The sequence below is a fragment of the Bradyrhizobium sp. Ce-3 genome, assembly GCF_022835695.1.
GTDB lineage: Bacteria > Pseudomonadota > Alphaproteobacteria > Rhizobiales > Xanthobacteraceae > Bradyrhizobium.
The window spans coordinates 283871-341541 of sequence record NZ_BQUV01000010.1 but is presented as its reverse complement, the minus strand read 5'-3'; the positions used below and the strand labels follow the sequence as shown (position 1 = coordinate 341541).

Below are 57671 nucleotides of genomic sequence, written 5' to 3'. Positions count from 1 at the left end.
TGCATATGGTTGAGAATGGCGCTCCTCGCGGGGAAATCTTCGTAGTCGATGATGATCCCGCCGTTCGCGAGACGCTTTCCGTGGTCCTGTCGACCGCTGGTTACAAGGTGATCTGCTTTGCGGACGGGGCCGCGCTGCTCGCGGTGGCGCGCAGCAGGACGCCGGCCTGTATCCTGCTCGACGTGCATATCCCCGGCAAATCCGGCCTCGATATCCTGAAGGAGCTGCACGGCGAGGATTATCCGGCGCCGATCTTCATGATCTCGGGCCAGGGCGACATCACGATGGCGGTCAGCGCCATCAAGAGCGGCGCGCTCGACTTCATCGAGAAGCCGTTCCGCGGCAACGAGATCGTCAGCCGCCTCAACGAGGCGATTGACGCCTATACCAGGCGCCAGGCCGAGACCTCGGCGTCGCGCATCGCCGCGCTGCACTTCCCCGGCCGCGAGCCGCTGACCCGCCGCGAGCGCGAGGTGCTCGAGCAGTTCACCGCGGGCGCCTCCAACAAGGAGGCCGGGCGCCATCTCGGCATCAGCCCGCGCACGATCGAGGATCACCGCGCCAACATCATGAAGAAGCTCGGCGCGCGCAACGCCGCCGATCTGGTTCGCATCGTGATGACGGCGCAGCAGAAGTAAGCCCAAGGAAAATAAGCCAAGGCCGGCCACGACCGGCCGAGGCCGGTTGCCGCTCCGATTGCCATTGCGGAGTTTGTGCGCCGCACGCTCGGCGTGAGGTGCAGGCCGGCACCGATCTGCGCAACGGGCGCGGGTAGCGAACGGCACGTCTGCGCCGCGCGCGGGACGACACGTCCGGAAATCCTGTATATGCGTGGCGCAAGGCCGGGACCACGCGCGTGCGCGCAATCTCGGGACACGCAATACCAGAACACATGGCGCATCCGATATGACGAAGCAGAACAAGACTCCGGATCAATTGCGCAGCGCGCGCTGGTTCGCGCCCGACGATTTGCGCGCCTTCGGACACAGGTCGCGCGCAATGCAGATGGGCTACGCGCCGGAAGAGTGGCGCGACCGGCCGGTGATTGCGATCATCAACACCTGGTCGGATGCGCAGCCCTGCCACATGCACTTCAAGAGCCGGGTCGACGACGTCAAGCGCGGCGTGCTGATGGCCGGCGGCTTTCCGCTGGAGCTGCCGGCGCTGTCGCTGTCGGAATCGCTGCTGAAGCCGACCACGATGCTCTACCGCAACATGCTGGCGATGGATGCCGAGGAGCTGTTGCGCGGCCATCCGGTCGACGGCGTGGTGCTGATGGGCGGCTGCGACAAGACCACGCCGGGCCTCTTGCTCGGGGCCACCAGCATGAACCTGCCGGCGATCTATCTGCCGGCCGGCCCGATGCTGCGCGGCAACTGGAAGGGGCGCACGCTGGGCTCGGGCTCGGATGCCTGGAAATACTGGGACGAGCGGCGTGCGGGGAAGATCTCCGACAAGGACTGGGTCGACATGGAGGCCGGCATCGCCCGCAGCTATGGCACCTGCATGACCATGGGCACGGCCTCGACCATGACCGCGATCGCCGAAGCGATCGGCATGACGTTGCCCGGCGCCTCGTCGATTCCCGCCGCTGATGCCAACCATATCCGGATGAGCTCGGAGGCCGGCCGCCGCATCGTCGAGATGGTGTGGGAAGATCTGACCCCGCAGAAGATCCAGACCCGCAAGGCGTTCGAGAATGCGATCACGGTCGCGATGGCGATGGGCTGCTCGACCAACGCCATCATTCACCTCATTGCGCAGGCGCGCCGCGCCGGCCAGGACATCGGGCTCGACGACTTTGAAAAGGCGAGCCGCAAGGTGCCCGTGATCGCCAATGTGCGGCCGAGCGGCGACCTCTATCTGATGGAGGACTTCTTCTATGCCGGCGGACTGCCCGGCCTGATGAACCGGATCAAGCCGCATCTGCATCTCGATTGCGTGACCGTCACGGGCAAGACGCTCGGCGAAAACATCGCAGGCGCCGAGGTCCACAATGACGACGTCATCCGCACCGTCGACAACCCGATCTACCAGGAGGGCGCGCTCGCGGTGCTGAAGGGCAACCTTGCGCCCGACGGCTGCGTGATCAAGCCGAGTGCGTGCGATCCGCGGTTCCTCAAGCATACCGGGCCGGCGCTGGTGTTCGACGATTATCCGTCGATGAAAAAGGCGGTCGACGATCCCGATCTCGACGTCACGGCCGATCACGTGCTGATCCTGCGCAATGCCGGCCCGCAGGGCGGGCCGGGGATGCCGGAATGGGGCATGCTGCCGATCCCGACCAAACTCGTGAAGCAGGGCGTGCGCGACATGGTGCGGCTGTCGGACGCGCGGATGAGCGGCACCAGCTACGGCGCCTGCATCCTGCATGTCTCGCCGGAATCCTATATCGGTGGCCCGTTGGCGCTGGTGAAGAACGGCGACCGGATCACGCTCGACGTCGCCGCGCGCACCATCAATCTCGATGTGCCGGAGACCGAGCTGGCGAAGCGCCGCGCGGAATGGAAGCAGCCCGAAAAGCGCTTCGAGCGCGGCTATGGCTGGATGTTCTCCAGGCACATCAAGCAGGCCAATGAAGGCTGCGACTTCGATTTCCTCGAGACCGGCTTCGGCAAGCCGGTCGGCGAGCCGTCGATTTACTAATGCTGTCGTTCCGGTGCACGCGAAGCGTGAGCCCGGAACCCATTTCTCCGCAACGCGTGTGGCCCGATGGATTCCGGGCTCGCGCTTCGCGCGCCCCGGAATGACGAAGGGAGCACCATGTCAAACCTCAGCGACTCCACCCGCAATAAACTTAAGACCGTCTCCACCGCCACCGTCGCGACCGCGCTGTTCAAGCGCGGCCTGCGCATCCAGATGATCCAGGATGTCCACCCCTTGAGCCCGGATCAGCCGACCATGGTCGGCGAAGCCTTCACGCTGCGCTACATGCCGGCGCGCGAGGACCTCAACACCATCGAGGTGTTCCGCGATCGCGCGCATCCGCAGCGCAGGGCGATCGAGGATTGCCCGCCGGGCAGCGTGCTGGTCATGGACAGCCGCAAGGATGCGCGGGCGGCCTCGGCCGGCGCGATCCTGGTGACGCGGCTGATGAAGCGCGGCTGCGCCGGCGTCGTCACCGATGGCGGTTTTCGCGATTCGGCCGAGATCGCGCGGCTCGGCTTCCCGGCCTTTCACCATCGCCCGAGCGCGCCGACCAATCTGACGCTGCATCAGGCGATCGAGATCAACGTGCCGATCGGCTGCGGCGATGCGCCGGTGTTTCCGGGCGACGTGATCCTCGGCGACAGCGACGGCGTCATCGTGATCCCGGCGCATCTCGCCGACGAGATCGCCAATGAGACCTTCGAGATGACCGCGTTCGAGGATTTCGTCACCGAGCAGGTCCAGAACGGCCGCGGCATTTTTGGTCTTTATCCCGCGACGGATGAGCAGACGCTGAAGGATTTTGCGGCGTGGCGGAAGGCGAAGGGAAGGTAGCTCCACCGCCGTCGTCCTGGCGAAAGCCAGGACCCATACCGCGTGATCTATCGAGCGCGGAGGTTGCGGTACCACAGCACGCAACGGGCGGTCTTCGCCAAACTCCTCCCTGTAGTTGTGGGTCCCGGCTTTCGCCGGGACGACGATGGGGAGGGGACCGCGCAAGCCAACCGGCGCCCGCAGGCCCGTAGCCCGGATGGAGCGGAGCGCAATCCGGGGTGCTCGCGACGGGCACGACTGGCCCCGGATTTCGCTGCGCCTCATCCGGGCTACGGCGTCCTACGCCTCCGCCTTGTTCGCCATCCCCACCGCCCACAGCGCGAACGCGTAGACGATCGCGACCTCGTCCAGGCGGTTGAAGCGGCCGGAGGCGCCGCCATGGCCGGCGCCCATGTTGGTGCGCAGCAGCACCGGGCCGCCGCCCTTCATCGTGGCGCGCAGCCGCGCGATCCATTTCGCCGGCTCCCAATAGGTGACGCGCGGATCGGTCAGCCCGCCCATCGCCAGGATCGCCGGATAGTCCTTGGCCGCGACATTGTCGTAGGGCGAATAGGACAGGATGGTGCGGAAATCCTTTTCGCTCTCGATCGGGTTGCCCCATTCCGGCCATTCCGGCGGCGTCAGCGGCAGCGTGTCGTCGAGCATGGTGTTGAGCACGTCGACGAACGGCACTTCGGCGACGATGCCGGCGAACAGCTCGCCGGCGCGGTTGGCGACCGCGCCCATCAGCATGCCGCCCGCCGAGCCGCCATGGCCGACGATGCGCTTTTCACCGGTATAGTTCGCATCACACAGCGCGCGGCCGGCGGCGGCGAAATCGTCGAACGTGTTGGTCTTCTTCTCGCGCTTGCCGTCGAGATACCAGCCCCAGCCCTTGTCGGCGCCGCCGCGGATATGTGCGATCGCATAGACGAAGCCGCGGTCGACCAGCGACAGCCGGTTGGCGGCAAACGACGCCGGCATCGCCATGCCGTAGGAGCCGTAGCCGTAGAGCAGCAGCGGCGCCTTGCCGTCGCGGACGAAGTCCTTGCGATGCAGGATCGAGACCGGCACAAGCGCGCCGTCATGCGAGGTCGCCATGATGCGGGTGGTGACATAGTCGGCCGGGTTGTGGCCGGACGGAATCTCCTGCCGCTTGCGCAACACCCGTTTCCGCGTCGCCATGTCGTAGTCATAGACCTCCGACGGCGTCGTCATCGACGAATAGGCGAAGCGTAAGTTCGTGGTGTCGAACTCGTAACCGCCCATGGTGTCGAGCGAATAGGCCGCCTCGTCGAACGCGATCGCGTGCTCCGCGCCGCTCGTGAGGTCGCGGATGACGATCGCCGGCAGCGCATTGGCGCGCTCCAGCCGCACCATGTGGCCGGCATAGAGCTCGACGTCGAGCACATAGACACCTTCACGATAAGGGATCAGGTCGCGCCAGCTGGCGCGCTCCGGCGCGGCGAGCGGCGCGGTCACCACCTTGAAGTCGATCGCATCGTCGGCATTGGTCAGGATGAACAGCTCATCGCCGCGGTCGGCGATCGAATATTGCACGCCTTCCTCGCGCGCCGCGACGAGGCGCGGCGGCGCGTCGGGATTGGCGAGGTCGATCAGCCGCTGCTCCGAGGTCTCGTGGTCGCCGCCGGCGATCACGCAGAAGCGGCCGCTGGCGCTCTCGTGCAGATGGGTGAACCAGCCGGAATCCTGCTCCTCATAGATCAGGATATCGTCGGCCTGCCCGGTGCCGAGCTTGTGCCGCCACACCTGCATCGGGCGGTGATTGTCGTCGAGCTTGACGTAGAAGAAGCTCTTGGAATCCGCGGCCCAGACCACGCCGCCGTCGGTTTCCTCGACGAGGTCCTCGAGGTCGCCGCCGGTTGCCCAGTCGCGTACCCGGATCGAGAAATATTCCGAGCCTTTGGTGTCGGCGCTCCAGGCGTGCAGGCGATGATCGTTGGAATGCCGGCTGCCGCCGAACCTGAAATATTCGTGGTCCTTGGCCAGCGCGTCGCCATCGAGCAGGACGTGCGCATCGCCGCCGTCCCGCGGCATGCGGGCGTACAATTCGTGCTGGCCGCCCTCGCGGAACTTGCGGAAATAGGCGAACGGGCCGTCCGGCGACGGCACGCTGGAATCATCCTCCTTGATCCGCCCGCGCATCTCCTTGACCAGCCGCTTCTGCAAGCCGTCGGTGTGGCCGAGCAGGCTCTCGGTGTAGCCGTTCTCGGCCTCGAGATAGGTCCGGATGTCAGGATCGAGGATCGCCGGATCGCGCAGCACCTCCTGCCATTTCGGATCCTTGATCCAGGCATAGTCGTCGGTCACCGTGATGCCGTGGGTGGTGAAGGAATGCGGCCGGCGCGGCGCGACGGGGGGCTGTGTTGTGGTGGCGGGTTTGGTCACACGATCCTCATGGTGCGGGGTTCCGCTTTATATCGGGATGAATGTGGCGATTGCCAGATGGCGCATACTCGCGCCTCCTGCATGCGGATAGAGCTGCTATCCGTTCCGCAGCTTCGCCCCCGCACTGCCGCCGGACATCGGGATCTGGTTCACCGCCAGCACCACGGCGAAGGTGATCACCAGCATCGCGATGCCGAGCACGGCGATCGCCGCGAGGTCGCCGCCTTCGTTGAGGTCGTAAATCAGCACCGACAGCACCTTGGTCTGCGAAGTGAACAACACGATCGCCGCCGACAGTTCCCGCATCACGCCGATGAAGATGAAGCACCAGGTCGCGATCACGCCGGTGCGCAGCAGCGGCGCGGTGATCTGGCGCAGCGCCTGCAGCCGGGTCGCGCCGAGGATGCGGCTTGCTTCCTCGAGCTCGGGATGGATGGTCGTGAACGCCGCCTGCAATTGCTGATAGGCCGAGGGCAGATTGATGGTGAGGAACGCCAGCAGCAGGATCCACAGCGTGCCGTACAGCACGAAGGGCGGCCGCGTGTAGCTCAGGAACAGGCCGACGCCGAGCACGATGCCGGGCACGGCGACCGGCGCGGTGGCGAGGAAGCCGAGCACGCGGTGGCCGGCGATCACCTTGCGCGTCGTGACATAGGCGATCACCAGCGCCAGGATGGTTCCGATCGTCGCGGTCGCGGTGCCCAGGATCACGGTGTTCTTCAGCGCGAGCTGGGTCGACGACAGCTCGGTGAACACGAAGACGATGTTGTGCAGGGTCAGTGTCGACGGCGTCACCAGCGTGGTGGCGTTCGGCGAGAACGCGGCGTTGAGCAGCGCGAGATAGGGCAGGAACACGGGGTTGAGCAACACCAGGAGGCAGAAGCCGAGCGCGGCCCAGCGCCAGCCGCGCAGCTCGACCCGGCGCGGTGCGCCATATTTGCCGCCGATCACCGAATAGGAGCGGCGGCCGAGCAAGGCCTTCTGGCCCTGCAAGAGCAGGATGGTCAGCAGCAGCAGCGGCACCGCGGCGGCGGCCGCAAGCTCGAGCTTCGGCGGATACTGGAACAGGCTCCAGATCTTGGTCGTCATGGTGTGGAAGCCGGCCGGCAGCGCCAGGATCGCCGGCGAGCCGAACAGCGTCATCGCCTGCAGGAACGCGATCAGCGCGCCCGCGACCAAAGCGGGCAGCGCCAGCGGGATCGTCACCCGCCGCGCCGTGGTCCAGGCATTGCCGCCGAGGATCGCGGAGGCGTCCTCGAGTTCGCCCGGCATGGTGTCGAGCGCATTGGCCACCAGCACGAACACGAACGGAAACGTGTAGCAGGAGATCACGAAGATGATGCCGGTCATCGAATAGATGTTGAACAGCGCATCGGCATCTTCGCCGGCGAACAACCGGTAGAGCTGGTTCAGCAGCCCCGAATTCGGCGCCGCCAGCAATTCCCAGGCGACCGCGCCGAGGAACGGCGGCGTCACGAACGAGGCCGTCACCAGCGCGCGGATGGTCTGCCGGCCCGGCATGTCGGTGCGCGACACCAGCCAGCTGAGCGGCGCCGCGACGATGCAGCAGATCACGGCGGAGGTGATCGCGATGATCGCGGTGGTCAGCAATGGATCGAGAAAGTCGGGATTGCTGAACAGCGTGACGAAGTTTTGCAGCGTCGGATGGCGATTCTTGTCGGTGAAGGCATATACCGCGAGCCACGACAGCGGCAGCAGGATGAGGAGGATCAGCACGGCCGCGAACAGCCACAGCACAGGGCGGGTCCAGTCGATGCGGGGGCGGGCGGCGGGGGAGGTGATGGTCACTGCGTGTTCTCTCTCTCCGTCATTCCGGGGCATCGCGAAGCGATGAGCCCGGAATCCATCGGGGCGCAGGGGCAGGCGGAGAAATGGATTCCGGGCTCGCGCTGCGCGCGCCCCGGAATGACGGTTGAGGGTGTGGCGGTGATCCTCATCCCTCACACCCGAAACAGCCGCGCATAGCGCGTCTTGATCTCTTCGGTCATCGCCTCCACCCCGGCCGGATCCTCCTTCATCAACTTGATGTCGGCGAGCTTGCGGCGGCCGGCCTTCGGCTGCACCTGGGCGTGCAGTGAATATTGTCCGGTGAAGTCGACGAAGAATTGCTGGGTCGCGCGGGTGTGCAGCCAGGCCTGGAACAGTCTTGCGGCGTTCGGGTGCGGCGCTCCGGCGAAGATGCCGGTCGGTCCCGAAATCGTCGGCGTGCCCTCGGTCGGATAGACCGGCTCGACCGGCTGCCCGGCTTCCTTCAACAGCACGATGCCGTATTCATTGCCGTCGGCCATCACGGCGCGCTCGCCGAGCGACAGCTTCTTCGGTGGATCGGTCGAGGATTGCACCTGCATCACGCGTTGCTTCGCAAGCTTCTCCAGATAGGGCCAGCCGAGCTCGCGCACGATCTGAAACGTCGTGGTCATGATGGTGCCGCTATAGGCCGGATGGCCCTTCACCATCTTGCCGATCCACTTCGGATCGAGCAGGTCGGCAAAGCTCTTCGGTGCGTCCTCGGCCTTCACCAGATTGGTGTTGTAGGCGATCGACGACAGCCACAGCCGCGTGGTCGCGGCCATGCCGTCGGGGTCGCGATAGCTGTCCGGAAAATGCCTCGCAACGTCCTCGGGGACGAACGGCATCAGCCAGCCGCTCTTCTTCCAGGGAATGAAGTGCGAGGCATCGGCGCTGTTGACGACGTCGGCGGCGTGGATGTTGGACTCGAATTCCTGCGCCACGCGCTGGAACAGCCGCTCCGAACCGGAGCGTTCGATCTGCACGCTGATGCCGGGATAGGCGGCCTCGAACGCTTTCCCGAGTTTCTCGCCGACCGGCAGGTCCATCGACGAATAGAACACGAGCTTGCCTTCCTTGGTCGCGGCCGCGATCAGATCGGGTGTGATCCCGACCGGCTCGGGTGCGGCGGCGCGCGCGGGCGAAGCGAACACCGCGCCGAGCGCGAGTGTCGCCGAGCCTTTCAGGACATCGCGTCTGGAAATCCGCTCTCGCATCGCGTCCCTCCGCTTCCTGTTGCTTATCGGCTAAGCGCGCGGCAGCGCTCGGGCGGCAAGGTCAGCCAGACCTCGCTGCCCTTCTCGACCGAGGTCTCCGTCGGTGTGGTGACCCGCAACGACGTGCCGTCCGCCGTCTCGACCATGTAGTCGCGGTTCATGCCGAGATAGACCTGCCGCGTCACGACGGCTTTCAGCGTGTTCTGCTGTGCGAGGGGCGCTTGCGTCGAGAGCTGGATCTCATGCTGGCGGATCGCGACCGGCGCGCTCTGGCCGGCGGTCAGCCTGGCGCCGACCACCTCCAGCGTCGCCCCGGCGAACGCGACATGGGTCGCATCGCGTGCGGTGCCCTTGATCACATTGGCGGCGCCGATGAAGCGCGCCACGAATTCGGATTCCGGCCGCGCGTAGATATCCTCGGGGCTGCCGAGCTGGTCGATCTTGCCGGCATTCATCACCGCGATCAAATCGGCGGTGGTCATCGCCTCGGATTGATCATGGGTGACATAGACGGTGGTGTAGCGGTATTCGTCGTGCAGGCGGCGGATCTCGAAGCGCATCTCCTCGCGCAGATTGGCGTCGAGATTGGACAGCGGCTCGTCGAGCAGCAGCGTCTCGGGACCGACGATCAGCGCACGCGCCAGCGCGACGCGCTGCTGCTGGCCGCCGGAGAGTTCGCCCGGATAGCGTTGCGCCAGCGGTCCCAGCTTGGTGGTTGCCAGGATCGCAGCAAGTTTTTTCGCGATGGTGTCGCGATCCATTTTGCGCAAGCGCAGGCCGTAGACGATGTTCTCGGCCACCGTCATGTGCGGCCACAGCGCGTAGCTCTGGAAGATCATCGACATGTTGCGCTGCTCGGGCGGCAGCGTGCGTGCCTTCGACGACACCACGCGGTCGCCGACGCGGATCTCGCCGTCGGATGGCTCGAGGAAGCCTGCGATCAGCCGCAGCGTCGTGGTCTTGCCGCAGCCGGACGGCCCGAGCAGGCAGACCAGCTGGCCGTGGTCGATCGTGAGCGAAACGTCATCAACCGCGACAAACGATCCGAACCGCTTGACCAGGCCGCGCAATTCCACCGATGCCAAGCGATCCCCTCCGTTTTTGTTGTGTTGCAGGGATCCGTGCCCGGCTGTTGCCGGCAGTAAAGCGGAAAACGATGACGACGGAAAGTGTTGGTGTCTTAGCAATGCGTTGCATGCACTGCATCCCGTCATCCTTTTTACAAGCGACGCCAAACATGCGGTGTCGTCCCGGCGAAAGCCGGGACCCATAACCACCTATGCTCGTTGTTGTGTACCGGCGGAACGACGAGTTTGCCCACAACATCCGCCACGGATTATGGGTCCCGGCGTTCGCCGGGACGACAACGGAACGTGTGGCCTCGCTCGTACCTCAGGATGACGGGTCAAGCAGGTGTGGCCGCGACGTCGGACTTGCCAGGAAGCCCTACGCCTTCACGTTCTCGCCGAGCCACTGGATGGCGGCGTCGGCGCCGGCCTTGCCGTGCGGGATGTTCAGCGCGGTCAGCGCGACCTCGACGACGCCGAGCGTGCCGAGGATCATCGGTGCGTTGACGTGGCCCATATGCGCGATGCGGAAGGCCTGGCCCTGCAGATCGCCGATGCCGGTGCCGAGCACCACGCCGCATTTCTCCTTGGCGTAACGCTGGATCGCGGCGGGGTCGGCGCCCTTCACGGTCACGGTGGTCACCGTGTTGGAGCGCTCGGCGGGCTCGGCGATGTTGAAGCCGAGCACCTGGCCCTCGCCCCAGACCGCGACCGCGCGGCGCACCGCTTCGCCGAGCAGCCGATGCCGTTCGAAGGCGTTCTCCAGGCCCTCGGTGTGCAGCATGTTGATGGCCTCGCGCAAAGCGAACAACAGATGCACCGGCGCAGTGCCGGCATATTTGCGGTAGTGCTCCGAGCCTTCGCGCTCGGTCCAGTCCCAATAGGGCGTGCGCAGATCGGCCTTCTTGTGCGCATCCCAGGCGCGGTCGCTGGCGGCGACGAAGCCGAGGCCGGGCGGCGTCATCAGGCCCTTCTGCGAGCCACTCATCGCGACGTCGACATACCATTTGTCCATCTCGAAGGGCATGCAGCCGAGCGAGGCCACGGTGTCGACCATGAACAGCGCGGGATGGCCGGCCGCCTTGATCGCTTTGCCGATCGCCTCGATGTCGTTATAGGCGCCCGACGCGGTGTCGACCTGCACCACGAGGATCGCCTTGATCGTGTGCTCCTTGTCGCGCCGCAGCCGCTCTTCCACCTCGGCGACACGGACTGCGCGGCGCCAGTCGCCCTTCATCACCTCGACGTCGGCGCCCATCGCGGCCGCAGCCTGGCCCCAGCCGATCGCGAAGCGCCCGCTTTCGAGCACCAGCACCTTGTCGCCGCGCGACAGCACGTTGGAGAGCGTCGCCTCCCAGGCGCCGTGGCCGTTGGCGATGTAGATGTAGGATTTGCCCTTGGTGGCGAACAGGTTCGAGAGATCGCGCAGCAGGCTGTCGGTCAGTTCGAGCATCTCGTTGGAGTAGATGTCGAGCGCCGGGCGATGCATCGCCTGCAGCACCTGATCGGGCATTGTGGTGGGCCCGGGGATGGCCAGAAATTCCCGGCCCGCGCGAACGGTCATCGTCCTGTTCCTTTTGGGTAAAGCAACGCAAATCATGCGTGTGAGAGGTCAAGCGGGGAGGATATTCCATCGCGGCCGCGATTGCGAGCCGGCCGAAGCAATCCAGCGTTTCCAAAAGCGCGGGGCACAGCCTTATTTGTCGATGGTCTCGACCACTGCGCGCCAGATCTGGTCCTTGAATTCGGTCGCGGCGGGGCTCGGGATCTGCTCGACGGTGCCGTGATTCCTGGCGCAGGCCTCGACCAGCCGCAGCACCCAGATTTCGCCGTCGGTGTAGTAGAGATCGCCGCCGCCATTGCGGCCGTCGAAGGTCGGGCCGATGCCGGTGACCTGATATTTCGCGGTCACCATGCCGGCGGATTCCAGGTCACTGGCGAGCAGCGCGCGTTCGGCGTCGAGATCGGCCGCGATGTGATGGGTTACCGCGCCGGTGTAGCTGCTGATGCCGACGCTGCGGTCGAGCGTCGCGGCGCCGAGCCATACCGGGCGCTTCTCCTGGCCCTGGTCGAGCACCCGCCAGAACCGGACATGGTTGCGGCGATCCGCGCTGGTTCCGACCGGCCGCTCGAAGGCGAGATCCTCGCGGCGGCCGAGATAGAACAGGCTGCTCACCGGCGCATCCTTGTAGGGACGATCGAGCAGCACGGAGCCGACGATTTCGATCGAGGATTTCAGCGTCACGGGATCGGCCGGAAACCAGCCGGCCTCGTGCATCGCGCAGACCACATCCTTGGTGTCGCCGATCAGCCCGACATTCAAGGGATCGCCGGGAATGCCCTGCGCGGTGCGCGTCACCATCGGCAGATTGGCGAGGCCCTTCTGATGCTCGTAATGAGTCCACAGCGCCGGCAGCACCAGATAGGCCGCGATCAGATAGACGACCAGCACGAACAGCAGCAGCATCTGCGCTTGCCGGAGGCGACTGCGCCGGCGCGCGGAAGGCGGATCGATCTCGACATCGGTCACGGTACACGCTTCCGAATCAGTGCGTGGCGCGCCCTAAAGCGCGATGAGATTGGGTTGAATTGTCATCGCGCCCTAGCTCTCCGTTTGGGCATGATCTTTTCGGAAAACCGCTTCGCACTTTTCCGGATCATGCCCTAACGCCGCGTCTCGCGGCAGCCGGCGGCCTCGGCTTCCTCGACCGAGCAGAACCAGCGCGTGCCCTTCGAGATCTTCATCTCGATCTTGGCGTACCAGCGGCTGGTCGGCTGATGAAAGATGCATTCGCCGGAGCGGTTGACGTTGCCCTTGATGGTGCAGTCGGGCGAGGGCGCGACCGGGCCGGAGGCCGAGGCGAGCAGGATCGAGTTGGCGCCCTCCGGCGGCCTCACGGCGCCGAGCACGGTGGTCTTCTTGTTGCGCACGCGCCAGTCCCACGGCGCGATGAACGCGCCCTGCCACATCCCGGCCTTGGCTTCGCGCGCCGCCTTCTCGTCCGCCTCGTAGTCATGCGAGATCCGGGTATAGGCCAGCGCCCAGCCGTTCGCGACCATCCACTTCTGGATGTCCTCGCCGTCGACCTCGCAGCGCGCGATGGTGCGGCCGCGGCGATCGACCGAGCGGGCGTGGCAGGTCCAGCTCTTGTTGCCGGCATGCTTGATCAGCTCGTCGCGCGCGGCGACGCCGCAGGTCCAGCGCTCACCCTTGGTGTTGAGGCAGAGCTGATCGGTCGACGGCGCGTCGATGCCGCCGAGCCGGATCTTGACGCTGCCGATCATCAGCTGGTCGCCGTCGCGGATCTTCGGCACGCCGGTGATGTCGGCGGCGGCAGCGAGCGTCGGCAGCGACAGCAGCAGGCCAGCAGTGAGCAGCGTCTTGAGCATCGGCGTTCCCGGCCAGGTTCTTGTCGTTCAAAGAGCTTCTAGCGTTCAGTGGTCAGTGCCCAAAGGATCGGCAAGGATTGTGCGGTCAATTGGGCAACCGTGCCAGTGGCGTCGTGTTTCCGCCAGTGTCAACTTCGCGTCATCCCGCTCCGCGATGTCATCCTCCCCTGGAGGGGTCGAGACGAGCGAAGCTCGCTCTGGGATAGGTTCGCATGAAGCGTAGCGCGATGCGGACCGAGGTGGGGTGACAGTCTCTCCGCAGAAGCAGCGCCCGTGTGGAGAGATCACCCCACCCCGTGTCGCATCTTGCTTCGCGCGATGCGATACGACCCTCCCCCTCCAGGGGAGGGTGAACCAGTCCCGTAGCCCGGATGGAGCGAAGCGCAATCCGGGGACAACGTTTCCGTTGCAAGACAGCCCCCGGATTGCGCTGCGCTCCATCCGGGCTACGCACTTCCGTCCGGGTTATGAAACTACACCGCGGCCATTCGTCGCTTCGCCAGCGCCAGGGCCATCAGCACGAACGCCGACGTCACCTCGGGTCCGCCGACCAGGATCCGCGTCGGCGTCTTCATCTTATTCCATTCATAGGCCTTGTAGGGCCCCTTGCGGCCGCCCTCGCCGAGGCCCTGCACGATGCAGTGCAGCGCCGGCGTGAAGCTCGCGACCTCGGCGCCAAGATGCGCCAGCGCCATCAGCGCGAGCGCGGCGTCGAACGGGTTCATCTCATGGGTGATCAGCTCGCCCTTGACGTAGCCGAGCACGCGGGCGCGGATCAGCGCGAACACGTTGCCGGGATCGATCACGCGCTGCGCGGCCAGCGGCAGCGCGATGAAGGCCGCGTAGCAGCGGCCGAAATAGGCCGAATAGAGCTCGGGCAGGTAATAGATGTGCGAGCGCGGATTCCTGAACGCGCCGCTTTCGACCAGATGCTTCTGGAAGGCGATGATGCGATGCACCGTCTCCAGCCGCTGCGGCGTCTCGAGGATCTGCCAGCGGACGAGGTTGCGAAACGAGACCTCGAGGATGTCGAGGTTCAGCGTCGGATCGAGGTCGTTGCCGTAGGGCCGCTCGCCCTTGAGGTTATCGATCCAGGTGACGACGCCGCCCTCATAATCGATGTTGTCGTTCAGCGGCACGGTGACGCGGGGCTCGTTGGCGCCTGCGCGCACCTGGTAGCCGCGGTAGAAGTCGAGCAGCGGCTGCTTGAGGATCGGATCGTCGGCGCCGGCTTGCGTGGCGGCCGAGAACGCGCACGCCGTGGTGTCGCAGTCGGGCACGTAGATGCCGAAGCCGAGGTCCTGCTTGATCTGGGCGAAGAAGCGCGAGAAGCGCGGATGCCGCCCCGGCGCCAGCGCGGTGACGACCTTCACGACGGAGCCGTCATGCGACGGCACCTCCTCGGCGCTGGTCTTGAGGCAGAACTCGACCATCTCGGCGATCGCGCGCCGCGCCGCGCTTGCCTGGTCCGGCGCAGCAAGCCCGGTCTCGACGAAGCCGAGCAGCGCCTCGGTGAAGAAGGCGTCGTAATAGGCCGAGCGGTGGCGGATCTGCACCGGCTCCCACATCGGCTCGGCGATGCCGCGCCACGGCGGGTTGATCAGCGTGCGCGCCGGCGAATGCGCGATGAAGATCCGCGCCAGGCCGAACAGCAAGGTCGAGTTCTTGTAGCCGCGGGCGTTCAGCCCGGTCAGCGCCATCAGCAGCTCGCGCCCGCCGAGGTCAGGGTCGCCGATCAGGTTGAACGCGGCGTAGGTCGGGATGAAGCCGCATCTGCCGAACGAGCCAAGCAGATGCGCGCCGGTGGTCCGGATCACGCGGTCGATCTCGGCCATCGCCGGCGGGCGGCCTGGCGCAGGTACGGCCGGCGGGGCCGGGTGGCGGACGCCGGTGCCGTCCATCAGGGCGGCGACGGGAGCTCCGATCGCGGCCCAGTCCGGCGCCTCATGGTCGCGCGCGGCGGTCAATGCCGCACGCAGGCCAGCGAGGCGGTCGGGGTCCTTCAGGTCGGGCAGGCCGGTGCGGCGGAGCAGCGTGCGCAGTGGCGGATTGCCGAGCGCGGTCCGGTAGAATTTTCCGAGGTGGGCATCGCCGCCGCGATAGGCCTGCAGCACGGGGTCGCAGACCTCGTAAAGCGACGGGCCATCCTTTTTGGCGGTCAGCGACCGGCACACCGCGCCTGCGATCTCGTGAAGGCCCAAGAAGCTCAAGGCATCCCTTTCCCGCGGAACCGGTTAACGCCGCCGCCCGGCGGTGTTTCCTCCGGTCCTCCCCGAATCCGCAAGCCCTTGGAAAGCTACATGAATCCCTACAAAATACAAATGTGACAGAGGTCACGTAACGGGATTTTAACGGCGTCAATGGCCTGTGCCGGGCGGCAGCATGCCGCAAACCGGGTTGCCCCGGCCGTCCGTCCGGGTTAAGGGAATGTTTGTTGCGGCGCCGCAAATTGAGATCAATCAACGGCACACACCTCAACCCCATTAAACCTGACCGCTTCTGACGCGACTAACTGGCGCGATTTCGTTCGAGCGCCATCGGGATAGAGATTGGGACTAGGAACGCTATGAACCTTAGGCAGCTTCAGATTTCCCGTCGCACCATCGCCGTTTGCGTGGCGGTGGCCGGCACGGTGTCGCTGGCGATTGGTGCCCATGCAGCGCTCAACAAGCGCACTCTCGATGTCGTCAAGGGTGGCGACAAGGCGGTGACCAGCGGGCTGACCGGCGGCATTCCGGCCGGCACCTCCCGTCTCGCGCTGATCATCGGCAACGGCCACTATCCGGACGCCGCGGCGCCGCTGGCCCAGCCGATCAACGATGCCCGCACTTTGTCGTCGTCGCTGCGGCGCGAGGGTTTTGACGTCGACGTGGTCGAGGATGCGACCAAGGACGACATGTTCCGCGCCGTCGAGCGCATGAAGGCCAAGATCCGGCCCGACACCGTCGTGATGCTGTTCTTCGGCGGCTACGGCGTGCAGGTCGGCCGCGAGAGCTACATGATCCCGGTCGACGCCACGATCTGGAAGGAAGCCGACGTCAAGCGCACCGGCGTCAGCGTCGAGTCCGTGCTCGATGCGATGAAGGAGCGCGGCGCCAAGGCCAAGCTCGTCGTGCTCGATGCCTCCCGCCGCAATCCCTATGAGCGCCGCTTCCGCGCGTTCTCGCACGGCCTCGCGCCGATCAGCCCGCCGGAAAACACCATCGTGCTGAGCTCGGCGACGCCTGGCAAGGTCGCCGACGACAGCAAGGGCACCAACAGCGTGCTGGTCTCCGAGCTGATCAACAACCTCAACGCCCAGGCCGGCGCCGAGACCGCCTTCAACAAGACCCGCGTCGCGATCTCCCGCGCGAGCGAAGGCGAGCAGGTGCCGAGCGTGTCGTCGTCGCTGCTGGAAGACATCAAGCTCGGCGGTTAGACCACAGCTCCTTCGCCGGGACGACGCTGTGGATACGGCACCGCCTACTTCGCGTCCGCGCTCGCGCCCACCGGCCGCACCGGATCGCCTTCACGCAGCAGCGCGCCGGCGCGGGCCACCACGATGTCGCCTTCCTGGATGCCGTCGCGGATCTCGACCTGTCCCGCCGACATCAAGCCGGTCTCGACCCGCCGGGTCTCGACGCGGCCGCCGCGCACCACCTGCACCACGGTGCCGGCGGTGGAATAGAGGATCGCGGTCAGCGGCACCGCGACGCCGCAGCTCTGCCCGGTCTTGATCTGGGCGCGGCCGGATGAATTCACCAGCAGGCGGCGATTGCCGCCGATCGCCACGAACACCTGGCCGAGCTGGCTGTTCGGCTCGATGGTCGGCGCGATCCGCCGCACCTTGCCGTCGACATCGCCGGCGCCGATGATCTTCAGCTTCGCGGTCTGCTCGGTCTTCAGCTTGGCGATGTCGCGGGTCGGCACCATGCCGACCAGATCGTATTCGCTCTTGGCGATGATCGAGAACAGCGCATCCTTGCCTGACGCCGGCGCGCCCACGATCGCCGACGACGCCGAGATCGTGCCCGCCACCGGCGCCGTGACGTTGCTGGCATTGGCGCCGTCGGTCAGCTTCGCCAGCACCTGGCCCGCGGTGACGGTGTCGCCGGGATCGACCATCACCTCCGCCACCTTCAGGCCGAAACGCTCGGGCCGGATCTGCTGCTCGTCGCGCGGCAGCACGATGCCCGAGACCTCGACGATGTTGCCGAAGCAGAATTTCGAGGCCTTCAGCACCGTCACCGCCGCGCCTTTCGGCGCGGTGTCGGCTTCGCCCGCCGCGCGTGCGGGAGCGGCCGCGAGCAGAAGCATCGCGGAGGCGGCGAGGGCGGCAGCGCGCAGGCGAGGCAAAATCATCGGCAAACTATTCCCAAAATGAGGGCCTCCTGAATACCAGATGCGGCCGGGCCGAGCCAGCCGGCTGCGCCGTCTCGGCATCCGCCGCCAGCTCCAGCTTGGCCAGCTCCTCGGCGCGCCAGATGTGCCGCAGGATTTCCGGATTGACCCGGTCGGCATGCGTCACGGGCAGCATGTGGCCGGCCGCCGGCAGATGCCGCAGCTCGGCGCCATCGATCAGCGCGGCGAGCTTCGCGACAATGCGCTGCGTCACATAGGGCGACAGCCCGCCCGACACCAGCAGCGTCGGCACCTTCAAAGCGGACGCGGCGGCCGCCACCCCATCGAGATCGAGCGCGGCGTTGAAATCGTAAGGCAGCTTGTCGGCCTGCTCGATCATCCGCAACCGTCCGCTCGGCGAGAACTGCTCGCGCGGCCCGGAGCCGGCCCAGAACGCGGTGAACGCCTCGACCGCCTCCAGCACCGCGCCGTCGAAAATATCCTGCGACACCACCTGCGCGATCCGCGCGAAGCGATCGTACAGCCGCGCATCGGCAGGCGTCTCGCGCAGCAAGGTGGGTAAGACGGGCTCGATCAGCGTCAGGCTGCGAACGCGCTGCGCATAAGGTGATGCAGTCGCCAGCCGAAACGCGATCGCCCCGCCATAGGAATGCCCGATCAGATGCAGCGGTCCGTTGGCTTTGGCGAGCCACGGCTCGAGCCGCGCGATCTCGCCATCCAGCGTCCGCGGCCAGTCGCGTCCGCAGGCGGCGACGCCATAGCCGGAAATATCCGGCGCCATGAACGGCGTGCAGCCGAGCGCCGCCGCAAGCTTGGTCCATTGCCGTCCCGACCCCAGCGAGCAATGCAACGCCACCACCGACGCCGAAGCCGGCGTCCCGTCCAATCCCGTCATCAGACCATCCTGCTTGTTCTTGTTGTCGCCGGGCGCGCGTTCGCACGCGCCCGTCATGACGCGAGCGCGGTGGGGGCGGGGTTATTCCTGGCAGCGGTGCGGGAGGGCGTGATCGTGATCGTGACTGCAGTCGGATTCACTGGATGGTGATTTGAGACGCGTGGCAGTCGGCGCTCGAGAACGTGGCCGCACATTCGATGTCGTCCCGGCCTGCGCCGGGACGACGAGAGGAGAGAGCGGGGCCTACTCCGCCGCCGCCTCCGCTGACGGCTCGCCCTTCCAGCTGAGAATCTCCGCGGCCAGGATCGGATGGTTGAATCCCTTCAGCACGAGGTCGTCGATGGCGCGGCCTTCGACGCAGGGCTCGACGATGCCGTAGACGCGGCGGCTGACCACGATCTGGTTGGGCTTGGCTTCGCCGCACAGGCGGGAGGCGAGGTTGGTGACGCTGCCGATCGCGGCATATTCCAGCCGCTGCTCGAAGCCGACCTGGCCGAGCGTGGCATAGCCGACGGCGATGCCGATGCCGAAGCCGAGACTGTGTCCGCGGTTGCGCCACTTCTCGGTCAGCGGGCCGACCGTGTCGCGCATCTCGACTGCCATCTTCACCGCGCGCGCGGTGTGGTCTTCGAGCTGGATCGGCGCGTTGAACAGGATCATCACGCCGTCGCCGGCATATTTGTCGAGCGTGCCTTCGTATTTGAAGATCAGTTTGCCGAGCGCGGCGTGATATTCGCGCAGCACGTTCATCGCCTCTTCCGGCTCGGTCGCCTCGGTGAAGGCGGTGAAGCCGCGCAGGTCGCAGAACACCACGGTGACCTCGCGGCGGTGGCTGTCGAGCAGGCCCTCGGGATTGTCCGACGAGGCGATCAGCTGCGCCACCTGCGGCGCCAGGAAGCGCTCCAGCCTTCGGGTCCGCTCGAGCTCGCCGAGCTGGGTCTCGACCCGCTGCTCCAGCGACTTGTTCCAGTCTTTCAGTTGCTCGGTCTGCTCGCGCAGCTTGTCGGCCTGCTCGCGCACGGTGGTGTTGGCTTCTTCCAGCGCATGGCTCTTCTGGTCCACCTCGGTGAACAGCCGCGCGTTGCGCATCGCCAGCACCGCCTGGTGCGCGAAGGTCTTCATCAGGCCGATCGTGTTGGGCGGAAAATCACCGGCCGCCTTGCGCAGCACCACCAGCGCGCCGAGCACGCCCTGCTGGTCGACCAGCGGCACCACAAGCACCGAGTGGAAGCCGGCGCCGACCACGACATCGCGCAGGGGATGATCCGGCTGGTCGGTGAGATCAGGAAACGCCAGCGGCTCGCCGTTCGCCGCGGCCGCGCCGAGCGGGCTGTTATCAGCATCGATCGCGCGGTGACCGCCCTCAGCGGCGGCGTCGATGCCGATCGATTGCGTCAGGGTGAAGCTGCGCTGCGCGGCGTCATAGCCATAGATCAGCACGGCATCGGCGTGGGTGATCTCGAGCGCGCGGGCCGCGACCGTCGGCAGCACCGCGTTGAGATCGAGCGAGGACGCCACCGCGCGGCCGACCTCTTCCAGCACCTTCAGCTCGTTGATCGATTGCGCGAGGTCACGCGTGCGCTCCTTCACCTTGCCTTCGAGATCGGAATAGGTCTCGGCGAGCTGTCCGGCCATGCTGTTGAACTGCCCGGCGAGCTCCTCCAGCTCGTCCGATGTCTTCACCTCGATGCGATGCCCGAAATCGCCGGCCCCGAGCCGCCGCGCACCGGTGCGCAATGCCGTGATCGGCACCAGCATGCGGCGCGCCAAAATCGTGCCGGCGATGATCGCGACCACGAGGCCGAGCGCGATCAAAAGCGCAATACGCACCAGCTGGTCGCGGATCGGCGACAGCGCCTGCGAGGTCGGCTGCTCGACAAACACGTGCCAGCCGAGATTCGGCGCCGGCGTCGTCGTGGTCAGCACCGCGTTGCCGTCGACATCTTTGCCGGAGCCGATCGGCCTGCCGCTCGACGACAGCACCGCGGCGACCTGCGGCAGCGCGGCGAGGTCCTTACCCGTCTCGGGCCCCTTCGACGAGCTCGCCAGCACGCGGCCCTTGGCGTCGACGACATAGGCGAAGGCGGTACGGCCGACCTGGGAATCGCCGAAATAATCGTTGAGGAAGCGCAGGTCGATCTCGGCCACGGTGACGCCGGCGTTGAAGCCGGAATGCTGCTCGCCGATCGACATGAAGGGCCGCTCGTCGCGGAAATACGCCGGCCCATAGGCGGTGCCGCGCGAGATGGTCTCGGTGAATCTGACGTCGCGGGAGAGGTCGGTGTTGGAGTTCACCGTGACGGTCTGGCGCGACAGCCGCAGCACCTCATGGCCCTGGCCGTTGATCAAGGTGAGCTGGCTCACCGCCGGCACCTGGCCGAGCAGCTGGGCATAATCGGCGCGGCGCAGCTCGATGGTGTTGGAGGAGGCGCGGGTCACCCAGGAGATCTGGCGCTCGAGATCGGAGATCGATTGCTCGATGTGCTTGGCGGTGGCGTCCGCCTTCTCGCTCATCGCGTCCGTGAGCGTGCTCTTGATGCCGCGATAGCTGATCCAGGTCTCGAGCGCGCCGTTGACCGCGAGCACGAACACGACGAGGCCGACCAGCGCGAGGACGTATTTGGCGAACAGGCCGCCGCGCAGGAACCAGTTCTTGCCCTTGTCCGCAGCCCCGTTCATCCAGCCTCGTCCGTCCCCTCCAATCCGTCGGGTGCGCGCCTGTATCTGCTGCTGTTTAGCACGGATCGGCAGGGCGAGGCGGCCCCTCGGGCCGCATGGTTAGCCCCGGATAATGGCGGGGGATATCCGGGAATATCAGCGATTGAACAGCTGCCGCAGCACGTCCTTCATAGCCGGACTGTCGGGCTGCTCGGCGGTGTCGCCGGGTGGTGGGGACGGCGGCGGGGTTTGATCGGCGGCCGGCGGCGCGTCCGCCTCGGGCTTGGCCAGGCCGCGGCTCGGGCGGGAGGCGTTGCCCTGGTTCAGCGTGGAAAGGCCCTGCTGCAGCAGGTTCCCGATGGTGTCGCCGAGCTGGCCGCCGAGCGGGTTCTGACCCGTGCCGCCCGGAGGCTGGCCCGTGCCGGGCTGCGCACCGGTTCCACCGCCTGGCGCGCCGTTGAGCAGGTTGGTCAGCCCATTCAGGCTCTGGCTCAGACCCTGGCCGTTCGCGCCGAACAGGCCCTTGCCCATCTCCTTGAGCTTGGCATAGGCGGCCTGTGGGTTGTCGAGGATGCCCTGCATCTCCGGATAGATCCGCGGGCTCACCCAGGGGCCTTCGAGCATCACGGGGATGCCGAGTCCGACCGGATTGCCGGCGCGGCCCTGGCCTTCGGTGGTCATCACGAGCTGCGGCTCGACCCGGAACCCGATCTGGCGGGTGTTGAGGTCGATGGTGCCGACCCCGGTCATCTTCACCAGCGGTCCGATCAGGTTGAGATCGGTGGTGACGGCCTGGCCCTTGTCGACCTTGAACGAGGCCGAGAGCTGGCTGAGATCGGTCGACAACTCCTGGCTCTCCTGCCAGCCCGACAAGGTGCTGGTGGTGAGGTTGCGGATCATCTGCGCGACGTTGAGGCCGAGGATCTTGCCGTCCTGGAACACGACGAAGGCGGTGCCGCCGAGATTGCCGACGATCGCGCGCGCGCTGTTGCCCTGCGAGGTCAGCGCGATCTTCGCCTGCATCTTGCCGTCGAGCTTGTCGAATTCGGCGAGGCTTCTCAGCACCGGCAGCGCACGCACGCCGGCGAGATCGAGCCGCAGCGCGTAGGTCGGAGTGGCGGTTCTCGCATCGATCGTGACGTCGCCATTGGCGGTGCCCTCATAGGCGCCGAGATTGCCGAGCCTCCCCTTCAGCACGCCGCTGTCGATCGAGGCATCGATCGCCGCCTGCGCGAAGCGGCCGTCGCCGATCACGAGCTCCGCCGCTGAGATGCGCGTCTGCGCGTCGACATAGTTGAGCCCGCCCAGATCGATCGACGCGTTGCTCCAGCTATTGGTGCCGAGCGGCTGTGTGGTGCCGGACTGGCTTGAGGGCATCGCGATCGAAATCCGCTGGAAGTCGAGATCGAGCTTCACGAGCGGCTTGTTGCTGGCGAAGTCGACCGAGGCCCAGCCGGTGAAGCCGCCATCGCCGAGCGTGCCGGACACGCCGTTGAACATCACCACTGTGCCGTTGAGGCGCACTTCCGCATTCGCCTTGATCGCGGCGGGCAACAGGCCCGGCGCATCGATGTTGAATTCGGCCGGCACGCTCTGCCGTTCGAGCGGCGCCTGCGGCGCGGCGGCGCGGATCTCGAACTTCAGCGGCTTGTCGCCCGTGCGCGCATTACCGGTGACGAGGATCTTGCGGTCGTCGCCGATGGTCGCGTCGGCGTTCAGCGTCTCGATCCGGTTCTCGACCCGGTCGCGCACATTGGAGAACACGATGGTGCCGCCGGTGACGCTGACATGCCGGATGGTGATGCCGCCATTGTCCGAGGCGGACGACTTCGCCGGCGGATTATGGTCGCGGGTGCGCTCGCGTTGCAGCGGCAGGTTGATCACCGGCTTCACGATCACGAGGTCGGTGATGTCGGGCCGGCCTGACCACAGGCTCGACAGCGTCATCTCGGCCTCGACGCTGCTGGCGGCGAACCTGTTGTTGGCCTCGCGCTCCCGCGGGTCCTGCAACACGACATCGCTCAGTGTCAGATTGACCGTCGGCCAGAGCCCAACCTTGGCGCCGCCATTGATGGTCAGCTTGTAGCCGGTCTCGCGCTCGACACGCTCGGTGATCGCGGATGTGAGGAAGGACGTCGGGATCCCGATCACGGCCACCAGCGCGATGATCACGATCACGGCAGCAATGGCGGCCCCGGCGAATTTCAGTGCTCTCATGTCGATATTCCAGGCCGGGCAGACAGGGTTCCGCCGCGGCAAGACACGGCCGATCGCACGCGATTATCCCGCAAACGGGACCTCGCTCCAATGAGGTGAAAAATAATCCGTTACCAGCATGAACTTATGTGACCTCTCACACACTCTTATGAGGGTGATTTTTGCTAACCGGGCGTCAGGGGACCGCTCGGATGGATTTGGAAGGCAGTACAATGAGCAAACAGGCCGAATTTGCGGTCATTCTGAAGATGAATCCGATGTTCGCCGATCTCGGTGCGGACGAGTTGCAGCGGCTTTCGGGCCTCTGCCACACCCATCAGCTCGCGCCCGGCGAGGTGTTGTTCCAGAAAGGCGATCCCGGCGATGCCCTGTTTGGGGTCCGCCGCGGCCAGATGCGCATCGAAACCGGTGCCTCCGACGGCAGCCGGCTCACGCTGAACTTCATGGGGCCCGGCGATCTGTTCGGCGAAGTCGCCGTGCTCGATGGTCAGGATCGCACCGCGGATGCGACCGCCGGCGAACCCACCGAATTGTTTGTCTTGCGGCGCGAGGACTTCCTCGGCTTCCTCGAGCGCGAGCCCAAGGTCGCGGTCAGGCTGATCGCGTTGCTGTGCCAGCGCATCCGCTGGCAGAGCGAGCGGATGGAGGAATCCGTGCTGCAGCCGTTGCCGGTCCGCCTCGCCCGCCGGCTGTGCGCGCTGGCCGAGGATTTCGGTTCCGAGGTGCACATCTCGCAGGAACAGCTCGGCATCTTCGTCGGCGCCGCTCGCGAAAGCGTCAACCGGCAGCTGCAGACCTGGCGCAAGGACGGCATCGTCGATCTGCAGCGCGGCCGGATCATGCTGCACAACATGACCAAGCTGACGGCGGTCGCACGCAACGACTAGACACCACCGCTGCAACGCGCGCGCGAGGATTGGCATCTCTCGCGCGTCTTGCGGATGCCGATGCGGCGATGCCTAAAAGACTTGCTTGCCGGAACAGGCCGGGCTCGCGTTCAATAGCTCCGCGGGTCCTTGGGGTGACACCCAGCCTTGCTGGCCTCACGCCATCCACCTGCAAACCCCTGCGGTCATTCCCGTTGACCGCAGGGGTTTTGCGTTGCTGACCGCCGCAGAAGCTTGCCGCCGCGGCGAATCCGCACCCCTCCCGCCGGCATCAATTCCTGTCCTGACGTGGTATAGACCGGCCACAAAGGGAGTTCGCTATGGGCAATCAGAGCGCAGGCGCCAAGCCGCCGGTCAAGTCGCAGGAAGATCTTCGCGGGCATTTCGGCCAGGTGAGCCCGCTTGCCGAGAAGAAGGTGCTCAACCATCTCGACAAATTCTGCCGTGACTTCATCGCGCTGTCGCCGTTCCTCGTGATCGCCTCCAGCGACGGCAAGGGCCATGCCGACGCCAGCCCGCGCGGCGATGCGCCGGGCTTCGTCTCCGTGATCGACGACAACACGCTGCTGATCCCGGATCGCCGCGGCAATAACCGCGTCGATACGTTCGGCAATATCCTGGCTTCGCCGGGAGTTGGCCTGATCTTCATGGTGCCGGGCATCAACGAGACGCTGCGCATCAACGGGCGGGCGGAGATTTCGCAGGAGCCTGATCTGCTGACACCGCTGACGGTGCAGAACGTCACGCCGGTCATCGGGCTGAAGGTGCATGTCGATGAAACCTACTTCCATTGCGGCAAGGCGCTGATGCGCTCGAAGCTGTGGAACCCGGCGGCGCAGGTCGAGCGCCACAGTTTCCCGACGCTGGGCCGGATCATCGCCGAGCAGACCGCCGCCGTCGAAGTCGAGGTCGCCGAGAAAGCGATGGAAGAGGCGTATCGCACGCGGCTGTATTGAACCTAATCAAGCGGGATTGAATCGGTCCTGCAGCGGACCGGTTCACCCTCTCCCGTCCACCGCTGTCATCGCCCGGCTCCGACCGGGCGATCCAGCACGCCGCGGCCCCTCGGCTCAAGCACTGCCGTCTCTGGAATGCTGGATCACCCGCCTGCGTGGTGACGACACCGGGCAAGCGGAGAGTGTCTGCATGATTTCGGAATAATAGAACAGTACCCCTGAGTTGCCCGACGTGTCAAGTTCCGTGTCGGCCGCCGGCGCCCGCCGGCTACTGTGCATGGGGTTGTTTTCGATATTTTGGCGATGCGCCCCTGCGAGGCAGCCTCATTCGGCCGCCGGCGAGATCATGTTCGGCGGGCCCGGCGGCTTGTTGGCCTTGTCCGCCTCAGGGGAACTCGGGGTGAGTTCGTGGTCGGCGTGCGAGACCACGAGGCGCTTGCTGAAACGCCAGATCAGGCTGCCGATGTCGTCCATCACCATGAACATCGCCGGCACGAACACCAGCGACAGCACGGTCGAGAAGATCAGGCCGCCGATCACCGCGAGCGCCATCGGCGAGCGGAATTCGCCGCCGGCGCCGAACGCCAGCGCCGACGGCATCATGCCGGCGGCCATCGCGATCGTGGTCATCACGATCGGGCGCGCGCGCTTCATGCCGGCGTCGATCATCGCCTCCTCGCGCGCCTTGCCGTCGCGGATCGCCTCCACCGCGAACTCCACCAGCATGATGGCGTTCTTGGTGACGATGCCCATCAGCATCAGGATGCCGATCCACACCGGCGTGGTGAGCTGCTTGCCGGTCAAGAGCAGCGCGCCGATCGCGCCGCCGATCGAGAGCGGCAGCGAGAACAGGATGGTGATCGGCTGCAGGAAGGTGCCGAACAACAGCACCAGCACGGCATAGACCATCATCAGGCCGGCGGTGATCGCGGTGGCGAAGCCGTCGGACAGCTCGGCGAGGCTCTCGGCGTCGCCGGACGGGCTGACCTTGACGCCCTTGGGCAGGCTCTTCATCACCGGCAGGTCGTAGATCAGCTTGGTGGCGTCGCCGAGCGCGGCATTGCCGACGAGGTCGGCGGCGACGGTGGCCTGCCGCTCGCGGTCATAGCGGTTGATGCTGGTCGGGCCCTGGTCGAGCTGGATGTCGGCGACGACGGAGAGCGGCACGCCGCCGCGTTCGCCGCGCTGGCCGAGCGGCACGCGCAATTGCTCCAGCATCTGCAGGTCGCTGCGCGCGTTGTCCTCGAGCTGGACGCGGATCGGCACCTGGCGGTCGCCGGCGTCGAACTTGGCCAGCGCCGGGCCGACGTCGCCGATGGTGGCGACGCGGATGGTCTGCGACAGGCTTTCGGTGGAGACGCCGAGCCGTGCCGCGAGCTCGGCGCGCGGCCGGATCCGCAGCTCGGGCCGGTCGAGCGCGGTCTCCGAGATCACGTTGGCGATGAGCGGGATCCGCTTCATCTGCGTCGCCAGCTCGCTAGCGACGTTGTTGACGATGTTGCTGTCGGTGCCCGTGACCACCAGCGAGATCGCGCGCAGGCCGTTCTCGTCGAGGAACCAGAACCTGATGTCCGGGACGTTATCGAGGTCCTTGCCGATCGACAGCTCGAGCTCGCGCTGGGTGATCTTGCGGTCGGCCTTCGGCGTGTAGTTGATGATCAGCGCGGCGCGGCGCACCTCCTGGATGCCCGGCGGCACGCGGCCGCCGTCGACGAACACGCTGCGCACCTCGGGCCGCTTGCGCAGCCGCGCCACGATCTCCTCGGTGACCTTCTCGGTGTAGGCGAGCTGCGAGCCGGGCGGCAGCTCCATCGCGAGCAGCGAGCGCGCGGTGTCCTGCGCCGGCAGGAAGCCCTGCGGCAGCAGCGTGATGCTCCAGATCGACGCGGCGAACACCGCAAAGCCGACCAGCACGGTGACGTAGTGATGCCTCACCGACCAGGTGACCAGGCTGTGATAGCCGCGCAGGATGCGGCCGGGCGGCGGGTCATCGTGGTCATGGTGCTTGAGGAAATAGGCCGCCAGCATCGGCGTCACGAAGCGCGCGGCGAGCAGCGAGAAGAACACCTGCACCGACACGGTGATGCCGAATTGCTTGAAGAACTGTCCGGCAATCCCGGACATGAAGCTCGCCGGCGCGAAGATCGCGATGATGGTGAGCGAGATCGCGATCACCGCAAGGCCGATCTCGTCGGCGGCTTCGAGGGCCGCACGATAGGGCGTCTTGCCCATCCGCATGTGGCGGACGATGTTCTCGATCTCGACGATGGCGTCGTCGACGAGGATACCGGTCGACAGCGTGATGGCGAGGAACGAGACCAGATTGAGCGAGAAGCCGAGCAGGTCCATCGCCCAGAACGCCGGGAAGATCGACAGCGGCAGCGAGACCGCGGCGATGATGGTGGCGCGGATGTCGCGCAGGAACAGCAGCACGATGATGACGGCGAGGATCGCGCCCTCGAACAGGGTCGATATCGCGGCCTCGTAATTGCCCTTGGTGAACTCGACCGAGGTGTCGATCAGCTTCAGATCGACGTCGGGATAGGCCACCTTCAGCGCGTCGATCCGCTTCTGCACCGCGGCGGCGACCACGACGTCGCTGGCGCCCTTGGAGCGCTTGATGCCGAGCGCCACGACAGGCTCGCCGTTGAAGCGGGCGAAGGTGCGGCGGTCGGCGATGGTGTCGGTGACGGTGCCGAGATCGTCGAGCCGGATCTCGCCGCCGCCGAACAGCGGAATCATGGTGCCGGCAAGCTCGTTCAGCGTCTTGGCGCCGGCCAGCGTCCGGATCGCCTGGTCGTTCTTGCCGATCTCGGCGCGGCCGCCGGCGACGTCGACATTGGTGCCGCGCAGGATCTGGCTGACATTGACCGCGGTCAGCCCCACCGCCTGCAGCTTGTCGGGATCGAGCGAGACCAGGATCTCGCGCTCGACACCGCCGATGCGCTCGACCTGGGCGACGCCGCGGACGCCCTGCAGCGCGCGCTTGACCACGTCGTCGACGAAGTAAGACAGCTGCTCCGGCGTCTTGCCGGGCGAGATCGCCGCATATGTCACGATCGGCAGGCCGATCACGTCGACGCGCTGGATCAACGGCTCGGTGACGTTCTGCGGCAGGTTGGCGCGCACCCGCGTCACCGCGTCCTTGACGTCGTTGAGCGCGCGGTCGGTGTTGGTCTCCAGCGCGAACTGGATCGTGGTCACCGACAGGCCGTCGGTGATCGAGGAGGAGATGTGGCGCACGCCCTCGACGCCGGAGACGCCGTCCTCGATCGTCTTGGTGACCTGCGATTCAAGCTCCGACGGCGCGGCGCCGAATTGCGAGACCGCGACCGAGATCACCGGAATGTCGGCGCTCGGCAGCCGCGTCACCGCGAGCTTGGTGAAGGAGACCCAGCCCAGCACCAGCAGGATGATCGAGAAGACGATCGAGGGAAGCGGGTTCCGGATCGACCATGCCGAGATGTTCAAAGCCATTAGCGTATCCGAATTAGCGTGATCGCGTGCGATCGAGTTCGTCGGCGAACATGGTCTTGATCTGGTCGCCGTCGTGCAGCGAGGTGCCAGCATCGGCCACGACGATTTCGCCGACGTCGAGGCCTTCAAGGATTTCAGTCGAGGTGTCGGAGGTCAGCCCGACGCGCACCCGGCGGGTCTCGACGGTGTTGCCCTTCACGACCTGCAGGGTCAGGCGATCGATCGCGGTGCGCGGCACGGCGACGCCGCAGGAGCGCTTGGCGTCGATATTGGCGCGGGCGAACATGCCGACCTTGAGCGTCGGATTGTTGTTGATGGTGATGCGGACATGCCCGAGCTGGGTGGTGCGGTCGATCTGCGGCGAGATCTGGCGCACCTTGCCGACCATGTCGGGCGCATCGTCGCGGCTGATCCGCACATTGGCGCCGGGATTGAGCTTGAGGAGCTGGAAGCCCGGCACCTCGGCGTCGAGCTCGATCTCGTTGTTGATCGAGATCTTGAACATCGGCGGCGCCTGCGGCGAGGCCGGCGCACCGGGCGCGGTGCGCACCTCGGTGACGAGGCCGGCCGCCGGTGCGCGCAGCACGAGCGGCTTGGCGTTGGCTTGCGCGGCCTGCTGCGGCGGCGGGGTCAGCCGCGCCAGCTCCTGGCCCTCGGTCACGGTATCGCCCTCGCGGACCAGCACGTCGGTGACCTTGGAGCCGTCCTGGTCGACATTCACCTGCGCCTCGCGGCGCGGCACGATGAAGCCGGTGACGCGGACCATGTCGGAGAAGCAGGCATTGGTCGACTTCGTCACCACCACCAGCGCCTGCCCGGGCGTCTCCTTCTCCTCCGGATGGGAGCGGTGCTCGAACGCGTAATAGGCGATCGCCAGCGCAAGGAAGACCACCGTGCCGAGCGCAGGCTTGAGGTATTGGGAAAAATTCATCGCCTGATCAATCCAGCACTTGTCAATCCAGCACCTGGCGCGTCACTTTGGGTGTCATCTTGCGTGTCATCGGCGCTCGTCGAAGTCTCATCACGCTCGCCGTCGTATGGCCGGGCCGGAGTCCATTGTTCCGGATCGTGCCCAGATGTCATGTGAGGCGGGTCACGGGTGGGCCGCTTCGGGCTGCAGCCCTCAAGCAAATGCGCCCCGCCGGGGTGCGGGACGCATTGTAACCTCAAAAAGGGGCCACGCCACCGCCCATCACGCCCAGTTCATTTGGCGCAGTTCACTTGGCGCAGTTCACTTGGCGGCGGTGTCCTTGTTTTCCACGTTCACGACCTGGACGCGGCGGTTCACGTCCGCCATCGGATGGCTCGGGTCCTTCAGCTTGCTCTTGCCATAGCCGACGGTGACGAGATCGGTGCCGTTGATGCCATATTTGTCGACCAGATAGCGCTTGATGGCGTCGGCGCGGCGCTCCGAAAGGCCCTGATTGTAGTCCTCGCCGCCGGCCGCGTCGGTGTGGCCGGCGACCACGAAGGTCGAGCCCTTCAGGTCCTGATTGGTCAAGGCGCGGCCCAGCGCCTGCACCGACGGCAGCGACTTCGTGCTGATGTCGGCGGAGTTGTAGTCGAAATTGATCTCGAGATCGATCTTCGGCTTGTCCTGGACGATGGTCGCGATCTCCTCGCGCTCGGCCGACGACAGCGAGCGGGTGGCGCGGCCACGGATGCTCTGCACGAACTTGGCCTGGTCGGCGTTCAGCCCGGGCGCGGCCTGCGGGCCGACCGACAGGCCGCGGGTCAGCGGCTTCTTCTCGGGCGTCAGCGCCTTGATGATCTGATCCTCGGTGACGTCACCGGCGCGGGCGGCCGCCATGCCTGATAACAGCGCGGCGCCGATGCTCAGGATTGAAAGGATCGCGGCCTTCGCCGACGGCTTGAACATTTCGGTCCCTCCTGCGCAGGCTGGCGCGGTTCCATGCAACTGTTGAGATTGCCGGCATCGGTGCCCGGCACGCACCCTCTGATTAGTCGCGCAATTCCATCGGCGGTTCGAGCCGCCGAGCGGTCTCGGTGCATGGTCAATGCACGCCGTAGTCGGCGAATTCCTTGACGATATTCGGGTCCATCGCCTTGGCGTTGGCGATGTCGAGATCGCCTTCCGCGACCGCGCCGTTGCGCTTCTTGGCGAGGCCGCGCCCGTACAGCGACGAGGTCAGCCGCGGGTTGATCTTCAGCGCGGCGTCGAAATCGGCGATGGCGTTCTTGTTCTGCCCGCCCTTCAGGTTCATCAGGCCGCGGCTGTCGAGCGCATCGACGAAATTCGGGCGCAGCCGCAGCGCCTCGTTGCAGTCCTTCAGCGCCGCCTGCAGGTCGCCGATCACGGTGCGGACCCAGCAGCGGTTGTTATAGGCCTCGACGTCCTTCGGGTTCAGCCGCAGCGAATTGCTGAAGTCCTTCACCGCGAGGTCGTAGGCCCCCTTGCTGGCATAGACCTGGCCGCGGCGATACAGCGCAGCCGCGTCATCGGGGTTCTTGTCGAGCCTGTCGCTCAGGCTCTTGATCGTCGGATCGTCGGCCAGCACGGGCGAATTGCTCGGGGCCGGCGTCGGCTGGATCACGACTGGCGGCGGAGCCGCGGGCGGCGGCAGTGCGACCTCCGGGCCCTTTGGCGCAGGCGGCGGTGCCGCCGGTGCTGTCGCAACGGGCGGCTTTGGCGGCGCAGGCGGTGGGGTCGGCGCGGTTGCCGCTGGTGCCGTCGGGGTCGCCGCGGGCGGAGCCGGCGTTGCTGCGGGCGGCGCCGGCGGCGGCGCGACCGGCGGGGCCGTTGCCACTTCGGTCGACGGCGATGCGGCGGGCGCCGGCGCTGCGTTCGACGCTGCACCGGCTGGAATGAACGAGAAATCCTCGGCCAGCGATGACGAGATCCACGGCACCTGTTCCTGCCGCGAGGCCCGGGTCACGCCGACGCGGGTGCGGTTCAGCGTTTCCTCCGCCATCAAATCGGGGGTGCGGATTTCCTTCAGGAGTTCCCGCACGAACAGGCTGCGGTCGCTGCCATTGTCGGAGACGACCGACGACAGCGCGGCCGAATACATCACCAGCGTGCCATTGGGTGCGATCACCGGGGCGAGGCCGGCCGAGAAGCTGCGGAAGCGGCGCTCGAACGGGTTGCGCCTGGAGGCGTCGATCAGGGCGATCTTGACCCCGGCGCCGCGGCTGTTGATCTCGCCGAGCACGGTTTCGAGGCTGAAGCCGTCGCGGCGAACGTCGGCCTCGGCCCAGATCTGGGCATCGATCGGGATCATGTAGCTCTGCCGGTTCGACTGGATGCCGTAACCGGAGAAGAAGACCAGCGCGACCGAGCCGGGCTTGATCTTGCCGTAGAGTCGGTCGAAGGCGCGGCGCATGCCGTCGCCGGTCAGGTTCTCGCCGACCTCGACCGTGAAGCCGTCGCGCTTGAGCTCGTCGGCGACGTCGCGGGCGTCGTTGACCGGCTCCTTCAGCGGCGCGTCGGCATCGGGATACTTGGCGTTGCCGATGACCAGCGCGAAGCGATCGCCGGCGGCGACGGACAGGGTGGGCGACGCGATTGAAAAGATCAGCGTGGCGAGCAAGGCAAGGCGGATTTTCATAATCGCGGCAAATCCAGATCGCGGCATTGCAGTGAAATGGCGCCGCTTCCAGCCTGCGCCTCGGGAACCTTACTCTAGCGATATCGCATTATCAAACCACGGCCAAACCCCCGTCAACGGCTTGCGGCATCATCATTTATCGCGGCGATCTCAGCGAGGCCGCAATGCAACAGCATGCGGTCATGGCGGCCATCGCCGTCGCGGCATGGTGCAGGTTCCTGCGCGCCGATAATGTGATTGCACTCACAGTGGCTTGCGCAGTGGTTTGGGCCGCCCTGTCATGCGCGCGTCGCAGTCGGCGCGGTTTGACCTTTGCGCGAGGCGATGGCTTTGTGTTCGGGACGACAAGTCATTCAACAAGACCGCAAACAAGAGCGAAACCGATGGGAAACGCCTACGAGATCTATGCCCTGCGCTATGCGACAATGTCGCCGCGCACGCCTCACCTCAACTTCCTGGTGCCCGATCCGCACGACACCACGGCGCAGGACCTGGATTATTTCGTCTGGCTGATCCGCGGCCACGGCCGCGACATCCTGGTCGACACCGGCTTCAATGCCGAGGAGGCCAAGGCGCGCGCCCGCAAGCTGACGCTCAATCCCGTTGACGCGCTGGCCGGCTTCGGCGTCAGTGCCGATGCGATCCGCGACGTCATCGTCACCCATCTGCATTATGACCACGCCGGCAATCTGGATCGCTTTCCGAATGCCAAATTCCATCTGCAGGAACGCGAGATGAGCTACGCGACCGGCCGCTGCATGTGCAACGGCATGCTGCGCCATCCGTTCTCGATCGAGCACGTCACCCAGATGGTGCGCCACGTCTATGGCGAGCGCGTCACCTTCCATTCCGGCGACGGCGAGATCGCGCCCGGTGTGACCGTGCATCGCGTCGGCGGCCATTCCGACGGCCTGCAGGTGGTGCGGGTCGAGACCGCGCGCGGGCCGGTCGTCCTGGCGTCGGATGCTGCGCATTATTATGCGAACCTGCACAAGAAGAGCCCGTTCCCGATCGTCTATAATGTCGGCGACATGGCGCAGGGCTGGGAGACCGTCGAGCGGCTCGCCGGTCATCCCGACCGCTTCATCCCCGGTCACGATCCGATCGTCAGCGAGATCTATCCGCGCGCCAGCGACAAGGTCGATGCGTTCGCGCTGCATCTGGCGCCATCGCGATCGTTCGCGAAATAGCCGGGCGCGTCTGCAACACATCAAGAAACGTCAAAAAGAAGAAGCGATATGACTGAGTACGAGACTCTCGGGTTCATCGGCCTCGGCGTGATGGGCGAGCCGATCTGCCGCAACCTGGTCAGGAAGAGTGGCAAGCGCGTCGTGGTGTTCGACCTCGCGGCCGAACCGCTGCAGCGCGTGCGCGCCGATGGTGCGGAGGTCGCAGCGTCGGTCGCCGACGTCATCAAGCAGAGCGACGTGCTGTTCCTCTGCCTGCCCAGCGCCAAACATGTGCGCGCGGTGTTCGAAGGCGACGGCATTCTGAAGAACGCGAGGAGCGGCCAGATCGTGGTCGATCTCGGTACATCCTCGGTGAGCCAGACCCGCGACTTCGCCGCGCAGTTGCAGGCCAGGGGTGCGGCCTGGGCCGATGCGCCGATCGCGCGCACGCGGCAGGCGGCGCAGGACGGCACGCTCAGCGTGATGGTCGGCGCGGTGCCGGCGCTCTACGCCGCGATCGAGCCCCTGATCCGCTGCTTCGCCACCGACGTCACCAATTGCGGCGAGGTCGGCGCCGGGCAGGTGACCAAGATCCTCAACAACATGGTGCTGTTCGAGACCGTCAACGCGCTGGCCGAGGCCGTCGCGGTCGCGAAGCACAATGGCGTCGATCCGAAGCTCTTGCTCGACACCCTGTCGAAGGGCTCGGCCGACAGTTTTGCGCTGCGCAACCACGGCCTGAAGGCGATCGTGCCCGGCGTATTTCCCGAGCGCGCCTTCTCGACCGAATATGCGCTGAAGGATCTGTCCTACGCGCTGGAGCTCGCCGCCGACGCCGGCATCAGGATCCGCGGCGCGGAGTTGATCGGCACGGTGCTGCAGGAGGCGATCGACAAGGGATCGGGGGATAACTATTTCCCGGTGATCGCCAAGCATATCGAGGGAACGTAGCTCTCCCCCCGTCATTCCCCGGTGCGCAATTGCGCATCGGAGGGTTCGCGAAGCGAGAGCCCGGCATCCATCGAGCCGCGCGTTTCGTGGACAAATGGATTCCGGGCTCGTGCTGCGCACGCCCCGGAATGACGACCCCTAATACACGTCCTTGGCGTCGGCCTCTTCGCTGGTCTGCACCAGGTCGAGGCTGGCCTCGACCTTGTCGAGCAGGCGTCCGAGATCGCGGCGTTCCTGCGCGGAGAGGCAGGACAGGATCTCCTGCTCCTTGCGCAGCAGGCGCGGGATCAGCTCTTCGTACAGCGCCTGGCCCTTCCGGGTCAGGCGCAGGCGGAATTCGCGGCGGTCGTCGGCGTTCTCGACGCGCTCGACGATCTCGCGCTCCATCAAGGCCGATACCGCGCGGCTGATGGTGGACTTATGGGTGCGGGTGCAATGCGCGATGTATTGCGCACTGCAGGGATCGCTGCGGAAGCCGAGCGTCGCGAGCACCCGCCACTCGGGAATGTCGAGGCCGTAGCGCGCCTGATATTCGCTCGACAGCGCCGACGACACCTCGGCCGCCAGCCGGTTGAGGCGGAACGGCATGAAGTGGAAGAGGTCGAGGCGTTTCTTGGCCGGCGCGGCATCGTCGCGCACGTCCGCTTCCACGACGCTGCGCGGGCGGGCTGGAGGCTGGCTTGCAGAGGTCCTGGCCAAAAATTCCTCCAATTTGAGTTGACGGCGAGCTCGACTGGGAGTTTAAGATAGTTGCAAGTGAGACTAATTTAGCAAGCTCGCGGCCGGCCCGCAAGGTCCCGTCGCAAGCCAGTCACACAAGCCGGAGCCCGGGCCACAGACAAGGGCCGGCACAAGGGAACATCCAGGGTCACGCAATGGCAGCCAGCACGGCACAGGCCAAAACCCAGTTCGGCTATCGCCGCCACCCCGACCAGGACCGGTCGGGCGCCAATGTCGCGGAGCATCCGGTCGTCGTGGTCGGCGCCGGGCCGGTGGGATTGTCGCTCGCGATCGACCTTGCGCAACGCGGCCAGCGCGTGGTGCTGCTCGACGATGCCGACCGGATCGGCGAGGGCTCGCGCGCGATCTGCTTCTCGAAACGCTCGCTGGAATTCTGGGATCGCCTCGGCGTCGGCGACCGGATGGTCGAGAAAGGCGTGGTGTGGAGCGTCGGCAAGATCTTTCACGGCGCCGCGCAGCTCTACCAATTCAATCTGCTGCCTGAGGAAGGCCACAAGCGGCCCGCCTTCATCAATCTGCAGCAGTTCTATGCCGAGGCCTATCTGGTCGACCGGGTCGAGCAGCTGCCTGATATCGACCTGCGCTGGCGCAACAAGGTGATCGCGCTGGAGAGCCGCAACGACGGCGTCGCGCTGACCATCGCGACGCCCGAAGGTTCCTACCAGGTGCACGCTTCCTTTGTCGTCGCCTGCGACGGCGCCCGTTCGTCGCTGCGGCAGATGGTCGGCGCGGACTTTGCGGGGCAGGTGTTCGAGGACCAGTTCCTGATCGCCGACGTCAAGATGACGGCGGCGTTTCCGACCGAGCGCTGGTTCTGGTTCGATCCGCCGTTCCATGCCGGGCGCTCGGCGCTGCTGCACAGGCAGCCGGACGATATCTGGCGGATCGACCTGCAGCTCAATCCGGATGCCGATCCGGTCGCCGAGAAGCAGCCCGAGAATGTCCGGCCGCGGATCGCGCGCATGCTGGGCCACGACAAGTTCGAGTTCGAATGGATCTCGCTGTACAAGTTCCAGTGCCGCCGGATGGCCAGATTCATCCACGGCCGCGTGGTCTTCGCCGGCGACTCCGCGCATCAGGTCTCGCCGTTCGGCGCGCGCGGTGCCAATTCCGGGCTCGAGGACGCCGAGAATCTGGCGTGGAAGCTCGACCGCGTGCTGCGCCGGCTGTCGCCGGAAGGCTTGCTGGAGAGCTATCACATCGAGCGTAGTGCCGCGGCGGATGAGAACATCCGCGAGTCGACCCGCTCGACCGATTTCATGGCGCCGGTGACGAAGCAGGAGGCGCGGCTGCGCCAGGCCGTGCTGTCGCTCGCAGAGGATACCGAGTTCGGCAAGCGCATGGTCAATGGCGGCCGGCTGTCGGTGCCGTCGGTGTACGACACGCCGCTGTCGAGTGAGGATCGCGACGACTGGCGCGGCGGCCCGCGACCGGGCGCCTCGATGCCGGATGCGCCGGTGACCGAGCAGGGCGGTGGTTCCACCTATCTCACCGATGTCTTCATCAGGCAGGGAACGCGTTTTACACTGCTGGAGTTTGGCAATGGCGTGGCTGCCGACATCCCCGATGGCGTCGGCACCATCCGGGTCGGTGGCGAGGGCGGACTGGTCGATGCGCAAGGCCTCGCCGGCAAGCGCTACGACGCCGAGCCCGGCACTGCCTATCTGTTGCGGCCGGATGGTTATGTCGCGGCGCGCTTCCGCAATGCGGCGCGGCCGGCGCTCGACGCGGCGCTGGCGCGCGCCGCCGGCGTGAGCTGAGGAGCAGTCATGGCGCTGTCGACCCGTTCGAACTTCGCAAAGCCCGATGACGCCTTCCGCGCCATCGTCGAGGCGCATCGCGGCCTCACCGAGGCGCAGAGCGCGGATCTCGATGCCGCGCTGGTTCTGGTGCTCGCCAACCACATCGGCGACCTCGACGTGCTGCGCGAGGCGATCGCACTGGCGAAGCGGCGCATGCTGGATACGAGCCAGCAGCAACAACAGCAACAACAATAGCACTGATCAAACGGACAGGATTGAACTGATGGCCAAAGGTTTTGCATCGACCACGGATCTCGCGGAGAAGAAGGTCACTTTCTCCGAGATCGGCACCGATCTCTACGCCTTCACCGCCGAGGGCGATCCCAACACCGCGGTGATCGTCGGCGACGACGGCTGCCTGGTGTTCGACGCCCAGGCGACGCCGGCGATGGCCAACAAGGTGATCGAGCGGGTCAAGACCGTCACCGACAAGCCGATCAAATATGTCGTGCTGTCGCATTATCACGCGGTGCGCGTGCTCGGCGCTTCCGCCTATCACGCGCAGGGCATCGTCGCCTCGCAGGAGACTTATCGCCTGATCGAGGAGCGCGGCCAGCAGGATTGGGATTCCGAATACGGCCGCTTCCCGCGGCTGTTTCAGGATGCCGCCAGCATTCCCGGCCTGACCTGGCCGACGCTGACCTTCGAAGGCGAGATGTCGATCTATCTCGGCAAGCGCGAGGTGCGGCTGATGCAGCTCGGCGCGGGGCACACGTCGGGCGACATCGTCGCCTGGGTGCCGGATGCCGAGGTGATGTTCTCCGGAGATCTCATCGAATACCACTCGGCCTGCTATTGCGGCGATGCGCATTTGCGCGAATGGCCGATGACCTTGAACGAGATCCGCGCCTTCAATCCGAAGGCGATCGCGCCGGGCCGCGGCGATGCGTTGAAGGGCCTCGAAACGGCGCGCGATGCGATCGCGATGACCCGCGATTTCGTCACCTCGCTCTACGGCGCCGCCGAATCCTCGGTTGCCAAGGGCCGCAGCCTGAAGGAATCGATGGCGGCGACGCGCGAGGTGATGGATCCGAAGTTCTCGAAGTTCGCGATTTACGAGCACTGCCTGCCGTTCAACGTTTCGCGCGCCTATGACGAGGCGTCCGGGATCGACGATCCCGTGATCTGGACCGACAAGCGCGACCAGGAAATGTGGGCTGCCCTGCAAGGAGGATAGTGATGAACATCAATACCTCGCCTGATCAGATCGTCCGCAGCTCGGGGCAGGTCACCCCGGGCTACATGTCCGGCTTCGGCAACAGTTTTGAGACCGAGGCGTTGCCCGGCGCGCTGCCGATGGGGCGCAACTCGCCGCAGCGCTGCGCCTACGGGCTCTATGCCGAGCAGCTGTCGGGCTCGCCGTTCACGGCGCCGCGCGGCACCAATGAGCGTTCCTGGCTATATCGCATCCGCCCGTCAGTGCGGCACTCCGGCCGTTTCGCCAAGGCGGATGGCGGGCTGTGGCGCACCGCGCCGTGCCACGAATACGACATGCCGATCGCGCAACTGCGCTGGGATCCGGCGCCGATCCCGAAGCAGGACATGACCTTCCTGCAGGGCGTGCAGACCATGACCACGGCCGGCGATGCCAATACCCAGGCCGGCATGGCGGCGCACATCTATCTCATCACCAAATCGATGGTTGATCAGCATTTTTACAATGCCGACGGCGAGATGATGTTCGTGCTGCAGCAGGGCAATCTGCGTCTGGTCACCGAGTTCGGCCGCATCGATGCCGAGCCGGGCGAGATCGTGGTGATCCCGCGCGGCGTCAAATTCCGTGTGGAAATTCCCGGCGGGCCGGCTCGCGGCTATCTCTGCGAGAATTACGGCGGCGCCTTCACGCTGCCGGAGCGCGGCCCGATCGGTGCGAATTGTCTGGCCAATTCGCGCGACTTCCTGACGCCGGTGGCTGCTTACGAGGACAAGGACACCCCGACCGAACTTTACGTGAAATGGGGCGGCGCGCTGTTCAAGACGCAGCTCGCCCATTCGCCGATCGACGTGGTCGCCTGGCACGGCAATTACGCGCCCTACAAATACGATTTGCGCACCTTCTCGCCGGTCGGCGCCATCGCCTTCGATCATCCCGATCCGTCGATCTTCACGGTGCTGACCTCGCCGTCGGAAACCGCCGGCACCGCGAATATCGACTTCGTGATCTTCCCGGAACGCTGGATGGTGGCCGACAACACCTTCCGTCCGCCGTGGTACCACATGAACATCATGTCGGAGTTCATGGGCCTGATCTATGGCGTCTACGACGCCAAGCCGCAGGGCTTTGTGCCGGGCGGCATCTCGCTGCACAATTGCATGCTGCCGCATGGCCCCGACCGCGAAGCCTTCGAGCACGCCAGCAACTCTGAGCTGAAGCCGGTGAAGCTGACCGGCACGATGGCCTTCATGTTCGAGACCCGTTTCCCGCAGCGCGTGACGCAGCACGCCGCGACCTCGTCGACGCTGCAGGATGATTACTCGGATTGCTGGAAGGGCCTGGAGAAGAAGTTCGACCCGACCAAGCCGTGAGAATAGCCGTCGTCATTCCGGGGCGCGCGAAGCGCGAGCCCGGAATCCATTTCTCCGCCATTGACGCGGCTTGATGGATTCCGGGCCTGGCCCTTCGGGCCATCCCGGAATGACGACTGATAGATCGTCGCAAATTCGGCAGGAAACCCATGCCCCACCCCAACGACCCATCTCTCCGCTCCTTCATCGATGTCGCCCCCACCTCCGACTTCCCGATCCAGAACCTGCCCTACGGCGTGTTCTCGTCGAAGGATGGCCTTGCGCCGCGCGTCGGTGTCGCGATCGGCGACTATGTGCTCGACCTCTGGGAGCTCGAGCAGGACTCGCGGCTCGATGTCGGGCCGCTCGGCGTGTTCTCGCAGCCGTCGCTCAATGCTTTCATGGCGCTCGGGCCGAAAGTGTGGTCGGCGACGCGGGCGCGGATCAGCGAGCTGTTGCGCTCGGATCATCCTGAGCTGCGCGACAACAGGGAACTGCGGGCGCGGGCGCTGGTGCCGATGGCTGATGTGAAGCTGCACATGCCGTTCGCCGTGTCGGGCTATACCGATTTCTACTCGTCGAAGGAGCACGCCACCAATGTCGGCGTCATGTTCCGCGGCAAGGACAATGCGTTGCAGCCGAACTGGCTGCACATGCCGATCGGCTACAACGGCCGCGCCTCGACGGTGGTGGTTGGTGGCACCAAGGTGCGGCGGCCGCGCGGCCAGCTGAAGCCGCCGACAGCTGAGGTGCCGAGCTTCGGGCCCTGCAAGCGGCTCGACTTCGAGCTCGAGATGGGGGTCGTCGTCGGACAGCCGTCGGCGATGGGTGAGATGCTGACCGAGGCGCAGGCCGAGGCGATGATCTTCGGCTTCGTCATCCTCAACGACTGGAGCGCGCGCGACATCCAGCAGTGGGAGTACGTGCCGCTCGGCCCGTTCCAGGCCAAGGCGTTCGCGACCTCGATCAGCCCGTGGGTGGTGACGCGCGAGGCGCTGGAGCCGTTCCGCATGCAGGGCCCGGCGCAGCAGCCGGAGCCGCTGGCGTACCTGAAGCAGACCCAGCCGAACAATTACGACCTGCAGCTCGACGTCGCCCTGCGCGCGGGTGCGATGAACGAGGCGAAGACGATCTGCAGCACCAACTTCAAATACATGTACTGGTCCTCGGTGCAGCAGCTGGTGCACCACGCCTCCAGCGGCTGCGCGATGAATGTCGGCGATCTCCTCGGCAGCGGCACGATCTCCGGGCCAGAAAAGCATCAGCGCGGCAGTCTTTTGGAAATCAGCTGGAACGGCACCGAGCCGGTCGAACTCGCTGGCGGTGTGACGCGCTCGTTCCTCGAGAATGGCGACTCGCTCGTCATGCGCGGCTGGTGCCAGGGCGACGGCTATCGCGTCGGCTTCGGCGAAGTCGAGGGGACGGTCATCGCGGCGGAGTGACCTGCGGGGTCGCCGCAATCGCTTGCTTCACCTCCCCTTGAAAAGGGGAGGTCGGTTTGCGCAGCAAACCGGGTGGGGATCTGCTCTCACCACGAGTGCTGGCGCTCGCGGCTCACTCCCATCCCACCTTCCCCCTTTCAGGGGGAAGGAGCCCGACAGCCGTGCAAGCCTCAGCGTTCTTCCGGCCTGACATCTTTCAGCCGCGCCGTATTCGCTGCGACATCCTCCAAGCTGTATTTCAGGTGCACCCGCTTGTCCGACGGCGGTTGGTTTATGGTGCAGACGCCCGCACGCCACGGCTTGGCCGGGCGGATCGGGCGCGGCGCGAAGCCGCCGCCGCAGTTCGGGCAGACATTGCCGAGCCTGGTCTCGGCGCAATCCGCACAGAATGTGCATTCATAGGAACAGATCCGCGCGTCGGTGGCGCTCGGTGGCAGGTCCTTGTCGCAATATTCGCAGTTCGGTCGCAGCTGCAGCGCCATGGCTTTCCTCAGATTCTTGGATGCCGCGTACACCGCTGCACCTCTCCCCTTGTGGGAGAGGTCGGATCGCATCGCAAGATGCGATCCGGGTGAGGGGTCACGGTCTCTCGACAGAGGATGCTTCGCGGAGAGAACCTCTCACCCCAACCCTCTCCCACAAGGGGAGAGGGAGCCCACTGCCGATGTCGCGGCATCGAACCAATTCGCAGCAATGATCGCAAATCGGGCCGGGAAAACGAATGACGGAATTCCCTCGTTTCGCGCCAAGTCAGGTCTGCAACGCCTTCAACGGCAACTTCGTGCTCTCCTTCAATCGGTCGAGCACGATCGAAGAGCGCACGTGCGCCACGCTCTGGTGCGGCATCAGCACGTTGTTGACGATATCGGACAGGCTCTTGAGGTCGCGCAGCATCACCTTGAGGACGTAGTCGGCGTCGCCGGTCAGCGCATAGGCCTCCTGGATGTCGTCGACGCGGTTGACCAGCTCGCGAAACCGCTTGGCGTTGTCGGGTGAATGGGTCGCCAGCGTGATGTGGATGAAGGCGATCAGGCCGAAGCCGAGCGCCTCGCCGGCGAGGTCGGCGTGGTAGCCCGATATCACCTTCTCGTCCTCGAGCCGCATCCGCCGCCGCGAGCATTGCGAGGCCGAGAGGCCGACCAGATCGGCCAGCTGCTGGTTGGTCAGGCGGCCGTCGTCTTGCAGGGCGGCGAGCATTTTGAGGTCGAAGGCGTCGACTTCAGGCATGCGCTAAATGTCCATTTCATGCACGGATCGTGCGCGATATTAGCAAAACGGGCTCCATTTTGCACGCACGTTGCGCAGCAGGTGACGGAAACTGATTGCCAGACAAATCAGGGAGTTGCCGCCATGGGTCCGTTTCCGCACGATGCGCTGCCGGCCGAAATCAGCACCGAGAACCCGATGGGCACCGACGGCTTCGAGTTCGTCGAATACGCCCATCCCAACCCGGCCGAACTGCATGCCCTGTTCAAGCTGATGGGCTTTGTTGCGGTCGCCCGCCACAAGACCAAGGCGATCACGGTCTACCGGCAGGGCGACATCAACTATCTCGTCAATGAGCAGCCCGATAGCCACGGCTTCAATTTCGTCGCCGCGCACGGCCCCTGCGCGCCGTCGATGGCGTTCCGCGTGGTCGATGCCAAGCGCGCCTATGAGCGCGCGATCGCGCTCGGCGCGGAGCCGGCCGATGTTTCGCCCACGGCGAAGACGCTCGACGTGCCCGCGATCAAGGGGATCGGCGGCAGCCTGCTGTACTTCGTCGACCGCTACGGCGCCAGGGGCTCGGCCTATGATACCGAGTTCGAATGGTCAGGCGCGGCCAATCCGCGGCCCGCGGGCTCCGGCCTCTATTACATCGATCACCTCACCCACAACGTCCATCGCGGCCGCATGGATGTCTGGACCGGTTTCTACGCAAAACTGTTCAACTTCCGCCAGATCCGCTTCTTCGACATCGAGGGCCGCGCGTCCGGCCTGTTCTCGCGTGCGCTGACCAGCCCGGACGGCAAGATCCGGATTCCGATCAACGAGGACGCCGGCGATTCCGGGCAGATCGAGGAGTATCTCAACGTCTATCGCGGCGAGGGCATCCAGCACATCGCCTGCGGCGCACGCGATATCCACGCGACGGTCGAGAGATTGCGCGCGGACGGCCTGCCGTTCATGCCGTCGCCGCCCGACACCTATTTCGAGCGGATCGACGCCCGCCTGCCCAAGCACGGCGAGGACGTCACGCGGCTGCAAGGCAACGGCATCCTGATCGACGGCGAGGGCGTGGTCGAAGGTGGCCAAACCAAGGTGCTGCTGCAGATCTTCTCGGCGAACGCGATCGGGCCGATCTTCTTCGAATTCATCCAGCGCAAGGGCGATGACGGATTCGGAGAAGGCAACTTCAAGGCGCTGTTCGAATCGATCGAGGAAGACCAGATCCGCCGCGGCGTGCTCAAGGTCGATCACGCGGCGTAGGCACTTAGAGGGAGCGCGCTCGGTCAAAACTCACAGTCGTCGTCCCGGCGCAGGCCGGGACCCATAACCACCGAGTCTAGTTGTAGAAGGGATCGCGGCCCCAACGTCGCACAATAGCCGGCATTCGGGGTAATGGGTCCCGGCCTTCGCCGGGACGACGGTGAATTACTTCCCCGCCTTCCACGCGCTCGTTACATCCCCAATGCTCGCCAGCTCCGGTTCGCGGATCGCCGACGGCGTGCGCGAGAAGCGCGGCGCGGGGGCGGGCTGGGTGACGCCGTGGCGCTCGACGAACACCTGGCGCGCCGCCATGTGCGGGTGCTTCGGCGCTTCCTCCATGGTGAGGATCGGCGCGAAGCAGATGTCGGTGCCTTCCATGATCGTGCACCAGTCGGCGCGCGACTTGCTCTTGAACACCTTTTCCAGCTTCGCTTTCAGCGCCGGCCAGGCCTTGCGGTCCATCTGCGCGTCGAAGTCGGCGTCGGTCAGGTCGGCATGCTTGCGCAGCAGCGCATAGAACTGCGGCTCGATCGAGCCGATCGAGATGAAGTTGCCGCAGGAGCATTCATAGACGCCGTAGAAATGCGCGCCGCCGTCGAGGAAATTCTGGTCGCGGCCGCCGCTCCAGCGACCCTGCGCCGCCATGTCGTAGAACATCGACATCAGCGAAGCCGCGCCGTCGCACATCGCGGTGTCGACCACCTGGCCCTTGCCGGATTTCTGCGCTTCCAGCAGCGCTGCGAGCACGCCGACCACGAGATAGAGCGCGCCGCCGCCGAAATCGCCGACCAGATTGAGCGGCGGCACCGGTTTCTCCTTGGTGCCGATCGCAGCGAGTGCACCGGTGATCGAGATGTAGTTGATGTCATGGCCGGCGGCATTCGCCAGTGGGCCTTCCTGGCCCCAACCGGTCATGCGGCCGAATACCAGCTTCGGATTGCGCGCCAGCACGACATCGGGGCCGAGACCGAGGCGCTCCATCACGCCCGGACGAAAACCTTCGATCAGTGCATCGGCATGGCCGAGCAGGTCGAGCACTTCCGATATCGCCGCCTTGTTCTTGAGGTCGAGCTCGATCACCTTGCGGCCGCGGGTTGCCACCGCCTTCAAATTCTTGCCGGCGCCGACCCGATCCAGCGTGATGACCTCGGCGCCCATGTCGGCGAGCAGCATGCAGGCGAACGGGCCGGGACCGATGCCGGCGAATTCGACGATGCGAAAGCCGGCGAGCGGGCCCGAGGTGCGACCGGCGGTCTGGGAGGCAGGTTTATCGAGCACGTTGCTATTCCGTTGGTTGCGTGGCGTTGAGCGGCTGAGCTGTTGCGGCTGGCTTGGTGCCAAACGTCATGCGTCCTCCCAGCCGCCCGTGGGACGGTATTTTTAATTAGCTGATTAGCTAAATTGTCTCGCCTAATGCGGGATGTGGCAAGCACCTTTTGTCCTGTGCGGGCGGTAAAAACGCGAACGGCGCGCATTGCTGCGCGCCGCTCCAAACTTGTGTCTAGGCGCTATCAGCCAGCCGCGGTGACCGCCCGCTGTCCCATCACCTTCACCAGGTTGGCGCGATAGTCCGCCGAGCCGTGGATGTCGGCGAGCAGGCCGCCTGGTGGGATCGTCACGCTGTCGAGCGCCGCGGCTGCCCAGTTCGCCTGCAGCGCCTGCTCGATCGGCGCCACCCGCATCACGCCGCTTTGCGACGCACCGGTCGCGGCGACGCGGACGTCACCCGACTTGGTCTTGGCGACGAACACGCCGGTCAGTGCAAAGCGCGAGGCCGGATGCCGCATCTTGGCATAGCCCGCCTTGGCCGGGACCGGGAACGACACCGCGGTGATCATCTCGCCATCCTCGAGGGCCGTCGTGAACAGGCCCTTGAAGAAGTCTTCCGCCGAAATCGAACGCTTGTTGGTCTTGACCGTCGCGCCGAGCGCCAGCACCGCCGCCGGATAATCCGCCGCCGGGTCGTTGTTGGCGAGCGAGCCGCCGATGGTGCCACGATGACGCACGGCGGGATCGCCGATCATCGACGCCAGATTGGCGAGCGCCGGGATCGCCTTCTGCACGGCCTCGCTTTGCGCCACGTCATAATGCGTGGTCGCGGCCTTGATGGTGACGGTGTCGCCGGACACGTCGATGCCGATCATGTCCTTGATCTTGGCGACGTCGATCACGTCGGATGGTGAAGCAAGGCGCTGCTTCATCACGGGGAGCAGGGTCTGTCCACCGGACAGGAACCTGGACTCCGTGCCCTTGGCGAACTGCGCCACCGCATCGTCGATCGAGGATGCGCGGTGATAAGTCGTCTCGTACATCGTATCCTCCCTCAACCGTGAATGGCGTGCCAGACGCGATCGGGCGTCGCCGGCATTTCGAGCTTGTTGTTGCCGATGGCGTCCGTGATCGCGTTGATCACGGCCGCGGAGGCGCCGATCGCACCGGCTTCGCCGCAGCCCTTGACGCCGAGCGGGTTGCCTGGACACAGCGTCGTGGTGTGGGAGAGCTGGAACGACGGCAGGTCGTCGGCGCGCGGCATGGTGTAGTCCATGAACGACGCGGTCACGAGCTGACCGGTGTCGTCATAGACCACGCCCTCGAGCAGTGCCTGGCCGATGCCTTGCGCGAGGCCGCCATGGACCTGGCCCTCGACGATCATGGGGTTGATCAGCCGGCCGAAGTCGTCGGCGGCCACGAAGTCGACGAAGGTGGTCTTGCCGGTGCCCGGATCGACCTCGAGCTCGCAGATATAAGCGCCGGCCGGGAAGGTGAAGTTGGTCGGGTCGTAGAACGCCGTCTCCTTCAGGCCGGGCTCCATGCCGTCAGGCAGGTTGTGCGCGGTGTAGGCGGCGAGCGCGACCATCGGCAGCGCGATCGCCTTGTCAGTGCCGGTGACCTTGAACTCGCCGTTCTCGATCACGATGTCGCTCTCGGACGCCTCGAGCGCATGGGCTGCGATCTTCTTGGCTTTGGCCTCGACCTTCTCCATCGCCTTCACGATCGCCGCGCCGCCGACCGCGATCGATCGCGAGCCGTAGGTGCCCATGCCGAACTGCACCTTGTCGGTGTCGCCATGGACGATCGAGACCTGGCTGATCGGCACGCCGAGCCGCTCTGCGATGATCTGGCAGAACGTCGTCTCGTGGCCCTGGCCGTGGCTGTGCGAGCCGGTCAGCACTTCGATGGTGCCGACCGGATTGACGCGGATCTCCGCCGATTCCCACAGGCCGACGCCGGCCCCCAGGCTGCCGACCGCCTTCGACGGCGCGATGCCGCAGGCCTCGATGTAGCAGGACACGCCGATGCCGCGCAGCTTGCCACTGGCTTTCGCCTTGGCCTTGCGGGCCGGGAAGCCGGCATAGTCGATCGCCTTCATGGCCGCATCGATCGAGGCGTGGAAGTCGCCGATGTCATACGCCATGATCACAGGCGTCTGATACGGGAACGTGGTGATGAAGTTCTTCTTGCGCAGCTCGGTCGGATCGACCTTCAACTGCCGCGCCGCGGTCTCCATCATGCGTTCGAGCAGATAGCTCGCCTCGGGACGGCCGGCGCCGCGATAGGCGTCGACCGGCGTGGTGTTGGTGTAGACACCGATCACCTCGGCATAGATCTGAGGGATCACATACTGGCCCGACAGCAGCGTCGCGTAGAGATAGGTCGGGACCGCCGACGAGAACAGCGACATATAGGCGCCGAAATTGGCGTGGGTCTTCACCCTGAGGCCAAGGATCTTGTTGTCCTTGTCGAACGCCATCTCCGCCTTCGAGACATGGTCGCGGCCGTGCGCGTCGGTGAGGAAGGCCTCAGAGCGGTCGCCGGTCCACTTCACCGGGCGATTGACCTTCTTGGAGGCCCACAGCGCCACCATCTCTTCCGGATAGATGTAGATCTTGGAGCCGAAGCCGCCGCCGACGTCGGGCGCGATCACCCGCAGCTTGTGCTCGGGCGCGATGTTGTAGAACGCCGACAGCACGAGGCGGGCGACGTGGGGGTTCTGCGACGTGGTGTAGAGCGTGTAATGCTCCTCGGCCTGGTCGTAATGCGCGACCGCCGCGCGCGGCTCCATCGCATTCGGCACCAGGCGGTTGTTGGTGAGCTCGAGCGTCACCACATTGGCGGCCTTGCTGAAGGCGTCGCCGACCCCGGCTTCGTCGCCGATATGCCAGTCATAGACGATGTTGCCGGGGGCCTCGGGATGCAGCTGCGGCGCGCCCGGCTTGATCGCGGCCTTGACGTCGGCCGCCGCGGGAAGCTCCTCGTAGTCGACGACGACGGCTTCGGCGGCGTCCTTGGCCTGGTTCTTGGTCTCGGCGATCACGACCGCGACCGCCTGTCCGACGAAGCGCACGGTCTCCGGCGCCATCGCCGGCCACGCGCCCATCTTCATCGGCGTGCCGTCCTTCGAGGTGATGGCCCAGCCGCAGATCAGATTGCCGACCTTGTCATCGACGATCTGCTGGCCGGTGAGCACCGCGATCACACCGGGCATCTTCATCGCTTCGGTGGAGTTGATGCCCTTGACCTTGGCATGTGCATGCGGGCTGCGGATGAAGTGAGCGTAGCTCATGCCCACCATCTTGATGTCGTCGACGTATTTTCCTTGTCCGGTGATGAACCGGCGATCTTCCTTGCGCACGACGCGTGCGCCAATTCCTTCAACACCCATTGTCTAGTCCTCCCGACCGGAGATTCGATTTGCCGCCGTTTCCATCGAGATCGGCGGTGATGAGCTTGATCGTATGCGGTGCGTTGACTGCTATTCGGCGGCCTGCGCAACCTTCATGCGGCCGGCAGCGTCGAGCACCGCCTTGACGATGTTGTGGTAGCCGGTGCAGCGGCAGATGTTGCCTTCGAGCTCGTGGCGAACCGTTTCCTCGTCGAGCTTGCCGCCATGGCGGTGCACGATATCGACCGCGGACATGATCATGCCGGGGGTGCAATAGCCGCACTGCAGGCCGTGATTGTCGCGGAACGCCGCCTGCATCGGGTGCAGCTCGTCGCCCTTGGCGAGGCCTTCGATGGTGGTGACGTTGGAGCCCGCCGCCTGGCCGGCCAGCATGGTGCAGGATTTGACCGCCCGTCCATCGACATGGACGACGCAGGCGCCGCACTGGCTGGTATCGCAGCCGACATGGGTGCCGGTCAGGTTCAGGTTCTCGCGCAACAGGTGCACGAGGAGGGTTCGGTCCTCAACGTCGACCGAGACCGCCTTGCCGTTTACCGTCAGTTTGACTGTAGACACGCGTTTCTCCCAATAGCTTCGTTATGGGCCCAGTAGACCACGCTTCATTTGGGGCGTAACCGCGATCAAAGTCGTAGTCGCGGCCCTGTCACGAAGGCTCCGGGCTGTGCCTGCGATCCTAGCAGGCAGCCGTTCAATGGGCAATTTGCAAGCTGCTTTCGGCGTGCTCCGGTGCGACGAAATCGCGCTGCGGCACAAGCGATTTTCGGCCGGTCGATGGTGCCTGCGGCGCGCCAAAATCGCCGCCGCTGACGCTACTACCTTCCGCCTATAACGACGCAAAAGCGTTGCTGTCATTTTCATCGTCGACGCAGCGACGGAGATCGCTGGTTCATGAAATTGGGAAGCGATCCGCGCGCGCGATGCATCCATCGCGGCAACGAAACCATATTGGAGGAAGCCAATGAAGCTGAGGAGCGGGATTTTCTTTGCCGGCGTGTCGCTGGTCGCCATGGTGATGGCAGGTGTTACTGCGTCGAAAGCGAATGATTCCGTCGCCAAGGCGGTGTCCGATCCGAACGGATGGGCGGTCGCCGGCCACGACTACGGCAATACGCGCTTCAGTCCCCTGAAGCAGATCAATTCCGAGAATGCCGGCAAGCTGCAGCTGGTCTACTCGCTGTCGCTCGCCTCGCTGCGCTCCAACGAATCCTCGCCGGTGGTGATCGGCAAGAACCTGTATGTGTCGACCTCGTGGGGGCCGAAATACGTCTATGCGATCGACGCCGCGACCGGCGCGCGCAAATGGACCTGGCAGCCCGACATTCCGGATGACGTGCTCCAATATGCCTGCTGCGACGTCAATAATCGCGGCGTGTCATATGCCGACGGCAAGATCTTCGTCGGCAGGCTCGACGGCAAGTTGACCGCGCTCGATGCCGAGACCGGCAAGGAGCTCTGGACCTCGACCGTGGTCGACTACAAGCAGGGCTCGGTCATTACCTCGCCGCCGCTCGTCGTCCGCGACAAGGTGATCACCGGCTTCGGCGGCGGCGAATACGGCGTCCGCGGGTCGCTGCAGGCGTTCTCGCTCAAGGACGGCAAGTTGCTCTGGCAGACCTACACGGTGCCGGCGCCGGGCGAGCCGGGCAGCGACACCTGGAAGGGCGACACCGGGCTGCATGGCGGCGGCGCCGCCTGGCTGGTCGGCTCCTACGATGCCAAGACCGACACGGTCTACTGGGGTACCAGCAATCCGGGGCCGTGGAATACCGCGGTGCGCTCCACCGGCGATGGCAATTTCGGCAAGCTGACCAACCTCTACACCGCCTCGACGCTGGCGATCGATCCCAACACCGGCAACATCAAGTGGCATATCCAGGGCACACCGGCCGACGCCTGGGATTATGACGGCGTCAACGAGTTGCTGCTCGCCGACCTGAAGATCAAGGGCGCCGAGACGCCGGTGCTGATGAAGGCGGACCGCAACGGCTTCTTCTTCGTCGCCAACCGCGAGACCGGCAAGGTGATCTCGGCCGAGAAATACGTTTTCGCCAACTGGGCCAAGAAGTGGGACATCAACACGATGCGGGCGGAAGAGGATCCGGACAAGCGTCCGGGACCCGGCCATCCCGCCAAGGACATCTGCCCGAACCTGATCGGCGGCAAGAACTGGCAGCCGATGTCGTTCAACCCGCAGACCGGCCTCGTCTACATCCCGAGCAACAATGTCTGCATGGACTGGTCGGTCTCCGACGTGAACTACAAGCGCGGCGTGTTCTATCTCGGCGCCGAATTCCCGACCAAGCCCGGCCCCGGCGGCTTCCTCGGCGAACTCGTGGCCTGGGATCCCGTGGCCAACAAGAAGGTCTGGAGCATCAAGGAAGACCTGCCCTTCAACGGCGGCACGCTGACGACCGGCGGCAATCTGGTGTTTTCAGGCAATCTGCACGGCGACTTCCGCGCCATCGATGCCAAGAACGGCAAGGTGCTGTGGAGCAAGAACCTCGGCAGCGGCATCGGCGCCGGTCCGGTGACTTATTCGGTCGACGGCAAGCAGTATGTCGCGATCGTGGTCGGACGCACCGCGGCGCTGCCGGCCTTCCTCGGTGACATCGGCAAGAAGATGGTTGCCGCGGCGCCCGAAGGCGGCTCGCTGTTCGTGTTCGCCCTGCAGTAAACGATCGTCAAGGAGGCAGCATTGTCCGTGTCCTGCATCGCCCGAAACGAACTGCGCACCGCCTCGCGCAACACCCGGTTGGACCGTGCAATCCGGACCGTGCTGCTCTCCGCTCTGCTGATGGCGCCGGCGCTGATGGTGCCGGCCTTGGCGGCCGGCGCCGACGAGACCAAACCGCCGCTGCGGCTCTGCGCCGACCCGACCAACCTGCCGTTCTCGAGCGACGACCCGGGCAAGCCCGGTCTCTATCTCGAGATCGGCCAGGCGGTGGCGCAAAAGCTCGGCCGGACGGTGAGCACCAACTGGTACAAATCCTATTTCGGCAAGCGCACCGTGCGCGAGACGCTGCTGAGCAAGCAGTGCGATGCCATGGTTGGCCTGCCGCTGATCGACGATTTCATGGGCCCGGCGGTGATCTTCTCGAAGCCGATCGCCCATGAAGGCTATGCGCTGGTCGGCGCCAGGGATCGCGCGAAGGATCGCAAGCTTGCCGGCATCGACGACCTCAAGGGGTTGCGGGTTGCGGTGCAATATCAATCGACGCCGCAGAATCTGCTGGCGCTGCGCGACGACATCGAGAAGGTCACCGTGCTCAGCCCGGAGGAGGGCATGGCGGCCCTCGAGCAGGGCAAGGTCGACATCGCCTTCATCTGGGCGCCGGTAGCGGGCTGGCTGAACAAGACCATCTACGGCGACAAGTACCAGATCGTGTCGACCGAGGGCGACGGCCTGCTCTGGGCCACCGCGATCGGCTTCGCCAAGGCATCCGGCGCGCTGCGCGATGAGGTCGACGGTGTGCTGCCGGCGCTGCAGCCGGAGATTTCGGCGCTGTTCGCCAAGTATGGGGTACCGAACGGCGCACCGGTGAAATTCGGCGAGGCGGACCGGGCGACGACGTCGTCGGTCGGGGCGAGCGAGCCCGTCACGGTCGGGCAGGCGGCCGCGGCCGAGAAACCGGTTCAGACCGCCGCAGCCAAGGGAGATACCAAGGGAGATACCAAGGCCGGGCGCGAGGTCTTCAACGGCACCTGCGCCCATTGCCATGGTCCTGATGCGGTGCAGGCCGAGCGAAAGATCGATCTCAGGCTGCTCAAGAAGCGCTATGCTGACGACATGGAACAGACATTCTGGAAGACGGTTCATGACGGGCGGCCGGCCAAGGGCATGCCGGCCTGGAAGGACGTCTTCAGCGACGACGAGCTCAGAAACGTATATGCGTATCTGCAGAGTGTGCAGGATACCGGCGGATCGAACTAGCCGCGGCCAACGGCGAACAGCAGTGCGAGGGTCCTCATGATGGGGTTCCTGATCATCGACGATCACCCCCTGTTCGGGGAGGCGCTTGGCAATGCCATCCGCATCTCGCATCCCGATGCGCGGATCTATGAGGCCACCTCGATCAAGGGGGCGCTTGGCATCCTCGCCAGCGAGCCGAATATCGACCTCGCGCTGCTCGATCTGCTGCTGCCCGACGTGGTCGGCTTCTCTGGCTTCCAGAAGATCAGGGATCGCTATCCGCGGCTGCCGATCGCCATCGTCTCCAGTGAGGAGGACAAGCGCACCATCCGCGAGGCGCTGGAAATGGGCGCGGTCGGCTATCTGCCGAAATCGACCTCGCTCGGCGAGCTGTCGCAGGCGATCGCGCGCGTGCTGAGCGGATCGGTGTCGGCGCCGCGCGATTTCGTCGCAGTTGGCGCGCTGGATCAGTCCGAGACCGCGCGCACGCTGCGCGAGCGGATCCAGAAGCTGACGCCGCAGCAAATCCGCGTGCTGCATTTGATTATCCGCGGCCTGCAGAACCGCGAGATCGCCTCCGAGCTGAAGCTCGCGGAATCCACGGTGAAGGCGCACGTGACCGAGATCCTGCGCAAGCTGAAGCTGTTCAGCCGCAACAAGGCGATCATCGAGCTTGGCAAGATTCCGCTTCCGGTTCTCGAAACCAGCTCGGCTGCGAAGGCGGAGAAGGCGCCTTAGCTTGCTGCATCGCGAGGCGGTTGCATTGACTATCCGCCTATAGGCTGCCGCTCAGCTTTGAGATAACGTCGTGCATATATAATGGCTGTCATGAGCGATCCGAGGGAGGACGGCGCAGCATTGACCACGACCGCGCCCCTGGCGGATGAGCCGCCGCTCGGCAAGGCGGGTGCGCCTCGACTGCTGATCGTCGAGGACCACCCGCTGTTTCGTGCCGCCCTGATCGGCGTGATCGAGGCCGAATTTCCCGATGCCGAGGTGTTGCAGGCGACGTCGATCGACGGTGCGCTGGACGTCATCGCCGCGCGCGATGGCCTCGATCTGATCCTGCTCGACCTGTCGATGCCGGGAACCACGGGCCTGCTCGGCGCCTACCGGGTACGCGCCGCAGCGCCACGCAGCGCGCTGGTCATCGTGTCGGCGCATGATGATTCCCGGATCGTCGGCGGCGCGATCTCGCTCGGCATTTCCGGCTACATCCCGAAGTCGACGCCGAAGGTCGAGCTGGCCCGGCTGTTGCGCGGCATCCTGGAAGGCGCGGTGTGCCTGCCGACGCGCTTCCGCGATACCGCCGCCGCGCGGAAGGCGCAGGCCGAGACCAAGCAGCTGATCCAGCAGCTCGGCCAGTTCACGGCGCAGCAGCTTCGCGTGCTCGACATGATCTGCCACGGCTTGCAGAACAAGCACATCGCCTATGAACTCGATATCTCCGTGACCACCGTAAAGGTGCATGTCTCGGAAATCCTGCGCAAGCTCGGCGTGCGCAGCCGGACCGAAGCCATCATCGCGCTGTCGAAGCTCGACTTCGGCAAGCACGACCATGCGCCGGTGACGGCCTCGCCGCCGCATGGCGCGGAATCATAGCCGCGCAGACTGCTCAGCCGCGAGCAGGAACGACAGCAGCGAGCGCATCTCGGCCGGCTTGATCGGTTTCTTCAGCAGTTCATGGCCGAACGCCGAGACGTCGGAGGCGGCCTTGGCCGAGTAATCGGCGGTCACGATGATCGCCGGGACCTTGGCGTTGATCTCGCCGCGGATCACATCGACGGCCTGGATGCCGGTCTCGCCATTGTCGAGATGCAGATCGGCGATGATGGCGTCGGGAATGCCGTCCAGCGCGTGGATGCGTTCGAGCGCCTCGGTCTTGGAGATCGTCACCGCGACGTCGCAGCCCCATTTCTCCAGCAGATGCGCGAGACCTTCGGCGCTCGAGAGATCGTTCTCGATCAGCAGGATCTTCGCACCCTCCATGCCGCCATAGCGATAGTCGACGCTGGCCTGTTCGCGCACCGGGATTGCAACCGGATCGAGCGTACGGGGCACGGTGACCGAGAACACCGAGCCCTTGCCGGCGCGTGAATTCAGCCGGATGTCGTGGCCGAGCAGATCGGCAAACCGGCGCACGATCGAAAGGCCGAGCCCGATGCCTGCCTTGTCGCCGGCGCTGGTCTCGCCACGCTGAAACTCGACGAAGATCGCCTCGCGCTGGGCTTCCGGGATACCCGGTCCGGTGTCGTGCACCTCGATGCAGATGTCGTTGCCCTTGAGGCGGCACCCCATCAGCACGGTGCCGCGCTGGGTGTAACGCAACGCGTTGGCGACGAGGTTCTGCAGGATCCGGCGCAGCATCAGCGGATCGGAGCGCACCACCGCCGACGTCGGCATGATCTTGAAGCCGAGGTTGCGCTTGGCGGCGGTTGCCACAAACTCGTGCTCAAGCGGCTCGAACAGCGAGGCGATGGCGACCGGACCGAATTCGGGCCTCAGCACGCCGGCATCGAGTTTCGAGATGTCGAGCAGCGTCCGCAGCATGTCTTCCAGCGTCGCCAGCGAACGGTCGATCTGATCGGTCAGCGCGCCGCTCTTGGACCCGCTCGCCATTTCAGCGAGTGCGGACAGCGTCAGCCGTGCCGCATTGAGCGGCTGCAACAGGTCGTGCGTCACCGAAACCAGCACCGATGATTTCAGCGAGCTTGCCGCTTCGGCCTGCTGCTTGGCCTGCAGCAGGCGCCCGTTGGTCTTCTCCAGCGATTGCAGCGCCTGCTTGAGCTGCTGGGTGCGGTCGCGCACTTGCTGATCGAGCGCGATCGCGGTCTCGAACAGCGAGAAGGCGTTGAGCTGCTGGTCGGTCGAACGTTCGACGCGCGACATCAGCGCCGCGTTGATCTTGCGCAGCTTCTCGGCTTCGCGTTCGAGCGCCGCAATGCGCGTGGTCTTGCTGTCGGTCATTGCGGCGCGATCGCCCGCTTGCCGATCGCGATGCCGGTCAGCGTCTGGTTGACATGCATGGAGCGATACTGCTCGCCATAGGTCTGGAAGCCAATCACTTTGTTGCGGCGATAGAGCTCCGACATCTCCCGCGACAGCTGGCGCTGCTCGACATCGAGCCGGCGCAGCACGCATTCGAAGCCGATGAACATCGAGACCTCGCCGAGATCCTCGGTCAGCTCCTTGAGCAGGCGGCTGGTCACGTCGATCGGGTCGCGCTCGCGCGCCACCGTCAGCACCATGCCCTCGTCGATCGCGCAGAAGAATTGCAGCGATCCGTCCGGATTGGTGCGCTGGATCGAGCGCGCGTAATAGGCGCCGCCGACGCGGACCAGGACCGGATGCGCGGCAAAGGAGAACAGTTCGAGCTTGCTGTCGCTGAGGCCGACGGCGCGGGAATATTCCAGCGCGGCCGGCTCGGCATTCAATTCCTTGACGATGCGGTGCTCGATGTCGGCCTCGGTCACCACCATCTTGGTCGATGTCGGTTCGAAATGGTCGCACTTGAAGGTGCGGAACGGCAGCCGGGTCCTGATCAGGATCAGGACCGCGGCATCGGTAAAGGCCTCGCCGCCATGGAAGACCCAGGACTTCTCGAAGCGCAGGCCGTCGCCGGCGGAGCCGCCGACCACCGGGATGTCGCCGAGCGATGCATAGATCGCCGACATGATGGTCTCCTCACGCTGGCACATGCCGTCGATGAAGAGCAGCCCGAAGGAATCCTCGGTGTGATCGCAATGCTCGGTGCGTTGCGCGAACTCGCCCTGCAACTCGGTGCAGATGGCGCGGCCATGATCGACCCGAAACGTCGCGAGATCGAACAGCGGGCGGGCCGCGATGACGAAATCCGCCGCGCTGAAGCCCATCGCGACCACGCTGTCCTCGTCCCAGCCGCCGGGCGACAATTCGCCGGCCGTGGTGCAGCCGAAGATCGGAACGTCGGGCATCCGATCGGACAGTTGGGCGATGAACGCCTGCGGGTCATAGAACGGCGACACGAACACCACGAGCATGGCGAGATCAGCGGCCGCCAGCTGGCGCGCGATCTCGTCGGCTGCCTCCCGCGGCCCGTCGGTCTTTGCCTGCACCACGACGATACTGTCGGTGGCGCTGCCGTTCTGCTTCGCCAAAGGCGTTCTCCCTGACCAGACTTTTTGCTGTTCTTGGCGCGGCCTGTCGTGACAGCGCGGGTCGTAAGGGCATACGGGCCATGCCGCGTTTGGTTGCGGTCAGGCCTGCCTTTAATAGTCTAGGTCGTGAGGGGGAATGTCATTGGCCGGGTCAGTTCACCGGCAGCTACGCTCGCCGCAGGCGCCAACGGCGCCGTTCGACGCGATGACATGGGACACCTCCCGATGTGTTGTCCTGGCCCGGGCAGGGACAGGTTTGATCGGTTCTAAACTATCGGGCAGGACCCGCGCGTCAATCACCTTACCGACCCAGCCAGCCCGACCAAGGTAGTAGCGTGCCGAACCCGGTGGCGGCTGCCCATTTACCGGGCCTTATTGATTTTGCCTTAGTTTTGCCCTCCGGGGTCTGAGGTGGCGGGTCGCTGCCGGACCCCGCGTGGTTTTCAGAATGAAGACGGGGGTGGGAATGCCGGGACTCAAGCGATCGCTGTCGATCAGGCTCCCAACCCTCAGATTCCGCGCCAAGATCATGCTCGGCTTTGCCGTCACCTTGGCCCTGTCGGCTGCCACCATGGGCTTTGCCTATATGGGCTTCGAGCGGGTCTCCGCCGGCGTCGGCTCCTACCGCCAGAGCGTCGCGGAAGCCGATCTCGCCCGCAACATCGATCGTGAACTGATCTCCTACCGTTCGCTGGCACGCTATTACGTCGGGACCGGCAAGGAGGACGACGCCAAGGCCGCGCTCGCCGCCGAGGCCAGCCTGAAGGACGCCATCGTGGCGTCGATGAAGGGCACCACCAATCCGGCCCGGCTCGAGCAGGTCACCAGGCTGGAGCGCGAATTCCGCGCCTTCACCAAGATCTTTGCCGAGATCGTCCGCATCAAGGACGACAGCGCGCAGACCGCGCAGAACAAACTGGTCCGCAGCGCGACCGCGATGCGCTACAAGCTCGACGATCTGCCGAGCAATGCCGACGACTCCGAGCTGCAGTCGATCCAGTTTGGCGCCAAGAAGGTGTCCGACCAGCTGCAGTCGATCACCGGGGCGGTCAACACCTTCGTCGTCAACGGCGACAAGACCGTCGCCTCCAGCGCGCTGGCCCGGTTGAAATTCGCCGATAATCTGGTGAAGGGAATCACCTCGCAGAACGAGCGGATCACCCAGGGTGTGAAGGACATCGCCGGCCTGCTCGAAGAGTACCGCGAGGCGCTCGCCAAGCTGATCGCGAATGCCAAGTCGATCGACGAATTGACCGTCGAGATGACGGAATCCGCGGCCGCCATCAGCCAGGGCGCCGCGGCGATGAAGTCCGATTTGCTCGCCGACCAGAAGCGGCTCGAGACCGAATCGCACGCCATGATCGGCGAGACCGAGCAGCTGATCCTGATGCTCGCCGCGGGCAGCTTCGTGCTCGGACTGGTGTGGGCGTTCCTGCTCGGCAAGGGGATTTCGCGGCCGATCGCGGCGATGTGCGCGGCGATGCGCGAGCTCGCTGCAGGCAATTTCG

General features: G+C 65.6%; 43 protein-coding genes and 1 pseudogene (1 of these 44 cut by a window edge). 19 read left to right on the top strand and 25 right to left on the bottom strand.

Annotated features, from left to right (window positions below; genetic code table 11):
• Positions 1-5 precede the first annotated feature (5 nt).
• From BRSPCE3_RS30975 to BRSPCE3_RS30965, 3 genes are all read left to right on the top strand, one after another.
• Positions 6-638: a response regulator transcription factor gene (locus BRSPCE3_RS30975; protein WP_244070124.1), complete on the top strand. Its 633-nt coding sequence runs from the start codon at positions 6-8 to the stop codon at positions 636-638.
• Between the two features lie 268 nt (positions 639-906).
• On the top strand, positions 907-2646 hold the full coding sequence (gene araD, locus BRSPCE3_RS30970; protein WP_244070123.1) for an L-arabinonate dehydratase: 1740 nt from the start codon (positions 907-909) through the stop codon (positions 2644-2646).
• A 117-nt stretch (positions 2647-2763) separates the two neighbouring features.
• Positions 2764-3483, top strand: a complete 720-nt coding sequence (locus BRSPCE3_RS30965; RefSeq protein WP_244070122.1) for a ribonuclease activity regulator RraA — start codon at positions 2764-2766, stop codon at positions 3481-3483.
• Positions 3484-3762: 279 nt separating this feature from the next.
• Here the strand turns inward: BRSPCE3_RS30965 and BRSPCE3_RS30960 are convergent, their stop codons facing one another.
• From BRSPCE3_RS30960 to BRSPCE3_RS30925, 8 genes are all read right to left on the bottom strand, one after another.
• Positions 3763-5871 (bottom strand): S9 family peptidase, encoded by a 2109-nt coding sequence (locus tag BRSPCE3_RS30960; RefSeq protein WP_244070121.1) that lies wholly within the window; start codon positions 5869-5871, stop codon positions 3763-3765.
• 96 nt (positions 5872-5967) lie between these two features.
• A complete protein-coding gene (locus BRSPCE3_RS30955) occupies positions 5968-7680 on the bottom strand; it encodes an iron ABC transporter permease (RefSeq protein ID WP_244070120.1) in 1713 nt (570 codons plus the stop codon).
• Positions 7681-7832: 152 nt separating this feature from the next.
• On the bottom strand, positions 7833-8897 hold the full coding sequence (locus BRSPCE3_RS30950; protein WP_244070119.1) for an ABC transporter substrate-binding protein: 1065 nt from the start codon (positions 8895-8897) through the stop codon (positions 7833-7835).
• A 23-nt stretch (positions 8898-8920) separates the two neighbouring features.
• Positions 8921-9973: an ABC transporter ATP-binding protein gene (locus BRSPCE3_RS30945; protein WP_244070149.1), complete on the bottom strand. Its 1053-nt coding sequence runs from the start codon at positions 9971-9973 to the stop codon at positions 8921-8923.
• Between the two features lie 370 nt (positions 9974-10343).
• Complete coding sequence (locus BRSPCE3_RS30940; protein WP_244070118.1) at positions 10344-11528, bottom strand: alanine--glyoxylate aminotransferase family protein; 1185 nt, start codon at positions 11526-11528, stop codon at positions 10344-10346.
• A gap of 132 nt (positions 11529-11660) precedes the next feature.
• Positions 11661-12494 (bottom strand): LssY C-terminal domain-containing protein, encoded by an 834-nt coding sequence (locus tag BRSPCE3_RS30935; protein ID WP_375709982.1) that lies wholly within the window; start codon positions 12492-12494, stop codon positions 11661-11663.
• A 134-nt stretch (positions 12495-12628) separates the two neighbouring features.
• Positions 12629-13354 carry a thermonuclease family protein gene (locus BRSPCE3_RS30930; RefSeq protein WP_244070117.1) on the bottom strand — a complete coding sequence of 242 codons (726 nt, stop codon included), beginning with the start codon at positions 13352-13354 and terminating at the stop codon, positions 12629-12631.
• A 473-nt stretch (positions 13355-13827) separates the two neighbouring features.
• Positions 13828-15555: a hypothetical protein gene (locus BRSPCE3_RS30925; protein WP_244070147.1), complete on the bottom strand. Its 1728-nt coding sequence runs from the start codon at positions 15553-15555 to the stop codon at positions 13828-13830.
• Between the two features lie 365 nt (positions 15556-15920).
• On the opposite strand from BRSPCE3_RS30925, the gene BRSPCE3_RS30920 reads away from it, so the two are divergent.
• Positions 15921-16772, top strand: a complete 852-nt coding sequence (locus tag BRSPCE3_RS30920) for a caspase family protein (RefSeq protein ID WP_244070116.1) — start codon at positions 15921-15923, stop codon at positions 16770-16772.
• Between the two features lie 44 nt (positions 16773-16816).
• Here BRSPCE3_RS30920 and BRSPCE3_RS30915 read toward each other — a convergent pair whose 3' ends face one another.
• The 4 genes from BRSPCE3_RS30915 to BRSPCE3_RS30900 all read right to left on the bottom strand — a co-directional run bounded on the left by BRSPCE3_RS30915 (position 16817) and on the right by BRSPCE3_RS30900 (position 23465).
• Positions 16817-17695 carry an efflux RND transporter periplasmic adaptor subunit gene (locus tag BRSPCE3_RS30915; protein ID WP_244070115.1) on the bottom strand — a complete coding sequence of 293 codons (879 nt, stop codon included), beginning with the start codon at positions 17693-17695 and terminating at the stop codon, positions 16817-16819.
• A gap of 7 nt (positions 17696-17702) precedes the next feature.
• Positions 17703-18590 (bottom strand): alpha/beta fold hydrolase, encoded by an 888-nt coding sequence (locus tag BRSPCE3_RS30910; protein ID WP_244070114.1) that lies wholly within the window; start codon positions 18588-18590, stop codon positions 17703-17705.
• A 243-nt stretch (positions 18591-18833) separates the two neighbouring features.
• On the bottom strand, positions 18834-21269 hold the full coding sequence (locus tag BRSPCE3_RS30905) for an adenylate/guanylate cyclase domain-containing protein (protein ID WP_244070113.1): 2436 nt from the start codon (positions 21267-21269) through the stop codon (positions 18834-18836).
• A gap of 135 nt (positions 21270-21404) precedes the next feature.
• Positions 21405-23465, bottom strand: a complete 2061-nt coding sequence (locus BRSPCE3_RS30900; RefSeq protein ID WP_244070112.1) for an AsmA family protein — start codon at positions 23463-23465, stop codon at positions 21405-21407.
• Between the two features lie 212 nt (positions 23466-23677).
• Here BRSPCE3_RS30900 and BRSPCE3_RS30895 point away from each other — a divergent pair, with 212 nt between their 5' ends.
• Entirely contained in the window at positions 23678-24352 is a 675-nt protein-coding gene (locus BRSPCE3_RS30895; RefSeq protein WP_244070111.1) for a Crp/Fnr family transcriptional regulator, read from the top strand.
• A gap of 320 nt (positions 24353-24672) precedes the next feature.
• Positions 24673-25308, top strand: a complete 636-nt coding sequence (locus tag BRSPCE3_RS30890; protein ID WP_244070110.1) for a pyridoxamine 5'-phosphate oxidase family protein — start codon at positions 24673-24675, stop codon at positions 25306-25308.
• Positions 25309-25632: 324 nt separating this feature from the next.
• Here BRSPCE3_RS30890 and BRSPCE3_RS30885 read toward each other — a convergent pair whose 3' ends face one another.
• The 4 genes from BRSPCE3_RS30885 to BRSPCE3_RS30870 all read right to left on the bottom strand — a co-directional run bounded on the left by BRSPCE3_RS30885 (position 25633) and on the right by BRSPCE3_RS30870 (position 32354).
• Positions 25633-28785, bottom strand: a complete 3153-nt coding sequence (locus BRSPCE3_RS30885) for an efflux RND transporter permease subunit (protein WP_244070109.1) — start codon at positions 28783-28785, stop codon at positions 25633-25635.
• A gap of 13 nt (positions 28786-28798) precedes the next feature.
• Positions 28799-29716, bottom strand: a complete 918-nt coding sequence (locus BRSPCE3_RS30880) for an efflux RND transporter periplasmic adaptor subunit (protein WP_244070108.1) — start codon at positions 29714-29716, stop codon at positions 28799-28801.
• A 300-nt stretch (positions 29717-30016) separates the two neighbouring features.
• On the bottom strand, positions 30017-30664 hold the full coding sequence (locus tag BRSPCE3_RS30875; protein WP_244070107.1) for an OmpA family protein: 648 nt from the start codon (positions 30662-30664) through the stop codon (positions 30017-30019).
• A 136-nt stretch (positions 30665-30800) separates the two neighbouring features.
• Positions 30801-32354: a caspase family protein gene (locus tag BRSPCE3_RS30870; protein WP_244070106.1), complete on the bottom strand. Its 1554-nt coding sequence runs from the start codon at positions 32352-32354 to the stop codon at positions 30801-30803.
• Between the two features lie 383 nt (positions 32355-32737).
• Between BRSPCE3_RS30870 and BRSPCE3_RS30865 the strand changes: the two genes are divergently transcribed.
• Complete coding sequence (locus BRSPCE3_RS30865) at positions 32738-33544, top strand: N-acyl homoserine lactonase family protein (protein ID WP_050631102.1); 807 nt, start codon at positions 32738-32740, stop codon at positions 33542-33544.
• A 42-nt stretch (positions 33545-33586) separates the two neighbouring features.
• Positions 33587-34474, top strand: a pseudogene (locus tag BRSPCE3_RS30860) (NAD(P)-dependent oxidoreductase); the annotation flags it as partial.
• Between the two features lie 138 nt (positions 34475-34612).
• On the opposite strand, the gene BRSPCE3_RS30855 reads toward BRSPCE3_RS30860, so the two are convergent.
• Positions 34613-35173 carry a MarR family winged helix-turn-helix transcriptional regulator gene (locus tag BRSPCE3_RS30855; protein WP_375709981.1) on the bottom strand — a complete coding sequence of 187 codons (561 nt, stop codon included), beginning with the start codon at positions 35171-35173 and terminating at the stop codon, positions 34613-34615.
• A gap of 176 nt (positions 35174-35349) precedes the next feature.
• On the opposite strand from BRSPCE3_RS30855, the gene BRSPCE3_RS30850 reads away from it, so the two are divergent.
• The 5 genes from BRSPCE3_RS30850 to fahA all read left to right on the top strand — a co-directional run bounded on the left by BRSPCE3_RS30850 (position 35350) and on the right by fahA (position 40964).
• Complete coding sequence (locus tag BRSPCE3_RS30850; RefSeq protein WP_244070104.1) at positions 35350-36975, top strand: FAD-dependent oxidoreductase; 1626 nt, start codon at positions 35350-35352, stop codon at positions 36973-36975.
• Between the two features lie 9 nt (positions 36976-36984).
• A complete protein-coding gene (locus BRSPCE3_RS30845) occupies positions 36985-37212 on the top strand; it encodes a DUF2783 domain-containing protein (RefSeq protein ID WP_244070103.1) in 228 nt (75 codons plus the stop codon).
• Between the two features lie 28 nt (positions 37213-37240).
• Complete coding sequence (locus BRSPCE3_RS30840; protein WP_244070102.1) at positions 37241-38194, top strand: MBL fold metallo-hydrolase; 954 nt, start codon at positions 37241-37243, stop codon at positions 38192-38194.
• Positions 38195-38196: 2 nt separating this feature from the next.
• On the top strand, positions 38197-39543 hold the full coding sequence (gene hmgA, locus BRSPCE3_RS30835; RefSeq protein ID WP_244070101.1) for a homogentisate 1,2-dioxygenase: 1347 nt from the start codon (positions 38197-38199) through the stop codon (positions 39541-39543).
• 149 nt (positions 39544-39692) lie between these two features.
• Positions 39693-40964 carry a fumarylacetoacetase gene (gene fahA / locus BRSPCE3_RS30830; RefSeq protein WP_244070100.1) on the top strand — a complete coding sequence of 424 codons (1272 nt, stop codon included), beginning with the start codon at positions 39693-39695 and terminating at the stop codon, positions 40962-40964.
• 170 nt (positions 40965-41134) lie between these two features.
• On the opposite strand, the gene BRSPCE3_RS30825 is transcribed toward fahA, so the two are convergent.
• Positions 41135-41446: a DUF1272 domain-containing protein gene (locus BRSPCE3_RS30825; protein ID WP_244070099.1), complete on the bottom strand. Its 312-nt coding sequence runs from the start codon at positions 41444-41446 to the stop codon at positions 41135-41137.
• A gap of 268 nt (positions 41447-41714) precedes the next feature.
• Positions 41715-42191 carry an Lrp/AsnC family transcriptional regulator gene (locus BRSPCE3_RS30820; RefSeq protein WP_244070098.1) on the bottom strand — a complete coding sequence of 159 codons (477 nt, stop codon included), beginning with the start codon at positions 42189-42191 and terminating at the stop codon, positions 41715-41717.
• 123 nt (positions 42192-42314) lie between these two features.
• On the opposite strand from BRSPCE3_RS30820, the gene hppD reads away from it, so the two are divergent.
• Positions 42315-43433 (top strand): 4-hydroxyphenylpyruvate dioxygenase, encoded by a 1119-nt coding sequence (hppD, locus tag BRSPCE3_RS30815; RefSeq protein WP_244070097.1) that lies wholly within the window; start codon positions 42315-42317, stop codon positions 43431-43433.
• Positions 43434-43598: 165 nt separating this feature from the next.
• Here hppD and BRSPCE3_RS30810 read toward each other — a convergent pair whose 3' ends face one another.
• From BRSPCE3_RS30810 to BRSPCE3_RS30795, 4 genes are all read right to left on the bottom strand, one after another.
• Entirely contained in the window at positions 43599-44711 is a 1113-nt protein-coding gene (locus BRSPCE3_RS30810; protein ID WP_244070096.1) for a CaiB/BaiF CoA-transferase family protein, read from the bottom strand.
• A 233-nt stretch (positions 44712-44944) separates the two neighbouring features.
• Complete coding sequence (locus BRSPCE3_RS30805; RefSeq protein WP_244070095.1) at positions 44945-45745, bottom strand: xanthine dehydrogenase family protein subunit M; 801 nt, start codon at positions 45743-45745, stop codon at positions 44945-44947.
• An 11-nt stretch (positions 45746-45756) separates the two neighbouring features.
• Positions 45757-48096 carry a xanthine dehydrogenase family protein molybdopterin-binding subunit gene (locus BRSPCE3_RS30800; RefSeq protein ID WP_244070094.1) on the bottom strand — a complete coding sequence of 780 codons (2340 nt, stop codon included), beginning with the start codon at positions 48094-48096 and terminating at the stop codon, positions 45757-45759.
• A 90-nt stretch (positions 48097-48186) separates the two neighbouring features.
• On the bottom strand, positions 48187-48672 hold the full coding sequence (locus tag BRSPCE3_RS30795) for a (2Fe-2S)-binding protein (protein ID WP_024583646.1): 486 nt from the start codon (positions 48670-48672) through the stop codon (positions 48187-48189).
• A 403-nt stretch (positions 48673-49075) separates the two neighbouring features.
• Between BRSPCE3_RS30795 and BRSPCE3_RS30790 the strand changes: the two genes are divergently transcribed.
• The 4 genes from BRSPCE3_RS30790 (at position 49076) to BRSPCE3_RS30775 (ending at position 53629) form a co-directional block, all read left to right on the top strand.
• On the top strand, positions 49076-50791 hold the full coding sequence (locus BRSPCE3_RS30790; protein WP_244070093.1) for a PQQ-dependent methanol/ethanol family dehydrogenase: 1716 nt from the start codon (positions 49076-49078) through the stop codon (positions 50789-50791).
• Between the two features lie 27 nt (positions 50792-50818).
• The gene (locus tag BRSPCE3_RS30785; RefSeq protein WP_244070145.1) at positions 50819-52048 is read left to right on the top strand and encodes a c-type cytochrome; all 1230 of its coding nucleotides are present in this window, start codon (positions 50819-50821) and stop codon (positions 52046-52048) included.
• 36 nt (positions 52049-52084) lie between these two features.
• The gene (locus BRSPCE3_RS30780) at positions 52085-52765 is read left to right on the top strand and encodes a response regulator transcription factor (protein ID WP_244070092.1); all 681 of its coding nucleotides are present in this window, start codon (positions 52085-52087) and stop codon (positions 52763-52765) included.
• A gap of 90 nt (positions 52766-52855) precedes the next feature.
• Positions 52856-53629: a response regulator transcription factor gene (locus tag BRSPCE3_RS30775; protein WP_244070091.1), complete on the top strand. Its 774-nt coding sequence runs from the start codon at positions 52856-52858 to the stop codon at positions 53627-53629.
• Here BRSPCE3_RS30775 and BRSPCE3_RS30770 read toward each other — a convergent pair.
• On the bottom strand, positions 53624-54994 hold the full coding sequence (locus BRSPCE3_RS30770) for a hybrid sensor histidine kinase/response regulator (protein ID WP_244070090.1): 1371 nt from the start codon (positions 54992-54994) through the stop codon (positions 53624-53626). The genes BRSPCE3_RS30775 and BRSPCE3_RS30770 overlap by 6 nt on opposite strands.
• Entirely contained in the window at positions 54991-56163 is a 1173-nt protein-coding gene (locus BRSPCE3_RS30765) for an FIST N-terminal domain-containing protein (protein WP_244070089.1), read from the bottom strand. Before BRSPCE3_RS30765 ends, BRSPCE3_RS30770 begins: the two co-directional genes overlap by 4 nt.
• A 466-nt stretch (positions 56164-56629) precedes the next feature.
• On the opposite strand from BRSPCE3_RS30765, the gene BRSPCE3_RS30760 reads away from it, so the two are divergent.
• Positions 56630-57671, top strand: partial view of a methyl-accepting chemotaxis protein gene (locus BRSPCE3_RS30760; RefSeq protein ID WP_244070088.1) — the 5' portion only. The gene runs 992 nt beyond the window's last position; the window shows 1042 of its 2034 coding nt (coding positions 1-1042); its start codon is at positions 56630-56632; its stop codon lies off the right edge, out of view.

What these genes read in the sequence shown, in the direction of transcription:
- BRSPCE3_RS30975 (WP_244070124.1), top strand. Translation starts at nt 6, where the DNA reads ATGGTTGAGAATGGCGCTCCTCGCGGGGAAATCTTCGTAGTCGATGAT.
- araD (WP_244070123.1), top strand. Translation starts at nt 907, where the DNA reads ATGACGAAGCAGAACAAGACTCCGGATCAATTGCGCAGCGCGCGCTGG.
- BRSPCE3_RS30965 (WP_244070122.1), top strand. Translation starts at nt 2,764, where the DNA reads ATGTCAAACCTCAGCGACTCCACCCGCAATAAACTTAAGACCGTCTCC.
- BRSPCE3_RS30950 (WP_244070119.1), bottom strand. Translation starts at nt 8,897, where the DNA reads ATGCGAGAGCGGATTTCCAGACGCGATGTCCTGAAAGGCTCGGCGACA.
- BRSPCE3_RS30940 (WP_244070118.1), bottom strand. Translation starts at nt 11,528, where the DNA reads ATGACCGTTCGCGCGGGCCGGGAATTTCTGGCCATCCCCGGGCCCACC.
- BRSPCE3_RS30930 (WP_244070117.1), bottom strand. Translation starts at nt 13,354, where the DNA reads ATGCTCAAGACGCTGCTCACTGCTGGCCTGCTGCTGTCGCTGCCGACG.
- BRSPCE3_RS30920 (WP_244070116.1), top strand. Translation starts at nt 15,921, where the DNA reads ATGAACCTTAGGCAGCTTCAGATTTCCCGTCGCACCATCGCCGTTTGC.
- BRSPCE3_RS30915 (WP_244070115.1), bottom strand. Translation starts at nt 17,695, where the DNA reads ATGATTTTGCCTCGCCTGCGCGCTGCCGCCCTCGCCGCCTCCGCGATG.
- BRSPCE3_RS30910 (WP_244070114.1), bottom strand. Translation starts at nt 18,590, where the DNA reads ATGACGGGATTGGACGGGACGCCGGCTTCGGCGTCGGTGGTGGCGTTG.
- BRSPCE3_RS30905 (WP_244070113.1), bottom strand. Translation starts at nt 21,269, where the DNA reads ATGAACGGGGCTGCGGACAAGGGCAAGAACTGGTTCCTGCGCGGCGGC.
- BRSPCE3_RS30900 (WP_244070112.1), bottom strand. Translation starts at nt 23,465, where the DNA reads ATGAGAGCACTGAAATTCGCCGGGGCCGCCATTGCTGCCGTGATCGTG.
- BRSPCE3_RS30895 (WP_244070111.1), top strand. Translation starts at nt 23,678, where the DNA reads ATGAGCAAACAGGCCGAATTTGCGGTCATTCTGAAGATGAATCCGATG.
- BRSPCE3_RS30890 (WP_244070110.1), top strand. Translation starts at nt 24,673, where the DNA reads ATGGGCAATCAGAGCGCAGGCGCCAAGCCGCCGGTCAAGTCGCAGGAA.
- BRSPCE3_RS30885 (WP_244070109.1), bottom strand. Translation starts at nt 28,785, where the DNA reads ATGGCTTTGAACATCTCGGCATGGTCGATCCGGAACCCGCTTCCCTCG.
- BRSPCE3_RS30880 (WP_244070108.1), bottom strand. Translation starts at nt 29,716, where the DNA reads ATGAATTTTTCCCAATACCTCAAGCCTGCGCTCGGCACGGTGGTCTTC.
- BRSPCE3_RS30875 (WP_244070107.1), bottom strand. Translation starts at nt 30,664, where the DNA reads ATGTTCAAGCCGTCGGCGAAGGCCGCGATCCTTTCAATCCTGAGCATC.
- BRSPCE3_RS30870 (WP_244070106.1), bottom strand. Translation starts at nt 32,354, where the DNA reads ATGAAAATCCGCCTTGCCTTGCTCGCCACGCTGATCTTTTCAATCGCG.
- BRSPCE3_RS30865 (WP_050631102.1), top strand. Translation starts at nt 32,738, where the DNA reads ATGGGAAACGCCTACGAGATCTATGCCCTGCGCTATGCGACAATGTCG.
- BRSPCE3_RS30850 (WP_244070104.1), top strand. Translation starts at nt 35,350, where the DNA reads ATGGCAGCCAGCACGGCACAGGCCAAAACCCAGTTCGGCTATCGCCGC.
- BRSPCE3_RS30845 (WP_244070103.1), top strand. Translation starts at nt 36,985, where the DNA reads ATGGCGCTGTCGACCCGTTCGAACTTCGCAAAGCCCGATGACGCCTTC.
- BRSPCE3_RS30840 (WP_244070102.1), top strand. Translation starts at nt 37,241, where the DNA reads ATGGCCAAAGGTTTTGCATCGACCACGGATCTCGCGGAGAAGAAGGTC.
- hmgA (WP_244070101.1), top strand. Translation starts at nt 38,197, where the DNA reads ATGAACATCAATACCTCGCCTGATCAGATCGTCCGCAGCTCGGGGCAG.
- fahA (WP_244070100.1), top strand. Translation starts at nt 39,693, where the DNA reads ATGCCCCACCCCAACGACCCATCTCTCCGCTCCTTCATCGATGTCGCC.
- BRSPCE3_RS30825 (WP_244070099.1), bottom strand. Translation starts at nt 41,446, where the DNA reads ATGGCGCTGCAGCTGCGACCGAACTGCGAATATTGCGACAAGGACCTG.
- BRSPCE3_RS30820 (WP_244070098.1), bottom strand. Translation starts at nt 42,191, where the DNA reads ATGCCTGAAGTCGACGCCTTCGACCTCAAAATGCTCGCCGCCCTGCAA.
- hppD (WP_244070097.1), top strand. Translation starts at nt 42,315, where the DNA reads ATGGGTCCGTTTCCGCACGATGCGCTGCCGGCCGAAATCAGCACCGAG.
- BRSPCE3_RS30805 (WP_244070095.1), bottom strand. Translation starts at nt 45,745, where the DNA reads ATGTACGAGACGACTTATCACCGCGCATCCTCGATCGACGATGCGGTG.
- BRSPCE3_RS30800 (WP_244070094.1), bottom strand. Translation starts at nt 48,096, where the DNA reads ATGGGTGTTGAAGGAATTGGCGCACGCGTCGTGCGCAAGGAAGATCGC.
- BRSPCE3_RS30790 (WP_244070093.1), top strand. Translation starts at nt 49,076, where the DNA reads ATGAAGCTGAGGAGCGGGATTTTCTTTGCCGGCGTGTCGCTGGTCGCC.
- BRSPCE3_RS30780 (WP_244070092.1), top strand. Translation starts at nt 52,085, where the DNA reads ATGATGGGGTTCCTGATCATCGACGATCACCCCCTGTTCGGGGAGGCG.
- BRSPCE3_RS30775 (WP_244070091.1), top strand. Translation starts at nt 52,856, where the DNA reads ATGAGCGATCCGAGGGAGGACGGCGCAGCATTGACCACGACCGCGCCC.
- BRSPCE3_RS30770 (WP_244070090.1), bottom strand. Translation starts at nt 54,994, where the DNA reads ATGACCGACAGCAAGACCACGCGCATTGCGGCGCTCGAACGCGAAGCC.